Source organism: Streptomyces sp. F001 (assembly GCF_004187715.1).
Taxonomy (GTDB): Bacteria; Actinomycetota; Actinomycetes; order Streptomycetales; family Streptomycetaceae; genus Streptomyces; species Streptomyces flavusporus.
On record NZ_QZWF01000004.1, the window covers coordinates 1 to 57,232 of the forward strand.

At 71.5% G+C, this 57,232-nt stretch carries 46 protein-coding genes and 8 pseudogenes (1 of these 54 cut by a window edge); 21 read left to right on the top strand and 33 right to left on the bottom strand.

The features are described 5' to 3' along the window. Both StrepF001_RS17135 and StrepF001_RS17140 read right to left on the bottom strand, forming a co-directional pair. Nucleotides 1–392, bottom strand: a pseudogene (locus StrepF001_RS17135) (metallophosphoesterase); the annotation flags it as partial. 34 nt (nt 393–426) lie between these two features. Beyond that, entirely contained in the window at nt 427–666 is a 240-nt protein-coding gene (locus StrepF001_RS17140) for a hypothetical protein (RefSeq protein ID WP_129799148.1), read from the bottom strand. 91 nt (nt 667–757) lie between these two features. On the opposite strand from StrepF001_RS17140, the gene StrepF001_RS17145 reads away from it, so the two are divergent. Continuing rightward, nucleotides 758–2,056, top strand: a complete 1,299-nt coding sequence (locus StrepF001_RS17145; RefSeq protein ID WP_346656947.1) for a D-alanyl-D-alanine carboxypeptidase — start codon at nt 758–760, stop codon at nt 2,054–2,056. Here the strand turns inward: StrepF001_RS17145 and StrepF001_RS17150 are convergent. Continuing rightward, a complete protein-coding gene (locus StrepF001_RS17150; protein WP_129799150.1) occupies nt 2,010–2,921 on the bottom strand; it encodes a YihY/virulence factor BrkB family protein in 912 nt (303 codons plus the stop codon). The two genes, StrepF001_RS17145 and StrepF001_RS17150, sit on opposite strands and share 47 nt — an antisense overlap. A gap of 135 nt (nt 2,922–3,056) precedes the next feature. Between StrepF001_RS17150 and StrepF001_RS17155 the strand changes: the two genes are divergently transcribed. Next, nucleotides 3,057–3,809: a decaprenylphospho-beta-D-erythro-pentofuranosid-2-ulose 2-reductase gene (locus tag StrepF001_RS17155; RefSeq protein WP_129799151.1), complete on the top strand. Its 753-nt coding sequence runs from the start codon at nt 3,057–3,059 to the stop codon at nt 3,807–3,809. Between the two features lie 26 nt (nt 3,810–3,835). Here the strand turns inward: StrepF001_RS17155 and StrepF001_RS17160 are convergent, their stop codons facing one another. Together StrepF001_RS17160 and trpS are read right to left on the bottom strand one after the other, a co-directional pair. Further along, nucleotides 3,836–4,414: a 2'-5' RNA ligase family protein gene (locus tag StrepF001_RS17160; RefSeq protein WP_129799152.1), complete on the bottom strand. Its 579-nt coding sequence runs from the start codon at nt 4,412–4,414 to the stop codon at nt 3,836–3,838. A 238-nt stretch (nt 4,415–4,652) separates the two neighbouring features. Next, nucleotides 4,653–5,666, bottom strand: coding sequence for a tryptophan--tRNA ligase (trpS, locus tag StrepF001_RS17165; protein WP_129799153.1), 1,014 nt, complete (start codon nt 5,664–5,666; stop codon nt 4,653–4,655). A 131-nt stretch (nt 5,667–5,797) separates the two neighbouring features. On the opposite strand from trpS, the gene StrepF001_RS17170 reads away from it, so the two are divergent. The 4 genes from StrepF001_RS17170 (at nt 5,798) to StrepF001_RS17185 (ending at nt 8,883) form a co-directional block, all read left to right on the top strand. Continuing rightward, nucleotides 5,798–6,358 carry an RNA polymerase sigma factor gene (locus tag StrepF001_RS17170; protein ID WP_240797548.1) on the top strand — a complete coding sequence of 187 codons (561 nt, stop codon included), beginning with the start codon at nt 5,798–5,800 and terminating at the stop codon, nt 6,356–6,358. Next, nucleotides 6,351–7,220 carry a hypothetical protein gene (locus StrepF001_RS17175; protein WP_129799155.1) on the top strand — a complete coding sequence of 290 codons (870 nt, stop codon included), beginning with the start codon at nt 6,351–6,353 and terminating at the stop codon, nt 7,218–7,220. Before StrepF001_RS17170 ends, StrepF001_RS17175 begins: the two co-directional genes overlap by 8 nt. A gap of 120 nt (nt 7,221–7,340) precedes the next feature. Beyond that, on the top strand, nt 7,341–8,072 hold the full coding sequence (locus tag StrepF001_RS17180; RefSeq protein WP_240797549.1) for a hypothetical protein: 732 nt from the start codon (nt 7,341–7,343) through the stop codon (nt 8,070–8,072). Nucleotides 8,073–8,268: 196 nt separating this feature from the next. Continuing rightward, entirely contained in the window at nt 8,269–8,883 is a 615-nt protein-coding gene (locus tag StrepF001_RS17185) for a hypothetical protein (RefSeq protein ID WP_240797550.1), read from the top strand. Nucleotides 8,884–8,945: 62 nt separating this feature from the next. On the opposite strand, the gene StrepF001_RS17190 is transcribed toward StrepF001_RS17185, so the two are convergent. Then, entirely contained in the window at nt 8,946–10,397 is a 1,452-nt protein-coding gene (locus StrepF001_RS17190; RefSeq protein WP_129799157.1) for a glycine hydroxymethyltransferase, read from the bottom strand. Between the two features lie 240 nt (nt 10,398–10,637). Between StrepF001_RS17190 and rocD the strand changes: the two genes are divergently transcribed. After that, nucleotides 10,638–11,843, top strand: coding sequence for an ornithine--oxo-acid transaminase (gene rocD / locus StrepF001_RS17195; RefSeq protein ID WP_129799158.1), 1,206 nt, complete (start codon nt 10,638–10,640; stop codon nt 11,841–11,843). An 8-nt stretch (nt 11,844–11,851) separates the two neighbouring features. Here rocD and StrepF001_RS17200 read toward each other — a convergent pair whose 3' ends face one another. Both StrepF001_RS17200 and StrepF001_RS17205 read right to left on the bottom strand, forming a co-directional pair. Next, entirely contained in the window at nt 11,852–13,036 is a 1,185-nt protein-coding gene (locus tag StrepF001_RS17200) for a glutathionylspermidine synthase family protein (RefSeq protein ID WP_129799159.1), read from the bottom strand. A 48-nt stretch (nt 13,037–13,084) separates the two neighbouring features. Further along, nucleotides 13,085–13,453 (bottom strand): hypothetical protein, encoded by a 369-nt coding sequence (locus tag StrepF001_RS17205; RefSeq protein ID WP_129799160.1) that lies wholly within the window; start codon nt 13,451–13,453, stop codon nt 13,085–13,087. A 421-nt stretch (nt 13,454–13,874) separates the two neighbouring features. Between StrepF001_RS17205 and StrepF001_RS17210 the strand changes: the two are divergent. The 4 genes and pseudogenes from StrepF001_RS17210 (at nt 13,875) to StrepF001_RS17230 (ending at nt 17,622) form a co-directional block, all read left to right on the top strand. Further along, nucleotides 13,875–14,452: pseudogene (locus StrepF001_RS17210) on the top strand (hypothetical protein). Between the two features lie 30 nt (nt 14,453–14,482). Continuing rightward, nucleotides 14,483–16,470: pseudogene (locus tag StrepF001_RS47965) on the top strand (chorismate-binding protein); the annotation flags it as partial. Then, a pseudogene (locus StrepF001_RS17225) lies at nt 16,467–16,814 on the top strand (FAD-dependent monooxygenase); the annotation flags it as partial. The pseudogenes StrepF001_RS47965 and StrepF001_RS17225, both read left to right, overlap by 4 nt. A gap of 13 nt (nt 16,815–16,827) precedes the next feature. Next, complete coding sequence (locus StrepF001_RS17230) at nt 16,828–17,622, top strand: aminotransferase class IV (protein ID WP_129799161.1); 795 nt, start codon at nt 16,828–16,830, stop codon at nt 17,620–17,622. A gap of 105 nt (nt 17,623–17,727) precedes the next feature. On the opposite strand, the gene StrepF001_RS17235 is transcribed toward StrepF001_RS17230, so the two are convergent. Continuing rightward, nucleotides 17,728–18,216: a carboxymuconolactone decarboxylase family protein gene (locus StrepF001_RS17235; RefSeq protein ID WP_129799162.1), complete on the bottom strand. Its 489-nt coding sequence runs from the start codon at nt 18,214–18,216 to the stop codon at nt 17,728–17,730. An 86-nt stretch (nt 18,217–18,302) separates the two neighbouring features. After that, complete coding sequence (locus tag StrepF001_RS17240; protein WP_129799163.1) at nt 18,303–19,706, bottom strand: PLP-dependent aminotransferase family protein; 1,404 nt, start codon at nt 19,704–19,706, stop codon at nt 18,303–18,305. Nucleotides 19,707–19,753: 47 nt separating this feature from the next. Between StrepF001_RS17240 and StrepF001_RS17245 the strand changes: the two genes are divergently transcribed. The 3 genes and pseudogenes from StrepF001_RS17245 to StrepF001_RS17255 all read left to right on the top strand — a co-directional run. Continuing rightward, complete coding sequence (locus tag StrepF001_RS17245; protein WP_129799164.1) at nt 19,754–20,260, top strand: carboxymuconolactone decarboxylase family protein; 507 nt, start codon at nt 19,754–19,756, stop codon at nt 20,258–20,260. Next, nucleotides 20,257–20,703 carry a carboxymuconolactone decarboxylase family protein gene (locus StrepF001_RS17250; RefSeq protein WP_129799165.1) on the top strand — a complete coding sequence of 149 codons (447 nt, stop codon included), beginning with the start codon at nt 20,257–20,259 and terminating at the stop codon, nt 20,701–20,703. Before StrepF001_RS17245 ends, StrepF001_RS17250 begins: the two co-directional genes overlap by 4 nt. A 43-nt stretch (nt 20,704–20,746) precedes the next feature. Then, nucleotides 20,747–21,080 (top strand): annotated as a pseudogene (locus StrepF001_RS17255) (isocitrate lyase/phosphoenolpyruvate mutase family protein); the annotation flags it as partial. Between the two features lie 3 nt (nt 21,081–21,083). Here StrepF001_RS17255 and StrepF001_RS17260 read toward each other — a convergent pair. The 8 genes from StrepF001_RS17260 to StrepF001_RS17295 form a co-directional block, all read right to left on the bottom strand. Continuing rightward, complete coding sequence (locus StrepF001_RS17260; protein ID WP_129799166.1) at nt 21,084–22,040, bottom strand: ABC transporter substrate-binding protein; 957 nt, start codon at nt 22,038–22,040, stop codon at nt 21,084–21,086. A gap of 1 nt (nt 22,041) precedes the next feature. Further along, on the bottom strand, nt 22,042–23,976 hold the full coding sequence (locus tag StrepF001_RS17265; RefSeq protein ID WP_129799167.1) for an ABC transporter permease subunit: 1,935 nt from the start codon (nt 23,974–23,976) through the stop codon (nt 22,042–22,044). Beyond that, complete coding sequence (locus tag StrepF001_RS17270; protein WP_129799168.1) at nt 23,976–25,184, bottom strand: glycine betaine/L-proline ABC transporter ATP-binding protein; 1,209 nt, start codon at nt 25,182–25,184, stop codon at nt 23,976–23,978. Before StrepF001_RS17270 ends, StrepF001_RS17265 begins: the two co-directional genes overlap by 1 nt. Next, on the bottom strand, nt 25,184–26,713 hold the full coding sequence (locus StrepF001_RS17275; protein WP_129799169.1) for a GMC oxidoreductase: 1,530 nt from the start codon (nt 26,711–26,713) through the stop codon (nt 25,184–25,186). Before StrepF001_RS17275 ends, StrepF001_RS17270 begins: the two co-directional genes overlap by 1 nt. 47 nt (nt 26,714–26,760) lie before the next feature. After that, on the bottom strand, nt 26,761–28,281 hold the full coding sequence (locus StrepF001_RS17280; RefSeq protein ID WP_129799170.1) for an aldehyde dehydrogenase family protein: 1,521 nt from the start codon (nt 28,279–28,281) through the stop codon (nt 26,761–26,763). A 207-nt stretch (nt 28,282–28,488) separates the two neighbouring features. Then, on the bottom strand, nt 28,489–29,193 hold the full coding sequence (locus StrepF001_RS17285) for a hypothetical protein (protein WP_129799171.1): 705 nt from the start codon (nt 29,191–29,193) through the stop codon (nt 28,489–28,491). A 449-nt stretch (nt 29,194–29,642) separates the two neighbouring features. Beyond that, the gene (locus StrepF001_RS17290) at nt 29,643–30,005 is read right to left on the bottom strand and encodes a hypothetical protein (protein WP_129799172.1); all 363 of its coding nucleotides are present in this window, start codon (nt 30,003–30,005) and stop codon (nt 29,643–29,645) included. Next, entirely contained in the window at nt 29,992–31,764 is a 1,773-nt protein-coding gene (locus tag StrepF001_RS17295) for a hypothetical protein (protein ID WP_129799173.1), read from the bottom strand. The genes StrepF001_RS17290 and StrepF001_RS17295 overlap by 14 nt, the downstream gene beginning before the upstream one ends. A gap of 185 nt (nt 31,765–31,949) precedes the next feature. Here StrepF001_RS17295 and StrepF001_RS17300 point away from each other — a divergent pair, with 185 nt between their 5' ends. Beyond that, nucleotides 31,950–32,855, top strand: a complete 906-nt coding sequence (locus StrepF001_RS17300; RefSeq protein ID WP_129799174.1) for a bifunctional helix-turn-helix transcriptional regulator/GNAT family N-acetyltransferase — start codon at nt 31,950–31,952, stop codon at nt 32,853–32,855. A gap of 197 nt (nt 32,856–33,052) precedes the next feature. On the opposite strand, the gene StrepF001_RS17305 is transcribed toward StrepF001_RS17300, so the two are convergent. From StrepF001_RS17305 to StrepF001_RS17320, 4 genes are all read right to left on the bottom strand, one after another. Beyond that, the gene (locus StrepF001_RS17305) at nt 33,053–34,042 is read right to left on the bottom strand and encodes a malate dehydrogenase (RefSeq protein ID WP_129799175.1); all 990 of its coding nucleotides are present in this window, start codon (nt 34,040–34,042) and stop codon (nt 33,053–33,055) included. A 317-nt stretch (nt 34,043–34,359) separates the two neighbouring features. Next, nucleotides 34,360–35,613, bottom strand: coding sequence for an XRE family transcriptional regulator (locus tag StrepF001_RS17310; protein ID WP_240797551.1), 1,254 nt, complete (start codon nt 35,611–35,613; stop codon nt 34,360–34,362). A 532-nt stretch (nt 35,614–36,145) separates the two neighbouring features. Next, nucleotides 36,146–36,640: a DUF3017 domain-containing protein gene (locus tag StrepF001_RS17315; protein ID WP_129799177.1), complete on the bottom strand. Its 495-nt coding sequence runs from the start codon at nt 36,638–36,640 to the stop codon at nt 36,146–36,148. Next, entirely contained in the window at nt 36,630–37,484 is an 855-nt protein-coding gene (locus tag StrepF001_RS17320; protein WP_129799178.1) for a bifunctional methylenetetrahydrofolate dehydrogenase/methenyltetrahydrofolate cyclohydrolase, read from the bottom strand. The genes StrepF001_RS17315 and StrepF001_RS17320 overlap by 11 nt, the downstream gene beginning before the upstream one ends. A 321-nt stretch (nt 37,485–37,805) precedes the next feature. On the opposite strand from StrepF001_RS17320, the pseudogene StrepF001_RS17325 reads away from it, so the two are divergent. The 3 genes and pseudogenes from StrepF001_RS17325 to StrepF001_RS17335 all read left to right on the top strand — a co-directional run bounded on the left by StrepF001_RS17325 (nt 37,806) and on the right by StrepF001_RS17335 (nt 40,807). After that, a pseudogene (locus StrepF001_RS17325) lies at nt 37,806–38,419 on the top strand (hypothetical protein). A gap of 202 nt (nt 38,420–38,621) precedes the next feature. Then, the gene (locus StrepF001_RS17330) at nt 38,622–39,362 is read left to right on the top strand and encodes an FHA domain-containing protein (RefSeq protein WP_129799179.1); all 741 of its coding nucleotides are present in this window, start codon (nt 38,622–38,624) and stop codon (nt 39,360–39,362) included. Further along, the gene (locus StrepF001_RS17335) at nt 39,359–40,807 is read left to right on the top strand and encodes a protein kinase (protein WP_129799180.1); all 1,449 of its coding nucleotides are present in this window, start codon (nt 39,359–39,361) and stop codon (nt 40,805–40,807) included. The genes StrepF001_RS17330 and StrepF001_RS17335 overlap by 4 nt, the downstream gene beginning before the upstream one ends. Here StrepF001_RS17335 and StrepF001_RS17340 read toward each other — a convergent pair. Continuing rightward, on the bottom strand, nt 40,765–41,775 hold the full coding sequence (locus StrepF001_RS17340; protein WP_129799181.1) for a helix-turn-helix domain-containing protein: 1,011 nt from the start codon (nt 41,773–41,775) through the stop codon (nt 40,765–40,767). The genes StrepF001_RS17335 and StrepF001_RS17340 overlap by 43 nt on opposite strands. A gap of 85 nt (nt 41,776–41,860) precedes the next feature. On the opposite strand from StrepF001_RS17340, the gene StrepF001_RS17345 reads away from it, so the two are divergent. Continuing rightward, nucleotides 41,861–42,358, top strand: a complete 498-nt coding sequence (locus StrepF001_RS17345; protein WP_129799182.1) for a hypothetical protein — start codon at nt 41,861–41,863, stop codon at nt 42,356–42,358. A 103-nt stretch (nt 42,359–42,461) separates the two neighbouring features. On the opposite strand, the gene StrepF001_RS17350 is transcribed toward StrepF001_RS17345, so the two are convergent. From StrepF001_RS17350 to purN, 3 genes are all read right to left on the bottom strand, one after another. Next, nucleotides 42,462–42,908, bottom strand: a complete 447-nt coding sequence (locus tag StrepF001_RS17350; protein ID WP_240797552.1) for a hypothetical protein — start codon at nt 42,906–42,908, stop codon at nt 42,462–42,464. A gap of 142 nt (nt 42,909–43,050) precedes the next feature. Further along, complete coding sequence (gene purH, locus StrepF001_RS17355; RefSeq protein WP_129799183.1) at nt 43,051–44,616, bottom strand: bifunctional phosphoribosylaminoimidazolecarboxamide formyltransferase/IMP cyclohydrolase; 1,566 nt, start codon at nt 44,614–44,616, stop codon at nt 43,051–43,053. Next, a complete protein-coding gene (gene purN / locus StrepF001_RS17360) occupies nt 44,613–45,242 on the bottom strand; it encodes a phosphoribosylglycinamide formyltransferase (protein WP_129799184.1) in 630 nt (209 codons plus the stop codon). Before purN ends, purH begins: the two co-directional genes overlap by 4 nt. 314 nt (nt 45,243–45,556) lie before the next feature. On the opposite strand from purN, the pseudogene StrepF001_RS47970 reads away from it, so the two are divergent. After that, nucleotides 45,557–46,371 (top strand): annotated as a pseudogene (locus StrepF001_RS47970) (hypothetical protein). A 995-nt stretch (nt 46,372–47,366) separates the two neighbouring features. On the opposite strand, the gene StrepF001_RS17375 reads toward StrepF001_RS47970, so the two are convergent. Both StrepF001_RS17375 and StrepF001_RS50090 read right to left on the bottom strand, forming a co-directional pair. Continuing rightward, nucleotides 47,367–48,578: a DUF6350 family protein gene (locus StrepF001_RS17375; RefSeq protein WP_346656949.1), complete on the bottom strand. Its 1,212-nt coding sequence runs from the start codon at nt 48,576–48,578 to the stop codon at nt 47,367–47,369. Then, nucleotides 48,539–48,901: pseudogene (locus tag StrepF001_RS50090) on the bottom strand (DUF6350 family protein); the annotation flags it as partial. The gene StrepF001_RS17375 and the pseudogene StrepF001_RS50090, both read right to left, overlap by 40 nt. 96 nt (nt 48,902–48,997) lie before the next feature. Between StrepF001_RS50090 and StrepF001_RS17380 the strand changes: the two are divergent. Further along, on the top strand, nt 48,998–50,134 hold the full coding sequence (locus StrepF001_RS17380; RefSeq protein ID WP_240797553.1) for a helix-turn-helix domain-containing protein: 1,137 nt from the start codon (nt 48,998–49,000) through the stop codon (nt 50,132–50,134). Nucleotides 50,135–50,209: 75 nt separating this feature from the next. Here the strand turns inward: StrepF001_RS17380 and sucD are convergent, their stop codons facing one another. The 5 genes from sucD to StrepF001_RS17405 all read right to left on the bottom strand — a co-directional run. Next, the gene (gene sucD / locus StrepF001_RS17385) at nt 50,210–51,094 is read right to left on the bottom strand and encodes a succinate--CoA ligase subunit alpha (RefSeq protein WP_129799186.1); all 885 of its coding nucleotides are present in this window, start codon (nt 51,092–51,094) and stop codon (nt 50,210–50,212) included. A 28-nt stretch (nt 51,095–51,122) separates the two neighbouring features. Continuing rightward, nucleotides 51,123–52,304, bottom strand: a complete 1,182-nt coding sequence (sucC, locus tag StrepF001_RS17390; RefSeq protein WP_129799187.1) for an ADP-forming succinate--CoA ligase subunit beta — start codon at nt 52,302–52,304, stop codon at nt 51,123–51,125. Nucleotides 52,305–52,804: 500 nt separating this feature from the next. Further along, nucleotides 52,805–54,940 carry a hypothetical protein gene (locus StrepF001_RS47975; protein ID WP_240797554.1) on the bottom strand — a complete coding sequence of 712 codons (2,136 nt, stop codon included), beginning with the start codon at nt 54,938–54,940 and terminating at the stop codon, nt 52,805–52,807. Between the two features lie 266 nt (nt 54,941–55,206). Then, on the bottom strand, nt 55,207–56,331 hold the full coding sequence (locus tag StrepF001_RS49540; RefSeq protein WP_129799188.1) for a hypothetical protein: 1,125 nt from the start codon (nt 56,329–56,331) through the stop codon (nt 55,207–55,209). Between the two features lie 191 nt (nt 56,332–56,522). Beyond that, nucleotides 56,523–57,232 carry the 3' portion of a VWA domain-containing protein gene (locus StrepF001_RS17405; RefSeq protein WP_129799189.1) on the bottom strand. Its footprint extends 472 nt past the window's final position, so 710 of the gene's 1,182 nt are visible here — the last part of the coding sequence; its start codon lies off the right edge, out of view; its stop codon occupies nt 56,523–56,525.

Here is a 57,232-nt window from a genome sequence, read left to right on the forward strand (position 1 = left end):
GCCTGCGGCTGCACGGCGGCGCCCGCCGTGATGGGTTCCGGCTGCGGTATGCCGGCCACGGCCGACGCCCGCTCGCGGTCCCGGCGTTCGAGGAAGCGGCGGAGCAGCGGTCGTACGACCTCACCCACGAGCAGGGCAAGCAACAGGTAGATGGACAGTGCCAGCCACATGAATCCCGGCCAGGCAAGGGTGCGCTGGAACCAGAACGGGGCGCCCGTGCGTTCGGCGACGAGCGCACCGATGGCGAGCACCCAGCCACCGGCGACCAGCACTGCGCCCGCGCGGCGCACCGGGCCCGGGCTCTGCGTCGTGTCGCGGAACAGGCGGCGCCACAGATACCAGTTCGCCACCACGAGGACACTCACGACGACGAGCAGAAAGACGATCACCATGCTGTTGCTTCTCTCTTCGACCGGGTGCCGGTTGCTATGACGTACGGCGCAGTGCGCGCAGTCCGCGCAACCCGATGGCCCCGACGACCGTCCCCAATACGAAGGAGACGACGGCGAGCGTCAGATGCACCCAGAAGTACGCCGTCGGGTCTCCGTCGTCGAACGCGAGCCCGCTGCTGTCCTTGATCAGGTTCTTGACGAAAGTGACCCAGATGACCCAGCTCCACACCCCGAAGGCGAGCAGGAACCAGGAGATCGGGCGGCTGAGTTTCATACGTTCAGTATCGCCGCCGGATGTCCGGTTCCGTTCCCGGGGTGGGGAGGGGGGCGGGACTTCCCGAACCCGGGCATGTACGTTCTCGCTCGTGCCCGCACCCAAGAAGACCGCCAGGCGATCCCTACTGCTCGCATCCGCAACCCTGTTGACCGTTTCGCTGACCGCGCCCGCGGCTCTCGCGGCGCCGCGCCCGTCGCCCAGTTCCACGGCGAGCCCGTCGGCCACTCCCCCGGCGAACATGTCGACCGTGGGCGGCGAGCGGCTCGGCCGGCCGGGCACGCAGGTGAACCTCGCCGACGGGGTCCCGGTACTGCCCAAGGACGTCAGCGCCCGTTCCTGGATCGTCGCCGACGCCGAGTCCGGCGAGGTGCTCGCCGCGCACAACGCGCACTGGCGGCTGGCCCCGGCGAGCACCCTGAAGATGCTGTTCGCCGACACGGTGCTGCCCAGGTTCCCCAAGACGATGAAGCACAAGGTCGCCGTCTCCGACCTGGCGGGCATCGGCGCCGGCTCCAGCATGGTCGGGATAAAGGAGAACGAGACCTACACGGTCCACGACCTGTGGCTCGGCGTCTTCCTGCGCTCCGGCAACGACGCGGTGCACGTGCTGTCCGCGATGAACAAAGGCGTCGACAACACCGTCGAGGAGATGAACGAGCACGCCGAGGAGCTCCAGGCCCTCGACACGCACGTGGTCAGCCCCGACGGCTACGACGCCCCCGGCCAGGTCTCCTCCGCGTACGACCTGACACTGATCGCCCGTTCCGGGATGCAGAAGAAGGACTTCCGCGAGTACGCCGCGACGGCGACCGCGAAGTTCCCGGGTGAGACGGCGAAGAACAAGAAGGGCAAGCCCGTCCGCAAGTCCTTCGAGATACAGAACACCAACCGGCTGCTGACCGGCGACTACGGCCTCCCCCAGTACCGGGGCATCGCGGGCGTCAAGAACGGCAACACCACCAACGCGGGGGCCACCTTCACCGGCGTCGCCGAGCGAGACGGCAGGGTGCTGCTCGTCACCGTCATGAATCCGCAGAACGACGAGCACAACGAGGTCTACAAGGAGACCGCGCGGCTGTTCGACTGGGGTTTCAAGGCGGCCGGGAAGGTGGAGCCGGTCGGTGAGCTGGTGCCGCCGAAGGGCGCCGCACAGGCCGGCGCCGAGCCCGGTGCGACCGCTTCCGGCGAGGCGGGCGAGGCCGGTGGCGCGGGTACCTCCGGCGGCGGCTCGGCCAAGCCCGTGGCGAGCGCCAGGACCGAGGGCGGGTCCAGCGGCATCGGGGTCGCGCTCGCGATCACCGGCGGGCTGCTGGTGCTGCTCGCGGGCGGGGTGTTCCTGGTCAATCGCCGCTGGCCGCTGCCGGATCTGGTGCGTCGCCGCCGGTGACCTCGGCCTTCTCGGCCTCCTTGCTCTGCGTCGCCGTCCAGGCGGCGCAGAACAGCACCAGCTTCGACGTGAAGTTGATCCACAGCAGCAGGGCGACGGGGACGCCGAACGCGCCGTACATGCTCTTCGCGGCCACGCCCTGCATATAGCCGCTCAGCAGCAGCTTCAGCAGCTCGAAGCCGATCGCGCCGATCAGCGCGCCCACGATCAGCCGGCGCCGGGACGGTTCGACGCCCGGCAGCAGCGTGAGCACGTACAGCAGGACCAGGAAGGCGGCCAGTACGGCGACGGCGAACGCGGCGATACGCAGCAGAAGGCTGCCCCAGCCGTGCTCCTCCAGGCCCAACTGGCGCGCGATCCAGGTGACGGCGGCCGAGGCGACGGTGGACGCGGCGAGGGTGACCAGCAGCGCGCCGCCGAGACCGATCAGGACACCCGCGTCCTTGGCCTTGACCAGAACGGGGTTCTCCTCACTGTCCGGCAGCTCCCACACCGCCCGCAGACAGTCGCGCATCGAGCCGACCCAGCTGATGCCGATGACCAGCAGCAGGGCACCGGCGATGAGGCCGATGGTGCCGGCGTTGTCGACCAGGGCGCCGATGTTCAGCTGCTTGGAGATGCCGGGGACCTGCTCGGCGATCTTGTCCTGCAGCTCCTGCTGCTGCTCGGCGCTGAGCGTGGCGGCGCCGATCGCGGCACCCACGGTGAGCAGCGGAAACAGCGCGACAAAGCTGGTGAACGTCATCGCCGCGGCCAGCCGCGTCCACTTCACGCGGTCCAGCCGCTCGTACGACCGCCACGCGTGCGTGGCCATCAGACGGGTGGCCACGGGGCCGACGACGGGGAGCTTCTTCAGCCAGTCCATGAACCGACCCTGCCCTTCGTGACGCCCCCATTAATCAGCCATTCCGGGGAGGCAAGGGATGTTTCATAACTCTTGCCGCATACAGGACGCTACGGTCGCCGCAATGTCCGGCCCTCCATAAGGAGCGTGATCGTCGTGAAGGACACCGACGGCCTCCCCCAGTCCCTCCTCGTCCTCGGCGGTACGTCCGAGATCGCGCTGGCCACCGCCCGGCGCCTGATCGCCCGCCGCACCCGCACGGTGTGGCTGGCCGGACGCCCCTCACCCGCCCTCGAACAGGCCGCCGAGGATCTCCGCGCCCTGGGCGCCGACGTGCGCACGGCCGCCTTCGACGCGCTCGACCCCGAGTCCCACGAAACGGTGCTCGGCAAGGTCTTCGCCGAGGGCGGCATCGACATGGTGCTGCTCGCGTTCGGGATGCTCGGCGACCAGGCGCACGACGAGCGCGAGCCGGTGAGCGCCGTGCGCGTCGCGCAGACCAACTACACGGGAGCCGTGTCGGCGGGCCTGGTCTGCGCCCGTGCGTTGCAGGCCCAGGGCCACGGCTCGCTCGTCGTGCTGTCCTCGGTGGCCGGCGAGCGCGCCCGTCGCGCCGACTTCATCTACGGTTCCAGCAAGGCCGGCCTGGACGCCTTCGCCCAGGGCCTGGGCGACGCGCTGTACGGCACGGGCGTGCACGTGATGGTCGTACGCCCCGGGGCCGTACGGCCGAGGACCGCCGGACCGGCTCAGGCCCCGTTCACGACCACCCCGGAGGCGGTCGCGACGGCGATCGAGCTGGGTCTGCGCCGACGCTCGGAGACGGTGTGGGTACCGGGGGCGCTGCGCCTGCTCATGTCGGCGCTGAGGCACACCCCGCGCGCGGTGTTCCGGCGACTGCCGATCTAGAGCGGTCGGTATGTATCGGCCGGCTTTCACCGACTCGGAATGGTGCCCCGCTCCACAGGCCCCGCCTGCGGCGGCACGACCGCGCTCCCGAAGGTGAACTCGCGCAGCTTGCGCCACACCCCGTCGGGGCCCTGCTCGTAGAGGGCGAAGCCGACGCAGGCCCACTCCGCCCGGTAGTCGGCAAGCTCCTCGTAGGCGCGGTCCATGGCCTCGTCGTCGATGCCGTGGGCCACGGTGACATGCGGGTGATAGGGGAACTGCAGGTCTCGCGCCAACGGCCCCGATGTGTCACGCACCCGCTTCTGCAGCCGGGCGCAGGCCTCGGCACCGTCGACCACCTGCACGAACACGACCGGCGAGAGGGGCCGGAAGGTGCCGGTGCCGGACAGCCGCATCGCGAAGGGGCGCCCGGCGGCCGCGACCTCCGCGAGGTGCGCCTGGATCGCGGGCAGCTCCGAGGCCTCGACCTCCGTCGGTGGCAGCAGGGTGACGTGCGTGGGGATGCCGTGAGCCGCGGCGTCGCCGAAGCCCGCGCGCCGCTGCTGGAGCAGGCTGCCGTGCGGCTCCGGGACCGCGATCGACACACCGATCGTTACGGTCCCCACGTCTTCTCCTGTCGTCGTGTTGGTGCGTCCCGTGCGGGGCGGGTGGCCGCGAGTGCGGCTGCCCGGTTATCGACTGTACGGCCACGGCTGCGCCCTGGGCAGGCGTGGTCATAGTGATGTGCAGCGCTGTGCGGGGCCGCGCACCGAGAGCCGGACCGGGGTCGGATCCTGTCCGGATCCGTGCTCGGCTCGATGCTCGCTGCGGCGCGCGGCCGGTCGCTCGGCTCGGTTGCTCGGCTCAGTGTTTGGCCGGGAGGAAGCCCACCCTGTCGTAGGCCTGCGCCAGCGTCTCCGCGGCGACGGCGCGCGCCTTCTCCGCGCCCTTGGCCAGGACCGAGTCGAGCGTCTCCGGGTCGTCCAGGTACTGGTTGGTCCGCTCCCGGAACGGCGTCACGAACTCGACCATGACGTCGGCGAGGTCGGTCTTGAGCGCACCGTAGCCCTTGCCGGCGTACTTCTCCTCCAGTTCCCCGATTCCGGCTCCGGTGAGGGTGGAGTAGATGGAGAGGAGGTTGCTGACGCCCGGCTTGTTCTCCGGGTCGAAGCGGATCACGGTGTCCGTGTCGGTGACGGCGCTCTTGACCTTCTTGGCGGTGGTCCTGGGCTCGTCGAGAAGGTTGACGAGGCCCTTCGGCGTGGACGCCGACTTGCTCATCTTGATCGACGGGTCCTGAAGGTCGTAGATCTTCGCCGTCTCCTTGAGGATGTACGGCTTCGGGACCGTGAAGGTCTCGCCGAAGCGGCCGTTGAAGCGCTCGGCGAGGTCGCGGGTGAGCTCGATGTGCTGGCGCTGGTCCTCGCCGACCGGGACCTCGTTGGCCTGGTAGAGCAGGATGTCCGCGACCTGGAGGACCGGGTAGGTGAACAGGCCGACGGATGCCCGGTCCGCGCCCTGCCTGGCGGACTTGTCCTTGAACTGGGTCATGCGGGACGCCTCGCCGAAGCCGGTGAGGCAGTTCATGATCCAGGCGAGCTGGGCGTGCTCGGGGACATGGCTCTGGACGAAGAGCGTGCAGCGCTCCGGGTCCAGCCCGGCGGCGAGGAGCTGGGCGGCGGCGAGGCGGGTGTTGGCCCGCAGCTCCTTCGGGTCCTGCGGAACCGTGATCGCGTGCAGGTCGACGACCATGTAGAACGCGTCGTGGGTCTCCTGCAGGGCCACCCACTGGCGGACGGCGCCGAGGTAGTTGCCGAGGTGGAACGAGCCTGCGGTGGGCTGGATTCCGGAGAGCACGCGGGGTCGGTCAGAAGCCATGCTCCCCATTCTCTCAGGTCTCGCGGACCGGTCCGGAACTGATGCGAAACAGGTGGGAACCGATTCGGCTTCCGCGGTGTACCAAGAGTGTGAGGACGCGGGAGGGGGGCCGCATCGTCGATGAGGCCGCGGTGATCGCACGCGTACGAGCCGGAGAGCCGGAGGCGTACGCGGAGCTGGTGCGGGCCCATACGGGCATCGCACTGCGGGCGGCCGCGGCGCTCGGGGCGGGTGCGGACGCGGAGGACGTGGTGCAGCAGGCGTTCGTCAAGGCGTACTGCGCGCTGGGCCGGTTCAGGGACGGCGCGGCGTTCAAGCCGTGGCTGCTGTCGATCGTCGCCAATGAGACGAGGAACACAGTGCGGACGGCGGCGCGCCAGCGCACGCTCGCCGGCCGGGAGGCCGCCTTCGTGGAGGCGGAGCCGCTGATACCGGAATCGGCGGACCCTGCGATCGCGACGCTGGAGACGGAGCGCCGCGCGGCACTCCTGGCCGCCCTGGAGCAGCTGAGCGAGGAGCACCGCCTGGTCGTCACCTACCGCTACCTCCTGGAGATGGGCGAGCCAGAGACGGCCCAGGCGCTGGGCTGGCCGCGGGGCACGGTGAAGTCCCGGCTGAACCGCGCGCTGCGCAAGCTGGGCAGACTGCTGCCGGATTTTCAGCCTCGGGAAGGGGGTGATGAGCATGAGTGACGGACGGAAGTCGTACGACGACCGGGGCGGCGAACGGCGCCGGCGCGGGGAGGCTTCCCGGCTGCCTGAGGAGCTGCGGGCCCTGGGGCGTTCGCTGGACGGGGCCGACGGTTCCGAGACGATGGTCGAGCGGGTGCTGGGGCAGATACTGGCCGAGCACGTGCCGGTCCCAGTGGCCGAGCCTCCGGGAGCCGGTGAGCGGCTGCGTGCGGTTCGGCGGTGGACGCGCGTGCGGTGGCGTTCGCTGACCGCGGCCCTGTGCGGTCTGCTGACGGTACTCGTGCTCACGCCTCCGGTGCGGGCCGCGGTCTTCGACTGGTTCAGCTTCGGCGGGGTCGAGGTGCGGTACGACCCGTCGGCGGCGCCTTCTCCCGGCACCGAGGTGCCCGGCTGCGGCCGGTCGGTGTCGCTCGCGCAGGCCGAGCGCCGGGCCGGGTTCGCTCCAGTGGTGCCGGACGCGCTCGGCGCTCCCGAAGCGGTGGCGGTGACGAGCGAGCCACAGGGACGGTTCCTGGTGAGCCTGTGCTGGCGGAAGGACGGGCGCACGATCCGGCTGGACGAGTTCCCGGAGGCCCTGGACTTCACCTTCACCAAGACCGTGCGCGAGCAGCCCGAGTGGCTGTCGCCCGGCCTGGGCGGCACATCGGATCCCGCCCTGTGGTTCCCGCGACCGCATCTGCTGAGTTTCTGGCTGGTGGACGCGGACGGGGATCGCTACACGCGCACGGAGCGGACCGCCGGGCCGACGCTGCTGTGGATGCATGAAGCCGGCGGCGAGGAGGTGACGCTGCGGCTGGAGGGGGTGGCGTCGAAGGCGCGAGCGGTGGAGATCGCGAAGTCGCTGGAGAAGTCCTCCGATTAGCGCGGCCGAGGCGGGAACCCCGGCGGTTCTGGCGGTGTACCAGAAGTGACACGCGGCTCGCGGAAGGGCCGCACCGGACCGGTGGGGGACCACATGGTGAGGATGCATCAACTGATCGCAATGGCAGGGGCGTTGGCCGCGGCACTGGCCCTGACCCTTTTGGGGGCGCAGCCCGCGTCCGCCGGTGGACCGACGAGCGTGTACCTGGCGTCGCCCACCAGTGAGCGGGTCACGGGGCTGTACTACACGGACGCGAAGTACAGCCGACTGGAGAAGCTGCTCGGCCAGCCGGGCAGCGCGATGGACGACGCCGAGTCTCAGCCGCCGACGCTGGGCGACGGCTCGGGCGAGCACATCAACATCACCTGGATGGTCCACGATGTGTCGCCCTGGCGGCAGGACGCGGTGGTCGCGGGTGCCGCCACCGAGGACATATGGATCCTCACGGCGATCGGCTACCCGCCCGACGAGAACGGCAAGTGGCACAAGCCGCAGGAGCCTGCTCAGCTCCGCGCGCTGCTCACGGAGCTGGGCGTGCTCGGCAAGGCTCCGGACCAGGGATCCACCGGCGTCGCCCCGGCGCCGCCGGGGCAGTCGGACGAGGCCGCGGCGGGCACGGCGGACAAGACCGATGAGATCGACGAGGCAGCGCAGTCAGACAAGGCGGTGACCGCGACACGGACGACCGCTGCAGGCCCGGCCGACGCCACCGACTGGTGGTGGTCGCTCCCGGGCGCGGCGGCGGGAGCCGTGCTGGCCCTGGTGCTGCGGCCGTTCGCGACGCGGCTGCCACTGCCGCTGGAGCGCCTGCGGCGGGAGCCGGGGCCGCGGCAGGAACTGCACGACGTGTGAGATCGGGAGAGGGACGTGCGTGAAACCGGGAGGGGGACGTGCGTGAGATCCGGGGGGCACGGACGCGAGATCGGGAGGGGGAATGGACGTGAGATCAGAGGGGGACGGATGGCACACCGTGGGAGACGCGCGACGGTACGGCTCGCAGTGCTCGTATCAGTGTCGGTGGCTGGCCCTGTGGGGAGGGCCGGCCACCGTGGCGGCCGCGCCGGGGCCGGGCGGGGACATCCCCGATCTGGCGGTGGTCATTGCGGGCGGCAGCGGCCGGACGACGGCGTTGCGTTCCGGCGAGCCGGAGTTCGCCCGCCTCTGGCAGCTGCTGGAACCCGCCTTCGCCGGGACCGAGCGGGTGTCGGACGGCTGGGCCGAGGGCCGGTATCCGCCGGTGCGGATCACCGTGATCTGGGGGCTGACGGGGGTCGGAGGCTGGCCGCAGTCGAACCGGCCGCCGGGCGGTGACGTGGCCGTCCAACGGCAGGATCAGCTGTTCGTGACCGAGGACGGCACGCCGTGGGTGCGCTCGGATCCATCGCCGGATGTGGAGGACGACGACATCCGCTGGCACCGGGCACCGCGCTCGGTGTTCGAGCAGCTGGACGGGGCGAGACTGCTCGGCGGCCAGGACGGGACCGGGGCGGCGGGGCCCGGCGCGAGGGCGGGCAGGGCGTCCGGCGCCTGGTGGGCAATACCCGGGCTGGCCGTGGGGCTGGCCCTCGGAGCGGGCGGCACGCTGCTGATACGCCGCGCGGCGGCCCGGCCGATGGCCGGACCGCCGCGGGCGGAACCACGCCAGGAGCTGATCGATCTCTGAGCGCCCGCGGATCTGTGAGCGGTCTGTGAGCGCCGACCGATCCGTGAGCTCCGTCGGAAGCGTCAGCCGAGGTCGACCTCCGGGTAGAGCGGGAAACCGGCCACGAGGTCGGTGGCCCGGTGGGAGATCTCGTCCGCGATCTTCGGGTCGAGGATGTGCTGGGCCTTGGAGGGCGTGCCCTTGGCGGTGGTGCCGGGCTCGGTGGAGGTGAGGACACGGTCGATGAGGCCGGCGACCTCGTCCATCTCGGCGGTGCCCAGGCCACGGGTGGTCAGGGCGGGGGTGCCGATGCGGATGCCGGAGGTGTACCAGGCCCCGTTGGGGTCGGCCGGGATGGCGTTGCGGTTGGTGACGATGCCGGACTCGAGAAGCGCGGCCTCGGCCTGGCGGCCGGTCAGTCCGTAGGAGGAGGCGACGTCGATCAGGTTGAGGTGGTTGTCCGTGCCGCCGGTCACCAGGGTCGCGCCCCGGCGCATCAGACCCTCGGCGAGGGCGCGGGAGTTGTCGACGATGCGCTGGGCGTAGTCACGGAAGGAAGGCTGACGTGCCTCGGCGAGAGCGACGGCCTTGGCGGCCATGACGTGCGGGAGCGGGCCGCCGAGGACCATCGGGCAGCCGCGGTCGACCTGGTCCTTGAGGGAGTCGTCGCACAGGACCATGCCGCCGCGCGGGCCGCGCAGCGACTTGTGGGTGGTGGTGGTGACGATCTGGGCGTGCGGAACCGGGTCGAAGTCGCCGGTCAGCACCTTGCCGGCCACCAGACCCGCGAAGTGCGCCATGTCGACCATCAGGGTCGCCCCTACCTCGTCGGCGATCTCCCGCATGATCCGGAAGTTCACCAGACGAGGGTAGGCGGAGTAGCCGGCGACGATGATCAGCGGCTTGAACTCGCGGGCGGAGGCACGCAGGGCCTCGTAGTCGAGGAGGCCGGTGGCGGGGTCGGTGCCGTAGGAACGCTGCTCGAACATCTTGCCGGAGATGTTCGGGCGGAAGCCGTGGGTGAGGTGACCGCCGGCGTCCAGGGACATGCCGAGCATGCGCTGGTTGCCGAAGGCCTGGCGCAGCTCGGCCCAGTCGGCCTCGGAGAGGTCGTTGACCTGGCGGGCACCGGTCTTCTCCAGGAAGGGGGCCTCGACACGCTGGGCGAGGACGGCCCAGAAGGCGACGAGGTTGGCGTCGATGCCGGAGTGCGGCTGGACGTAGGCGTGGCGGGCGCCGAAGAGCTCCTTGGCGTGCTCGGCGGCCAGGGACTCGACGGTGTCGACGTTGCGGCAGCCGGCGTAGAAGCGGCGGCCGATGGTGCCCTCGGCGTACTTGTCGCTGAACCAGTTGCCCATCGCGAGGAGGGTGGCCGGGGAGGCGTAGTTCTCGGACGCGATCAGCTTGAGCATCTCGCGCTGGTCGTGGACTTCCTGGCCGATGGCGTCGGCGACGCGCGGCTCGACGGCGCGGATCACATCGAGGGCGGAGCGGAAGGCGGTGGATTCAGTGGAGAGGGGCTGCTTCTCTGGCATGTCGGCCTCCGGGCGGCGTGGCTTTCAGCGTTCGCGGTTCACGGTTCGGCCCAGGCGCACGGCACTCGCTCGTCAGGCCGTCTCAAGGCCCTCGGGGGCCGCTCCCCGATGGTCGGTCCCATCCCAGCGCGCCAGTCACGGCCCGCGAGTCAGCCTACCGGGCGCGCCGGACGATCAAGTTCCCGAGTCCACCATGCGAGCGAGGATAGGAAGGGGGCATCCTCATGTTCGGGAGTTGCCGTGACCGCTACGGAAAGCCTTATCGCCGCCGCCGAAGCCCACAGTGCGCACACCTACCACCCGCTGCCGGTGGTTGTCGCCAGCGCCGACGGGGCGTGGATGACGGACGTGGAGGGCCGACGCTATCTGGATCTGCTGGCCGGTTACTCGGCGCTCAACTTCGGGCACGGCAACCGGCGGCTGATCGAGGCGGCGAAGGCACAGTTGGAGCGGGTGACGCTGACGTCGCGCGCCTTCCATCACGACCGGTTCGCGGCGTTCTGCGCGGAGCTGGCGGAACTGTGCGGGATGGAGATGGTGCTGCCGGTGAACACGGGCGCGGAGGCGGTGGAGTCCGCGGTGAAGACGGCCCGGAAGTGGGGGTACCGGGTCAAGGGCGTGCCCGCGGAGATGGCGAAGATCGTGGTCGCCGGAGGCAACTTCCACGGCCGGACAACGACGATCATCAGCTTCTCCACCGACCCGGAGGCCCGGGCGGACTTCGGACCGTACACGCCGGGCTTCGCGATCGTGCCGTACGGGGATCTGACGGCGATGCGGGAGGTGATGACCGAGAACACGGTCGCGGTGCTGCTCGAGCCGATCCAGGGCGAGTCGGGGGTGATCGTGCCGCCGCCGGGTTATCTGCCGGCGGTGCGGGAGCTGACCCGGGAGCGGAACGTGCTGTTCATCGCCGACGAGATCCAGTCGGGCCTGGGGCGTACGGGGCGGACGTTCGCGTGCGAGCACGAGGGAGTCGTGCCGGACGCCTATGTGCTGGGGAAGGCGCTGGGCGGCGGGATCGTGCCGGTGTCGGCGGTGGTGTCGTCGGCGGAGGTGCTCGGGGTGTTCCGGCCCGGGGAGCACGGGTCGACGTTCGGCGGGAACCCGCTGGCCTGTGCGGTGGCGCTGGAGGTGATCGCGATGCTGCGGTCGGGCGAGTACCAGGCGCGAGCGGCGGAACTCGGCGAGCATCTGCACCGGGAGCTGGCGGCGCTGGCCGGGACCGGGCGGGTGTCGCAGGTGCGCGGGCGCGGGCTGTGGGCGGGTGTGGACATCCACCCGAGGTACGGCACCGGGCGGGAAGTGTCCGAGAAGCTGATGGACCGGGGCGTGCTGGTGAAGGACACCCACGGTTCCACCATCCGGATCGCGCCACCGCTGGTCATCGGGAAGGAGGACCTGGACTGGGGGCTGGCCCAACTCCGCGGTGTGCTGGGCCTGTAGGGCTCGTCCTAGAGGATGACGTGCGGCAGGAAGCGGGCGTACTCGTCCGTGATCAGGCCGGAGGACTCGCGGATGCCGAGGCCGGCCGACTCGTCCTCGACGACCCAGGCGCCGAGAACGACGCGATTGCCGTCGAAGTCGGGCAGGGGGGCCAACTCCTGGTAGCAGCACTGCTCTTCGCGCACGACCGGGTCCGCGCCCGGCTGGTGGACCGTCACTCCGGCGCCCTCGCGGCCGAGCAGGGGCTTGGCGACGTAGCCGCTGGTCGTGGCCAGTTCGCGGGGGCCGTCGAGGTAGGCGGGGAGGAGGTTGGGGTGGTCCGGGTAGAGCTCCCAGAGGATGGCCAGCAGGGCCTTGTTGCTCAGCAGCATCTTCCAGGCCGGCTCGATCCACAGGGTGGTGCCGGTGCCGCCGCCGTTGTCGAGGGTGTCGAGGACGTGGTCGGCGAAGCGGTCGGTGGTGAGCCATTCCCAGGGGTAGAGCTTGAAGCAGCTGCGGATGAAGCGGAGCTTGGTGTCCACGAAGCGGCCGGAGAGGCGGTCCCAGCCGATCTCCTCCATGGAGATCCAGTCGGTGTCGAGGCCCGCCTGTTCGGCGGTCTCCTTCAGATAGGCGACGGTCATGAGGTCCTCGCCGAGTTCGTCGGCCGAGGAGTACGCGAAGTACAGGGGGCTGCCCGGCGGGAGGAGGGCGGCCTGTTTCTTCCAGGCGTCCATCAGGCGTTCGTGCAGGGAGTTCCACTGATCGGCGCCCGGGAAGCGCTCCTCCATCCAGAACCACTGGGGCGACGCGGCCTCGACGAGGGAGGTGGGGGTGTCGGCGTTGTACTCCAGGAGTTTCACCGGGCCCGTGCCGTCGTGACGGAGGTCGAACCGGCCGTAGACGGAGGGGAGTTCGGCGCGGCGGTGCCAGGCCTCGGCGACGGCCCGGGCGATGCGCGGGTCGGTGATGCCGAGGTCGGTGAAGCGGTCGGCGGTGACGATGTGCTCGGCGGCGGCGAGGCACATGCGGTGCAGTTCCTCGACCACGTCCTCCAGCGCCTCCACCTCCGCGAGGGAGAAGACGTAGTACGCGCTCTCGTCCCAGTAGGGGCGCAGGGAGTTGTCGGGATAGCGGGTGAGCGGGTAGATGAGCCCCTGTTCCTCGACGGTCTGCTGCCAGCCGGGGCGGGGCTCGATGGTGCGGCGTTCCACGAAGCGGCTTCCTTGCGTGTCCGTCGGATCCTGTGCGGTTCCGCCGGCTCAGCCGCCGCCGCTGCCGGAGCCGCCCGAGCAGCCGAAGCCGCCGCGGTCGACGGCCTCGCTGCGGCTGAAGGTGCCGTAGTCGGCGTAGCCGCCGCTGACGTCGGCGTCGTAGTACCAGGCGGCGTTGACACCCTTGGCCGTGCCGGTGCCGGTCTTCTTGCGGCTCTTGCCGTAGGAGGAGCCGGACGAGCCTGACTTGCAGTTCTTGTCGGCGATGATCTTGTAGCCGTTGATGTAGTCGTAGCTGTCCTTGTCCACGCAGCGGCGGTCCGGCTCGGACCCGCACGACGTGAGGGCCGCCGCGAGGACACCCATGCCTCCGAGCACCACCGTGCTCGACCTCAGCCGTCGCCGTGACTCTGCCATCTCCGTGTCTCCCCGTTGTGCGCTGCTTCGGACGGTGCGCCTGTCGCTGATCACCGGCTTACGAGCGGACAGCCTAGAGATCCGGTGAGAGCGCACACGCAGGAGCCCCCACCCGCGGCCACTCCCCTCCTGTTGTTTTGCGTCCTTTGCGATGGCGTGCGCCCTTGACGCGATGGCCCGCCGATACCGCGACGGGGCCGCCCCTGCCGCCGGTCGGCCTCGACCGAGGGGCGCGAATCAACCCCTTTTCACCTCCACTTTCCCTGTCCAACCGAATAGCGATCGCAGATCTTTTCCAGTCCTTTACAAGTGATTCTCTGGCGTCAAGGCGGCCGAAAAGATCACAAAGGGTCGCATTCTGAACAGCAGAAAAAATCGTTGAAGCTTGAACGCAGAGAGACCGCTTTCCGTATTCGAAGGCGTGACCAGTAATTCCGTCACTGTCACCGTGGCCTATCACGTGACGCTGGGCCGCGAGGCCGACTTCCATACCTGGGGGTGGGACATGCTGAGCGCAAATGCCCGGCAGCCGGGGTTTCTGGGGGTGGGGTACTTGCCGACGGAGAGGCGCAGTGGCATGTCGTCTATCGCTTCGCCAGCGAGGGAGCGGCCCTGGCATGGGAGAACTCCTCCGCCCGGACGCAGTGGGACGCCTGGGCGGAGGGCCTCGCCCGGGAGACGGAACGCAGGAGGGTGCGGGGCTCCAAGGCATGGTTCGAGAGCCAGACCCTCACCCCTGCCCCGCCGGCTCCGCCGTCGAAATGGAAGCTGTGGTTCGTGAATATGAGCGCGGTGTTCCCGCCGGTGCTCCTGTTCAATCTGCTCGTGCTTCCCTATCTCGGCGACCTCAATCCGCTGATTCGCACGCTGCTGTTGTGCCTATGCGTGACGGCCCTGGTCACCTGGATTCTCATGCCGCGCCTCCAGCGTTTCTTCAGGAAATGGCTGTATCCACCGATCCAGGCGCTCCGCGGACGGCACAAACGACGGACCGCGTAGGCCCGAGAACGATCCGAGGGAGGTGAGCGGGTGAAGACCCTGCTCATCGACAATTACGACTCGTACACGTACAACCTGTTCCAGTTGATCGCCGAGGTCAATGGCGAGGAGCCGGTGGTGATCCGCAATGACGCCCCCGCCGGGGACATTCCGGAGCTGCGGAAGTTCGACAACGTGGTGGTGTCACCGGGCCCCGGTCACCCGGCGAAGACGCGTGACTTCGGCATCGGCACCAGGCTGTTCGCCGCCTCCCCGGTTCCCGTGCTCGGCGTCTGCCTGGACCACCAGGGCATCGCGCTCGGGGAGCAGGGCAGCGTCGTCTCCGCCCCGGAGCCCCGGCACGGGCATCTGTCCACGATCCGGCACGACGAACGCGACCTGTTCCAGGGGGTACCGCAGAACTTCACCGCCGTCCGCTACCACTCACTGGCCGTGCGCGAGCCGCTGCCCGAGACGCTCGAGGCCACCGCCTGGGCGGAGGACGGCGTCCTGATGGGGCTGCGGCACCGCAGCCGGCCCCTGTGGGGCGTGCAGTTCCACCCGGAGTCCGTGCTCACCGAGTACGGGCACCGCATGCTCGTCAACTTCCGGAACCTCACGGCCGAGCGGGCCCGCAAGCTCCGTACGAAGAACACGGCGGTCCCGGCGCCGGACGCGTCCCTGCCACGCCCTTCGCTCCACCCACCCGCCACGGCGGACTCCGGCCCCGAGGCCCACACGGACGCTCCCGGCTCCATGGCCCACTCGGGCACTCCCAGCCCCGGCCCCACGGCCCCGCGGCCCTCTCCCGCCCAGCAGTCACCCCGTCCGCCCTGCCCATCCCCCGCCCCCGTCGAGCCGCCCGTCCCGCCTACCGTCTGCACACCCGGCGCATCGACACCGCGGTCGACGCAGAGGCCGCCTTCACGCGGATGTTCGCCGCCTCGCGGCGGGCGTTCTGGCTGGACAGTTCCCTCGTCGAGTCCGGACGGTCGCGGTTCTCGTTCTTCGGTGACGACAGCGGGCCGCTCGCCGAGTTCGTGCACTACGACGTCACCACCGGCCGCTGCGAGATCGAGCGGGACGGGCGGCCGACGCGCAGGGGGGCGGCGAGCGTGTTCGACTACCTCAAGCGACAACTGGCCAACCGTCACGTGGACGCCACCGGCCTGCCCTTCGACTTCACCGGCGGCTATGTCGGCTACTTCGGCTACGAGATGAAGGCCGACTGCGGCTCACCCAACCGCCACGGCGCCGAAACCCCGGACGCCTGCTGGCTGTTCGCCGACCGGATCGTCGTGGTGGACCACCAGGAGGGCCACACCTACGCCGTCTGTCTGGCGGAGGACACCCCGCAGGCCGCGCGGGAGACCGCCGACTGGCTGGAGAGCGCGCTGGCCCGGCTCACCTGCGTGACGACGGAGCAGGCCGCCCCGCCCGGGCCGGCCGAGGCGGACCCGGCCGCCGCCGAGCCGTGGCTGGTGCGCGACCGGGCGACGTATCTCGCGGACATCGAGGCGTGTCAGCGGGAGTTGCGGGCGGGCACCAGTTACGAGATCTGCCTGACGAACGCCGCCCCGTTGCCCGCCCCGCCCGACGCGTACGCCTTCTACCGGGTGCTGCGCCGCGTCAACCCGGCGCCGTACTCGGCGTTCCTGAGGTCCGGGGACCTCGATGTGGCGGGCTCCTCCCCCGAACGGTTCCTGCGGATCGGGCGGGACGGTGTCGCCGAGGCCAGGCCCATCAAGGGCACCGCGCCCCGCGGCGCCGGGCCGGAGGAGGACGCCCGGCTCCGGGACGCGCTGGCGGCGGACGCCAAGACGCGCGCCGAGAACCTGATGATCGTCGACCTGCTCCGCAACGACCTGGGCCGGGTCTGCCGGACCGGGACGGTGCGCGTGCCCCGGCTCATGGCCACCGAGACGTACGCGACCGTGCACCAGCTCGTCTCCACCGTGGAGGGCCGACTGCGGGAGGGCACGGACGCGGTGGACTGCGTCCGTGCCTGCTTCCCCGGCGGGTCGATGACCGGCGCGCCGAACGGGTCCTGTGGGTGTCGACGTACCGGTTCCTGCGCAAGGTCGCGGCCTCGTTCACCGATCCGCACCACCGTGTGCTGCTGGCCGGCGAGGCGGCGCACCTGTTCCCGCCGTTCGGCGCGCGGGGCATGAACAGCGGGATCGCGGACGCGGCGGCCCTGTTCAACAGTGCCGCCGCCGGGGCCGCGCTGGACCACCTGCGGCCGCGGCGCCGGGCCGTACGGGTCAAGCAGCGCGCGGCGGCGGCCCTGGCGCCCGTGCTGCCGTGGTGCGAGTCCTGGCTGGAGCACGCGCCGTACGGGCCCCGGCACGGGGCGTCGGCTGTCGCGGGCGGCACGTACTGAGGAGGAGCTGTTGGTGACACGACCGGCGGTTGCGGAAGGCGTGCTGACGTGGACGCACGCCCGTGGCCTGGCCCCGGGGGCGGGGACCGGCGGGCGGCTGCTCGTCGCGGACTCCTGGCTGCTGCGCGAGGGCCGGGTGCGGGGGTACGGCCGGCACCGGGAGCGGTTTCTGCGGGCCTGCGCCGAGAGCGACGGGCCGGGGCCGCGCCGGCTCGTCGAGTTCTGGCAGGACGTGACCGCCGCGCTGCCGCGCACGGGGACGTGGTTCCCCCGGGTGGAACTCGCGGCGGGCTCGGGTGACCTGCGGCTGCTGCTGCGGCACGCCCCGCCTCTCGCCGCCGAGGTGCGTCTGTGGGCCACGGGGCAGCCCGACCCGCGCGCCTTCCCCCGCCGCAAGGGGCCGGACCTTCAGACGCTGGCCCGGGTGCGCCGCCGGGCCTCCGGCGAGGGCGCGGACGAGGCGGTCCTGACCACGCCCTCCGGGGTGGTGCTGGAGGCCGCCACCGCCAGCGTGCTGTGGTGGGAGGACGACACCCTGTGCCTGCCCCCGCCCCGGCTGCCCGTCCTGCCCGGAGTGACCGCCGGGCTCGTCCAGGAGCGGGCCCTGCGGTCCGGGATCCGTATCGCGCACCGCGAGCGGACGGTGGCCGAGCTGGACGGCCGCGAGGTGTGGCTGGTCAACGCGCTGCACGGGATCCGGCCCGTGACCGGCTGGGCGGGAGTGCCGATGCGGGCGGCACCGGCGAGGAGGGCCGGGGAATGGCGGACGTGGCTGGACGACCTCATGGATCCGCTGCCGGCGGTGTGAATTCTTCGGAACACATTCAGCGCCCCGACAGTGATTCCGCCGGGCCCTGTTTTTTCGAGTTTTTCGAGCGGGCCCGGCGGAATCACTGCTGCATAAAACAGCGCGCTATTCTCGCGGCGCGGGCTGATAAGCGCCCGGCACCATACGCGTCGCGACGGCGATCCGGTTGTACGCGTTGATGACGGTGGCCGCCCAGATCAGCGCCGCGATCTGGTCCTCGTCGAAGGCCTCGGCGGCCTCGGCGTAGACCTCGTCCGGGACGTGACCGTCGTGGACGAGCGTCACAGCCTCGGTCAACGCCAGTGCGGCGCGCTCGCGTTCGGTGAAGAAGGGGGTCTCCCGCCAGGCGTTCAGGGCGTAGATCCGCTGCTCGGTCTCGCCCTGGGCACGGGCGTCCTTGGTGTGCATGTCGAGGCAGAAGGCGCAGCCGTTGATCTGCGAGGCGCGGATCCTGACCAGTTCCAGGATTTCCGGTTCGACCTTCGCGTCCTGCGCCACGGAAACGGCGGCTGCATGCAGGGAGCCCATCGCCGCGGAGACGTCCGGGGTGTTTTTCTTCAGGGCCACGCGCGTTATGGAATCGCTTTTGCTCATGGGCCGACTCTATCCGCGGAACGGGATTCCGGAGCAGAAAACAGCCCGATCAACGGAAAACGGCCCGCCGACGGAAAACCGTCCGGCTATCCGGGCAGCGCCAGGCACAAGGCGTCCAGCGCGCCCGACCAGGCGTGATCCGGCGGCGTGGCGTACCCCACCACCAGGCCGTCCACCGGCTCGGTGGCCGCGTCCGGGTGCCGGTAGCGGGTGAGGCCGTGCACCGCGAGCCCCTGCCAGGCGGCCGCCCGGACAACCGACTGCTCGGTGCCGGGCGGCAGACGCAGCACGGCGTGCAGACCGGCCGCGATGCCGGTGGCGCGCACCTGGGGGGCACGGGCGGCGAGCGCCGCGACCAGGGCGTCCCGGCGGCGCCGGTACCGCAGGCGGGCCGACCGTACCTGACGGTCGTAGGCGCCGGAGTTGATGAACTCGGCCAGGGTCAGCTGGTCCGTCACCCCGCACGTGTCGACGCCGCCCTTCGCCGCCGTGGCCTCCCCCACCAGGCCGGACGGCAGCACCATCCAGGCCAGCCGCAGGCCGGGGGCGAGGGACTTGCTGGCGGTGCCGAGGTAGACGACACGGTCGGGGTCCAGACCCTGCAGGGCGCCCACGGGCTGGCGGTCGTAGCGGAACTCGCCGTCGTAGTCGTCCTCCAGCACCAGGCCACCGGTACGCCGCGCCCAGTCCACGACAGCCGCCCGCCGGTCACGGTGCAGGGGCACGCCCATGGGGAACTGGTGGGCGGGCGTGAGCAGCACGGCACCGGCATCCGCCGGCTCCCCGTCGGTCAGCCTCCCCGGATCCGTCCCCCGTTCGTCGAAAGGCAGGGGTGTCGTGTGCAGGCCCGCCCTGGTCAGCAGTGTCCAGTGCGTGTCGAGGCCGTACGACTCGACGGCGACGGTGCGGACGCCGCGTGCCCGCAAGGCCGTGGCGAGCAGCTTCAGGCCATGGGCGAAACCGGCGCACACCACGATCCGTTCGGGGTCGGCACGCACGCCCCGGGCCCGGGCGAGGTAACGGGCGAGCGCGACGCGCAGTTCGGGGCGGCCGCGCGGGTCGCCGTAGCCGAGGGCGTCGTACGGGGCCGCGGTCAGGGCGCGGCGGGCGGCCTTGAGCCACTCCGTGCGCGGGAAGGAGGCGAGGTCGGGGAGGCCGGGGAGCAGGTCGTAGGCGGGACGGACGGGTTCGCGGGGACGGCCTGCCGAACCGGCCGGCAGCACGACCGTGCGGTCGGCGACCCGCGTGCCCGAGCCCTGCCGGGCGGTGAGCCAGCCCTCGGCGACCAGGTCGGCGTAGGCGTCGGCGACCGTGTTGCGGGCGATGCCCAGGTCGGCGGCGAGCGTACGGGAGGACGGCAACCGGGTGCCGGGGGCCAGCCGGCCGGAGCGGACCGCCTCGCGCAGGGCCTCGGTCAGGCCGCGGCGCAGCCCCGGACCGGCCGGGTCCAGATGCAGGTCGACGCCCAAAGTGGCCCAAGGTTTCGCCATGGAAGTGGACCATACTCCTGGGCTGCTTCACTCCTAAGGTCGAGGGCATGACGACGAACGACACTGAGACGACCGTGGAGTACGCCCCCGAGCCGACCCCGCGCCTGGACTGGGCCCGGCACGCCCCCGACGTCTTCAAGGCCATGCTCCGGCTCGACACGGCGGCCCAGCAGGGCCTGGATGCGAAGCTGCGCGAACTGGTGAAGATCCGCGCCTCCCAGATCAACCACTGCGCCTTCTGCCTCGACATGCACACCAAGGACGCCCTCGCGGCGGGCGAGAGCGTCGAGCGGATCGTGCAGCTCAGCGCCTGGGACGAGTCGCCGCACTTCTACACCGAGAAGGAGCTCGCGGCACTGGAGCTGACGGAGGCCGTGACCGTGCTGACGGACGGCTTCGTACCGGACGAGGTGTACGAGCGGGCCGCCAGGCACTTCGAGGAGACCGAGCTGGTGCGGTTGATCGCCGCGATCACGGTGATCAACGCGTGGAACCGGTTCGGGGTGACCTGCCGCCGGACGCCGGGGCACTACCAGCCGGGGCAGCACTCGTGACGACCCGCAGCCAGGTCCTCGACAGGACGGTCGCCCAGGCCATGTCCGGCCTCAGCGCCACCGCGAAGAAGGGCCTCGGCGACCCCGCGCTCGCCGAACTCGTGATGATCCGGGCCTCGCAGCTCAACCACTGCGCCTTCTGCCTCGGCATGCACCTCTCACTCGCCCGGAAACACGGGGTGAGCGAGCTGCAGCTCGACCTGCTGAGCGCCTGGGAGGAGGCCGAGGACGTCTTCGACGAACGGGAACGGGCCGCGCTCGCGCTGACGGAGGCCGTGACCGTCCTGACGGACGGCTTCGTACCGGACGAGGTGTACGAGCGGGCCGCCAGGCACTTCGACGACGTCCGGCTGGCCCACCTCATCGGACTCGTCGTCGCCATCAACAACTGGAACCGGGTGATGGTCAGCCGCCGGATTCCGCCGGGGGGTTACACGCCGTGAGCAAGGCCGAGACGTTCCGCAGACTGCATCGGGGCCGCCCGCCCGGCTCTTCGTCAACGCGCGCGTCGACACGTTCAGCTGCGGGGTGGCCGATCCCGAACGGGCCGTCGAGCGGGCCGCGTTGTAGGTCGCCGCGGGCGCCGACCGCGTATCCGATCGGCGCCCCGCCGGACGTCCTGCCGCTGCTGCGGGCGGGCATCCAGGGGCCGGTCGATGCCGGCGCGAAGGCCGGCGCGAAGGCCGGCGCGAAGGCCGGCGAGGGCCCCTCCCCCGCCGCGCTCGGCGAACTCGGGGCCACTCGCGTCGCCTTCGGGCCCGGACTCCAGCGCAGGACCGCCCAGGCCCGGCGGGACATCGCGGCCGGCCTCACGAAGTGAGCGTCAGGACAGCCACGCCTTCCACGTCGTCCTGTGGCTGTCCACCCACTTCTTCGCCGCCTCCTCCGGCGACAACTTCTGCTCGGCGATCATCAGGGAGACCTCGTTCTGGTCCTCGGTCGTCCACTGGAACTTCCTCAGGAAGGCCGCCGCCTTGCCGCCCTGCTCGGCGAAGTCCGTGTTGAGGTACTTCTGCAGCGGCGTGTGCGGATAGGCGCAGGCGACCTTCGCCGGGTCCGCGTCGCAGCCCTCCTGGTACGCGGGGAGCTTCACCTCGGTCATGGGGACCTTCTTGAAGAGCCACTGCGGGGAGTACCAGTACGTCAGGAAGGGTTTCTTCTCCTTGGCGAACTGCTTGATCTGGGTGATCTGCGCGGCCTCCGAACCGGCGAAGACGACCTGGTAGTCCAGCTTCAGGTTCTTCACCAGCGCCTTGTCGTTGGTGACGTAGGAGGGGGAGCCGTCCATCAACTGGCCCTTGCCGCCGCTCTCCGGGGTGCGGAACCGGTCGGCGTACTTGTTGAGGTTCTTCCAGTTGGTGACGTCGGGGTGCTGCTCGGCGAAGTACGTGGGGACATACCAGCCGATGTGCCCGGTGACCCCGAGGTCGCCGCCCCGAGTGATCGTCTTCTTGTCGTCGACGTACCGCTGCTCCTGCTCGGGGTGGCCCCAGTCCTCCAGGATCGCGTCGACGCGGCCCTGACTGAGGGCGTCCCAGGCGGGGACCTCGTCGACCTGGACGGTGTCGACGCGGTAGCCGAGTTCGTGTTCGAGCAGGTACTGGGCGACGGCGACGTTCGCCTGCGCGCCGACCCACGACTGCACGGACAGGGTCACGGTCTTGGCGCCCTGCGCGTTCGCGAAGGGGGAGGCCTGCTGGGTCATGTCGGCGGCGCCGCAGCCGGTGGTCAGCACCAGCAGGGCAAGAGCGCCCGCCGTCATCATCCGCTTGCGACGCATCTCAGGCTCCCTTCTTCGCACGGCGACCGGTCGGCTGTGTCACCCGGTCGAGCATCAGGCCGAGGCAGACGATCGCGGCACCGGCCACCAGCCCGGTCGCCAGGTCGCCCTGCGCAAGGCCGAAGACGACGTCGTAGCCGAGCGCCCCGGCGCCGACCAGGCCGCCGATGATGACCACGGCCAGGACCAGCACCACGCCCTGGTTGAGCGCCAGCAGCAACGCCGGCCGGGCGAGCGGAAGCTGGACCTGGCGCAGCTGCTGTCCACTGGTCGCGCCGAGCGAGCGGGCCGACTCCATGGCCGCGGGGTCGACCTGGCGCAGGCCCTGCGCGGTGATACGGACGACGGCCGGGAGCGCGTAGACGACGGCCGCGGCGACGGCGGGGGCACGGCCCACACCGAACAGTGCGACGACCGGGATCAGGTACACGAACTGCGGCATCGTCTGGAACACGTCCAGGACAGGCCTCAGCAGCCGCTCGAAGCGGTCGCTGCGGGCCGCCGCGATGCCGGTCGCGAAGCCCAGGACGAGGGTGACGGCGACCGCCGCCAGCACCTGGGAGAGCGTGTCCAGCGCCGGCTCCCACACGCCGAGCACGCCGATCGCGGCCATGGCGAGGACGGCGGTGAGCGCGGTGCGCCAGGTGCCGATCAGCCAGGCGAGGGCGGCCACCACGAGCAGCACCGACCACCAGGGCAGCCACTGCAGACCGTCGCGCACCGGGTCCAGGACCCAGGTGGTGAAGTGGCCCGCCCAGTCGGCGGTGCCGCCGACGACCGGCACGCCCGAGTACAGGTGGGCGGTCATCCAGTCGACGGCCCGGTTCACCGGCTCGGCGATGTTCAGGGTCCAGGAGCCGGGCCAGTCGGTACGGCCCAGCAGGCGGCCGGCGACCGCCACAGCCAGGGCCGCAGCCAGGGCGTACGGCCATCCCGCGCGGGGGTGTTCCGTGCCGCCGTTCCCGGCCGCCGCCGTCACGCGGTCCAGCACGACCGCGAGGAGCACGATCGGGATGCCCGCGGCCAGCGCCGCGCCCACGTCCACCGAGGCCAGTGCCTGGTAGACGCGGTCACCGAGGCCGCCCGCGCCGATCACCGAGGCGATGACGGCCATGGACAGCGCCATCATGATCGTCTGATTGAGGCCGAGCAGGAGTTCCTTGCGGGCCAGCGGGACACGGGCGGTCAACAGGCGTTGGCGGGCGGTGGCGCCCAGTGACTCGACCGCCTCCAGGACACCCTTGTCGGCGCCGCGCAGGCCGAGGGCGGTGAGACGGGCCATGGGCGGGGCGGCGTAGACGACGGTGGCGAGGACGGCGGCCGGGACGCCGATGCCGAAGACGAGCACGACGGGCAGCAGGTACGCGAACGCCGGGAGCACCTGCATGGTGTCCAGGACCGGGCGCAGCGCTCGGTCCATACGGTCGGACAGCCCCGCCGCGAGGCCGAGCAGGGCGCCGACCACGACCGACGCGAGCACCGCGACCACCATCAGGGCCAGCGTCTGCATCGTCGGCACCCACATGCCGAGCAGGCCGCAGGCGAGGAAGGCCGCCGCCGTGCCGAGCGCGAGTTTCACGCCGGCGACCCGCCAGGCGACGAGGGCTCCCAGGGCCGTCACGCCTGTCCAGCCGATGGTCAGGAGGGTGAGGTAGACGGCGCGTACGGAGAGGACGACCGCGTTGCTGATGTGGCCGAAGAAGTAGAGGAACAGGGGGTGGCTGTCGCGGTTGTCGATGATCCAGTCACTGACGTTTGTGAGCGGCTGGGTGAGGTCGATGGTGAGGGCGGTTGGCCATGTGCCGCTTGTCCAACGCGCGTTGGCCAACGGCACAAGGATCGCCGCGGCGAGGGCCAGGAGGAGGAGCTTGCGTGCCGCAGGGTGTTTGAGGGCGCCGGGGAGTGTGCGCGGGGGCGTTGCGGTGATCGTGGCCATCAGACCGTCTCCGCGTTGGTGCCGGCGGGTTGGACGGCTCCCCCGCGCTGGCGGGGTGCCTCCCCCACGCTCGAACGAGCTCGCGCGGGGGCACCCCCATCGCCCACCCGTGCCGCCCCAGCGGCACGACTGCCCGCAGCTGCGGCATCGGAGCCCGCAGCTACGGCGGCCATGTCAGCTTCGGCGGCTACGCCGGCCACCACGTCCAGCAGGCCCGTGTGGTCCACGATGCCGACGCAGCGGCTCCCGTCCATCACCCGGACCGGGCCGCCGGTGCGGGCGACCGCCTCGATCGCCTCCGACACCGTCGCCCCCGGCACCACCGCCGGGCCGCTGTCCGCTTCGTCCGCCGATGCGGGCCGCATGGCGGTGCGGACCGTCATGACCTGCTCACGGGGCACGTCCCGGACGAACTCGCGGACGTAGTCGTCGGCCGGGGAGCCGACGATCTCCTCCGGGGTGCCGAGCTGGACGATGCGGCCGTCGCGCATCAGGGCGATGCGGTCACCGAGTTTGAGGGCCTCGCTCAGATCGTGGGTGATGAAGACCATCGTGCGGCCCTCTTCGCGGTGCAGCCGGACGACCTCCTCCTGCATCTCCCGCCGGATGAGGGGGTCCAGTGCGCTGAACGGCTCGTCGAACAGGAGCACCTCGGGGTCGACGGCCAGCGCTCGCGCCAGACCGACCCGCTGCTGCTGGCCGCCCGACAGCTGGCCGGGCCTGCGCTGCTCCATGCCTTCCAGGCCGACCTTGGCGACGACCTCGGCGGCCTTGGCGCGCCGCTCCGCCCTGCCCACACCCTGGATCTCCAGGCCGTAGGCCACGTTGTCGAGGACCGTGCGGTGCGGGAGCAGGCCGAAGTGCTGGAAGACCATCGCGGCGCGGTGCCGGCGCAGTTCGCGCAGCCGGGCCTTGTCCATGGCGCGGACGTCCTCGCCGTCGATGGCGATGGTGCCGGCGGTCGGTTCGATGAGCCGGGTCAGGCAGCGCACGAGCGTCGACTTGCCCGAGCCGGACAGGCCCATCACGACGAAGACCTCGCCCTTGCGCACGTCGAAGGAGACGTCCCGGACGGCGGCGGTGCAGCCGGTGCGGGTGCGCAGGTCGGCGGCCGGGAGGGCGGCGAGCTCGGGGTCGGCCGGAACACGGTCGGCCTTCGGGCCGAAGACCTTCCACAGGCCGTCCACCGAGAACACGGACGTACTCATCACGCACCACCCCCGATCAGGTCCACGGCCCGCTCACCGACCATCAGCACCCCGATCATCGGGTTCACGGCGGTCATGGTCGGGAAGACGGAGGCGTCGGCGATCCGGATGCCGTCCAGGCCGCGGATCCTCAACTTCTGGTCGACCACGGCGAGTTCGTCGTCCGCGGCGCCCATGCGGCAGGTGCCCGCCGGGTGGTACACGGTGTGCGCGACCTTGCGGGCGTACTCGCTGAGCTCCTCGTCGCTGGTGATCTCCGGGCCGGGGCAGACCTCCCGCTTGAGCCAGTGCGCGAGCGGCTCGGACTTCGCGATCTCACGGGCGATACGGATGCCGTCGACGAGGGTGCGGCCGTCGTGGTCGTCCTCGTCGGTGAAGTAGCGGAAGTCGAGGGCGGGCTTCTCGGCAGGGTCCGCACTCTTCAGGTACAGCCGCCCCCGGCTCTTCGGCTTCGGGATGTTCGGGGTCATCGAGACGCCGTGCGCGGGGCGTTCGTAGCCCAGCCGCTCCGGGTTGTCCGTGAACGGGATCTGGTAGAAGTGGAACATCAGGTCCGGGCCCGGGTGTTCGGGGTCGCGGCGTACGAACAGGCCGGCGTCGGAGTCCATTGCGGAGTTCTCCGGGATGGGGCCGTGGGTCTCCCAGACGATCACCGACTCGGGGTGGTCGAGCAGGTTCTCGCCGACGCCGGGCAGATCGTGCGCCACGGGTATGCCGAGCGCCTCCAGGTCGGCCTTCGGGCCGATGCCCGAGTGCAGCAGCAGCCGCGGGGAGTCGACCGCGCCGGCGCACAGGACGACCTCGTTGCGGGCCCGTACGAGGATCTCCTCGCCGTCCTTGGTGCGGACGTGGACGCCTTCGGCGCGGGTGCCGTTCAGCTCCAGCCGGTACGCCCAGGTCTCCAGAAGGATCGTCAGGTTGGGCCGCTCGTCCATGACCGGGTGCAGATACGCCACCGAGGCCGACGACCGCTTGTTGTTCTCGGGGTGGTAGGCGAGGTCGAAGAAGCCGACGCCCTCGGTGAACGGCTTCTTGTTGAAGCCCTCGACGCGCGGCACGCCGAGTGCGGACTGGGCGGCGTCGACGAAGTCGCGGGCGATGGCGTTCCGGTCCTTCTCGTCGACCGGGACGATGTTGTTCAGCAGACGGGCGAAGTACGCCTCCATCTGGACGGCGCCCCAGCCCTTGGCGCCGGCGTTCTCCCACTCGTCCCAGTCGGACGGCAGCGGCTTGAAGGCGATCAGGGTGTTGTGGGAGGAGCAGCCGCCGAGGACGCGGGCGCGGCTGTGCCGGATGTGGGAGTTGCCGCGCGGCTGCTCGGTGGTCGGGTAGTCGTAGTCCAGCTCGCCGCCGAGCAGGCCCATCCAGCGGCGCAGGGTGAGGACGTCGTCGCGGCCGACGTCACTGGGGCCGCCCTCGATGACGGCGACGGTGACGTCGGGGTTCTCGGTCAGCCGGGAGGCGATGACGGAGCCTGCCGTGCCGCCGCCGATGACGACGTAGTCGTAGACGTGGGTGTTCTCGGGCATGGGGTGGTACTCCGGTGGGGGGTCGGAAGAAGGGGATGGGTGCGGGTTCAGCCCGCGAACCAGCGCACCGGCTTGGGCGCGAGGTTCTGGTAGATGTGCTTGGCCTCGCGGTACTCGGTGAGTCCGGCCGGGCCGAGTTCGCGGCCGACGCCGCTCTTGCCGAAGCCGCCCCACTCCGCCTGCGGCAGGTAGGGGTGGAAGTCGTTGATCCAGACGGTGCCGTGCCGCAGCCGGCCCGCGACCCGGCGGGCCCGCCCGGCGTCGGCGGTCCAGACGGCGCCGGCCAGCCCGTACTCGGTGTCGTTGGCGAGCGCGACGGCCTCGTCCTCCGTGCGGAAGGTCTCCACCGTCAGGACCGGCCCGAAGACCTCTTCCCGTACGACCCTCATCTCGCGGTGGCACTGGTCGAGCACCGTCGGCTCGTAGAACCAGCCGGTCGCGGGCCGCTCCGGGGCCGGCTCGGGGCGCTTGCCGCCACAGCGCAGCACCGCGCCCTCGGCCAGCGCGGAGGCGACGTAGTCCTCGGTCCTCGCGCGCTGCTGCTCGGAGACGAGCGGGCCGCACTCGACGCCCGGCTCGGTGCCGCGGCCCAGGCGGATCTTCGCGGCGCGGCGGGCGAGTTCGGCGACGAACCGCTCCCTGACACTCTCCTCGATGATGAGCCGCGCACCCGCCGAGCAGACCTGACCGCTGTGGATGAAAGCCGCGTTGAGCGCCTGGTCGACGGCGGTGTCGAAGCCCTCCTCGGTGGCGCAGGCGTCGGCGAAGACGACATTGGGGTTCTTGCCGCCGAGTTCGAGGGCGACCTTCTTCACGCTCGGCGCCGCGGCCTGGGCGACCTTGACGCCGCTGACGAGTCCGCCGGTGAAGGAGACCAGGTCGACGTCGGGATGCTCGGCGAGGCGGGCGCCGACGCTGTGTCCGGGCCCGGTGACGATGTTGGCGACCCCGGCCGGGAGGCCGGCCTCGGCCAGCAGGTCGATGAGCGCGACCGTCGTCAGCGGAGTGATCTCACTCGGCTTGATCACGAAGGTGTTGCCCGCGGCGAGAGCGGGCGCGATCTTCCAACTGGCCTGGAGCAGGGGATAGTTCCAGGGTGTGATCATGGCGCACACGCCGACCGGTTCGTGGACGACCACGCTGTGGATGTCGCTGGACCCGGCGTCGACGACCCGGCCCGGCGCCTCGGCGGCGACCAGGTCGGCAAAATACCGAAACGCGTCGGCGACACAGTCGATGTCGACGCGCCCCTCCTCGACGGTCTTGCCCGCGTCCCGGCTCTCCAGCAGACCCAGCTTCTCCCGGTCCCGTACGAGGAGTTCGGCGACGCGGCGCAGCAGCGCGGCACGCTCGGCGACGGGCGTGTGCGGCCACGGGCCCTCGTCGAAGGCCCGCCGCGCGGCGGCCACCGCAAGGTCGGTGTCCTTCGCGTCGCCCTCCGCGACCACGGCGAACGGCAGGGCGTCCGCGGGGTCGAGGATCTCGCGTGTGGCGCCCGAGACGGCCGCTCGCCACTCGCCCCCCGCGTGGATGGTGTCGCGCGCCTGAAGTTCTGTACTGTCCGCCATGATCGGTTACTGCCTTCCGTTCCTGTTCAGCGCCCGTGAGTCACACAGGAGCCACCCACGGGACCGGGTCCTTCTGCCCTACGGCCCCGAATGCATGCGCCCTTCACGGCCGAACGTGCGCCGCGTCACGGAAAATGCGGACATTACAGAAGAAACCACTCACGGCGTGAGCAGGCGGGGACGGAGACGAGCCGCGGCCGGTGCGGGTCAGCCGGCGTCCGTACCGCAGGTCGTGTACGGCGGGCAGAAGGCGCCGAGCGCTGTCCGCAGCAGCTCGCGCTCGTCGTCACGGCCGTCGGCGTCCGCTCCGTAGGCGGCGATCGCGTACAGCTTGCCGTCGGCGGCCATGAAGCGCTCGTCGACGACATACCAGGTGCCGATGTCGGGCTCGCCCTTGAGGGAGTCGACGAGGTACTCCAGCCGGGAGCCGGTGAAGTCGCCGTCGTCCAGGTTCTCCAGCGAGAGCTCGGTGAATCCCGGGCCCTTCGGGACGGCGTCGGAGAGGAACAGTTCGTGGGACTCCTCGGGGGACGCCTCCGACACCTCGAACACCTGGAGCCTGCGCCCGCCGTCGGGGCTGCGGTAGTGGACGACGTCGATGCCGTACTGCGAGGACACGGTCGTGCGGGTCCACCCCGTGGGGCGGGCGACGGTGAAGCCCTGGGGGTCGTCGTACGCCTCGAATCCGGCGGGAAGGTCACTGTTCAGGGCGGACGGTGAGCCGGTGGCTGTCTCCTGCGGACCGGGATCGGAAGGCAGCCCGGAGTCGGACGCCCCGGGGCTCTGCGACGCGCTCGCGGAGACCGCCGCCCTGCCGGCGCCAGCCCGGCCGTCGGACGCCTCCCCGTCTCTGACGACGAGGGTCACCACCAGCCCGACCACCACTCCCACCGCAGCGGCCCCACCCAGCACGGCCCAGACCTTCCCCCGCCCGCCCCTGCGGGGCCCGACCGGAACGGGCTCGGGACCCCAGGCGGGTAGGCGGTCCCGTACGGCGGCCAGGGCGCGGGTTCCGGACCGCTTCCGGGCCGCTGGATCCCGGTGAGGGTCGGCACGGAGGGGGAAACGTGGGGAGGGGGCGGCGGCGAGACGCGGCCGGGGCGACACCACCGCCAGGCGCGGCACCCCCGGCAGGAGGTGGCACGTCCGCGGCGGCTCCGCCGGCACCCGCCCCGGCATCAGGGCCGGCCGGTCCGGCGACGGCGGCGCCCACCCCGCCATCGGTGTGCGCCGCACCGTCCCCGGCCGACGTCTTCCCGGCCTCCTCCCACCGCTGGGTCTCCTCGTTCCAGTACAGCGGTCCGGTGCCCGTACCCATCACATCCCCCTCGCCTCAGTCACCCGTGATGTACCCGCACACGTCACATCCCGAGCAGCCCCGCCACGGTTCCCGCCGAGGCGAGCAGCGCCGTCAGGGCCTGGGCGTCCGTGAGGAGCTCCCGGAGCCGCTGCAGGCGCCCCGCACCGGCCGCGCCGGTCCGGTTGATCTCCTCCTCGGTGTCGGCGAGCGCCGCGTCGAGCTCTGCCGTCTGTTCGCTCTGCCGCACCCGGCCGCCCGACAGATCCACCCGCAGTTCACGCACCGCCTTCAGCAGTTCCTCGGCGGCCTCGTCCCGCTGCGCGGGGGCGCCATGGTGGTGGCTCTCCGCGCGCGCGTGGCTGCCGATGGCGAAGGTGCTGCCCGAGACGTCTCCGATCCGGACGTTCGGCTCATCGCTTGCCATGGCTCGCGGTTCCCTTCTGCGGCCCGGGGCCGCCGCTGGTGGCGCTGGCGTGCTCACCGATGGCGAAGGTGGAGCCCTCGACCCGGTCGATGTGCACGGCGCCGTTGCTGACGTTGACGATCTTCTGGACGAACTCGCCGGTCTCATACCCGGCGTCGGACAGGGCGAGTCGCACTCCCCGCCCGATACGGTCCTGGATGCTGCGCAGGTACCGGGCCACGTCCATCTCCTGGAAGGTGGACCCCGTTTCCACCGAGGCCAGTTCCCGCACCGACACGGCGGGCCCCTCGGGCAGCGCGTTGCCGTGCCCGCCGATCAGCAGCCGCCACCCGTAGGCCGCGCCCCGCGCGAGGGTGACCAGCGCGCGCCCGGCCGACCCGGGCACCAGCACCACGGCGGCGACGGCCTTGCCGAGCACGTTGCTGGTGCGGAACCGGTGGGCGGTGCGGTCGGCGTCCTTGAACTCGGCGAGCACCGGCGTCAGTACGTGCGGCACGACCTCGAGCATGAGCATGCGGCCCTGCGTGTGGATGCGGACGTAGACAGTGACGACCACCTCCTCCTCCCAGCCGCCGACGCGGATGCGCAGGAAGTGCCGCCGCTTCTCGCCACCCTCCTCGACGGAACGCAGCCGGTGCTGTTCGAACTGCTCGGGAGCGTAGGGCGCCTGATCACGCGCCGTCAGCCCTTCCACGGGCAGGAAGACACACTCGTCGATCTCCAGCCGCCGCAACCGGTCCCGTACGGCCGTGCCCGCGTATTCGGCGGGCACGCGGAGCTGTTCGAGCATGGGCCGGACCCGGTCGAGAATCGCCCGGTTGCTGATCGGCTGCTGCTTCTTGTCCTCGTCGGGACGGAGTTCGACGGCGAGCACCCAGGTGTCGTACGGCGCTCCCGCCCCGCAGAACGGTCCCGCCTCGTTGTACATGATCAGGGGGGCGTGCTGTTCCCGCCGGATGAGCCCCATCAGCCGCCGGAAGCGCAGCCCCTCGGCCTGCTCAGCGGGGTCGCCCACCGCGTCGGGGAACTGCCGCGGGGACAGTTCCGCGGCGAGCACCCGCGCGAACTGGCCGCGCCGCGCCGCCTCGCACAGCGCGATGAGTGCGAACACGGCGATCCCGAACCAGGCCTGCCACGGCTCGACCACCTCGGAGAACAGGTCGGCGAACGGGGCGAAGGCCTCGGCGGCGTCGGACGTCTCGAAGCCGTCACCGGAGCCGTAGGAGTCGTAGGAGCCGTACGGGTCGTACGCCGAACCGGAGTCGTCGTCCGACCCGGCCCCGAAGGCGATGCCGCCGACGGCGAACAGCCAGAACGCGGCCGTGAACCGGCCCCACCAGCGCACCAGGAAGGCGGCGAACAGCCGGTACAGGGGCGGCCGGGCGGCGCGGCCCCTGATCCACGGAGCGAGGGCGAGGAGCAGGCTCGGCCACACCAGGCCGGCGAGCAGCCAGCCGCTGAGCGGCATGCCGACGACCCACAGGCCGAGGACGGCGGCGGACCACAGCAGTTCCTGCCGCCGGGCGCGCAGCGCATGCGCGAGGACGCGGGCCACGTCGAACCCCAGCGAGGGCGCCACGAGGCGCTGCTCGTTGAGAAACAGCTCCTCGATGACACGGTCGCGGTACTCGGGGTTCAGATAGGCACCCGCACACAACAGCCGCGTCGCCTCACTGGCGTGGGGCGGGGTGGGTGGCGGCTCGGGCGGTGTCGGGGTGTCCGTGTGGTGCGGTTGCTGCGGCACGTATCCAGTGCTCACGCCGATCCCCCGATGCGCATGTTTCGTTGGTGACAGACGAGTTGATGAACCATCAGCATAGGCGAGGCCCGAGACCGAAGGAAATCGGATTGTCAAGCGTGTACTGCTGTGATGCGCGTCAAGCTTTGGCCCCGGCTTCCCGGAGCCCACTGGCACCCACCCGGTCCTTTGACTAGAGTCAAAGAATGACGGAGTCAGTGTCGACGGAGCATGTAGCGGCCTTCCGCCGCTTCAACCGCTGCTTCACACGCCGTATCGGGGTCCTGAACGATCACTATCTCGGTCAGGACCGGCCACTCGGAGAGGCCCGCCTGCTCTTCGAGATCGCGACGGCCGGCGGCCCGGACGGGATCTCCCTGCGCGAGCTCAGAACCCGCCTCGGGCTGGACGCCGGCTATCTGAGCCGGATGACGAAGAGGCTCCAGGGCCGGGGCATGGTCGTACTGAGCGCGCACCCCGAGGACAACCGGCTGCGCATGGCACGGCTGACCCCGGCCGGGCACGCGGAGGTCAAGGAACAGAACCGCCGGGCCGACGCGCTCGCCACGGGCGTACTGGAAGGCCTGGCCCCGGACCTGCGGGCACAGCTCACCGACGCCATGACCACCGCCGCACGCCTGCTGCGACTGGCGGCGATCACGGTGAAACCCGTGGACGCCCACGCCCCGGACGCCCGGACCTGCCTCGACGCGTACGCCGACGATCTCGACGCCCGCTTCCCGGAAGGCTTCGACCGCTCGGACCTGGTGGCCCCGGAGAAGGTGTCGGGGGAAGCCGGAGCGTTCTTCGTCGCGTACGAGGAGGACCGGCCGGTCGGCTGCGGGGCGCTACGACGCCTGACGCCCGGCGCGGGCGAGATCAAGCACGTGTGGGTTCACCCCGACGCCCGCCGCCTCGGCCTGGCCCGCCGCATCCTTCAGACACTGGAAGCGGAAGCCCTACGCCGCTCCTGGACCGTCGTACGCCTCGACACCCACGCAACCCTCAGCGAGGCCCAGACGATGTACCGGGCCTGCGGCTACACCGAGATCCCGGCGTACGGCGAACACGTCTACGCGAGCCACTGGTTCGAGAAACGGCTCGCCCCCTGAGGCTCACACCGGGGGCCGCCGCACTGCCGCCGGAGGCGCCCCTGGCCATGACCGGGACAGCGGCAGAGGAGTTCCGGAACGAAGCCCAGCAGCAGGGTCGACCTGAGCTCCCCGCCCTCGCCGTACTCAAGGCGTAGAGCAAACGGACCCCGCACCGGCCGGAACCAGTGCAGGGCCCCATACCCGAAGCAGGCGGATCAGATGAGGCCGAGGCCGCGGACCGCCTCGCGCTCCTCCTCCAGCTCCTTCACGGACGCGTCGATGCGGGCGCGGGAGAACTCGTTGATCTCCAGGCCCTGGACGATCTCGTACTTGCCGTCCTTCGTGGTGACCGGGAAGGAGGAGATCAGGCCCTCCGGGACGCCGTAGGAGCCGTCGGACGGGATGCCCATGGAGACCCAGTCGCCCTCCGGGGTGCCGTTGACCCAGGAGTAGACGTGGTCGATGGCGGCGTTGGCGGCGGAGGCCGCGGAGGACGCGCCGCGGGCCTCGATGATCGCGGCGCCGCGCTTAGCGACGGTCGGGATGAAGTCCTCGGCCAGCCACTTCTCGTCGTTCACGACCTCGGCGGCGTTCTTGCCGGCGACCGTGGCGTGGAAGATGTCGGGGTACTGCGTGGCGGAGTGGTTGCCCCAGATCGTCAGCTTCCTGATCTCGGAGACCGGGGTGCCCGTCTTCTTCGACAGCTGGGTCAGCGCGCGGTTGTGGTCCAGGCGGGTCATCGCGGTGAAGCGCTCCGCCGGTACGTCCGGGGCGGCGGCCTGCGCGATCAGCGCGTTGGTGTTGGCCGGGTTGCCGACGACCAGGACCTTGATGTCGTCCGCGGCGTGCGCGTTGATGGCCTGGCCCTGCGGCTTGAAGATGCCGCCGTTGGCCTCCAGCAGGTCACCGCGCTCCATGCCCTTGGTGCGCGGGCGGGCGCCCACCAGGAGGGCGACGTTGGCGCCGTCGAAGGCGACGTTCGGGTCGTCGCTGATGTCGATGCCCTGGAGCAGCGGGAACGCGCAGTCGTCCAGCTCCATCGCGGTGCCCTCGGCGGCCTTCAGCGCCGGGGTGATCTCGAGGAGGCGAAGCCTGACCGGCACGTCCGCGCCGAGCAGCTGGCCGGAGGCGATGCGGAAGAGCAGGGCGTAACCGATCTGGCCGGCCGCGCCGGTGACGGTGACGTTCACGGGAGTGCGGGTCATGGCGTTCTCCGTATGACAGCTGGCGGTGGGGCGTCCCTGCCCCGGCTATTTTGATCGATCTCTTGGCGTCAAGAGAGATCCAGCGTCAGGCTATCGCGCATCCGGGATCCCGGACGTCCGGGTCGGTGTGGCCCAGCCCACAGCACCACGAAAGGCGGCGGCCGCCCGTCCGGGAGAGGAGAGACGGGACGGCCGCCGTGTGGGGGTACCGTTGCCGGACTCCCGTGGGGGTACGGTTCGCGTGCCCAGGAATACGGCGGCCATTCCTCTGTCCCCCGGCCAATTTCCACCGGACGGGCTCGACTCGCTGACCTGCGTCAGTCCGTGCATCCCTCCTGTCCCGACGCCAGCGTCGTGCACGCCGTCGCCTCGCCCGCGTCCCGCACCGCCACCATCGGCGTGTACGCGATGGCGTCGCCGGCGACCGTGATGGAGCCCTTCTGCTGGGCGTCGCCCGCGGTCACCTGGACCTCGTCACCCTGCGTCGCCTGGGTGATGCGCCCCCAGGCCGCCCCGCAGATCTTGCTGTAGCGGACCTCGACGACGGTCGTGCCCACGGTCGCCGTCTTGGCGGTGGTCACCAGGTCTCCGCTGCACCCCATGCTCTCCGCGTCCTTGCCGGTGCAGCTGTCGCCGCTGCACTTCACGCCCGGCGGCAGGTTGGCGTCGGTGGTGACGGACGGCGACGGGGAGGGCGACGCGTCGTTGTCCTTGTCGCCGTCGCCGCCGTTCATGAGGTAGAACGCGCCGGCGGCCACGACGACCACGCCGACGGCTCCCGCGAGGAACATCGTCAGCCGGCGTCGGCCCGACGATCTGCCGGAGGCCGGGCGACCGCCCGACGGGGAGCGGCCGGAGCGGCCGGAGTGGCCGGCGGGGGTCGCCGACGGTGCGGCGCCGGTCCCGAATCCGGCACCGGCGCCGGTTCCTGCTCCGGCCCCGTTCTCGTTTCCGGTACCTGCTCCGGCGCTACGACCGGCACCGGAGCCCGCTCCGGTGCGCGAACCCGCTCCGCGGCCGCCGGTCTGCGAGGGTCCCGCGTATCCCGCGAGCCCCCACGAGTTGCCGCCCGGGGAAGCCCCCGGGCCGGCCGCCCGTGCGGTGCCCTCGCGTGCGTCCGCGTCGGACGCCGTGGGCTGCGGCGGCACCGTCGGGGACACGCCCGCCGGTCCCGCGATGCCGGGGGTCGCCGTCGCGCTGCCGCCCCGGCGGGCCGGTTTGCCGCCCTTGGCGTTCGCCGGGGGCGCCCCGAACTCGCCCAGTGCCGCACGGGCCTGGGAGATCCGTATCGCCTCCATGGTCATGTCGTGGCGCATCTCCGAACGGCTCCAGGCGCGCTCGGCGAGCTCCCACATCGTCGTCAGATGGATGGGATTGGTGCCGGTGACCTCGGCCAGGGCGACGATCGCACCCTTGGGCGCGAGCAGCCGGCCGTTGAGATAACGCTCCCAGGACGTCTTGCTGTAGCCCGTGCGGTCGGCCACCGCCGCGACGCTCAGGCCGCTGCGGTCCACGAGCCGCCGCAACTGGCTCGTGAACTCCCTGACCTGCGGATCGAGTTCGTCCGGCAAGGCCCTCCAACGAGGCATTGCTTCCCCCTCTTCCCCCCGGTTCGTGCTGGTTCTTCCCCCGCGCGTGCTGCCCTCTGCCGAGTCCCCGTTCTGGCTACCCACAGGGATGCGCCCGGTCAGGATCTCAGTTCCCGGGGTGGGGGCGCACGGGGGCGTTGGCGCCGCGGGCATGCACCGTTGCACGCCCGCTGGCCCGCGGTCCAGCTCGGGACGTCCCGGACCGTCCCGATTGGGCAGATTAGCCCCGCTGTGCAGCGCCTTGGTCCCGGATCCCGGAACTGTCAATACATCGACACAACGGACACACACCGGTGACCTCGGGCGCCCCAGCGGTGCCGCTCCCACCCAGACGCAACCGCGCCGAGGACGCCGAGGACTGTGGCAGGGCGCGGACACGGTAGCGGAACGGTCACCTCCGAGCCACAGCGTACGGACAGCTGTTGAACAGCCCGTTCGCCGTGCGGGAGTTTGAGTGCGGCGGCGGCCCGTCCTTGCTCGGGGGAGGGGACGGGTCGTCGTCGCGCCGAGCGTCTCAGCTGTCCACCGTGAAGTGCAGTGCGTCCTTCAGGAAGGGGACCTTCAGCAGCGGGTCCGGCTGCGCCATCAACGCCAGCAGCACGATCGCGAGGCCAAGCACGCTGTAGGTCACGATGTCCGTAAAACGGGACCGTACGGCGAGCATGCCGACGCTGGGCAGGAGCCACCGCAGCACCGCCCCGGCCAGCAGGGCGCCGCCGATCACCAGCGTGCCGGCGCGGAAGACGTCGAGCGCGGTGATCAGCAGGCCGGTGCCGACCAGGCCGAGGACGAGGAGGACGGGCCACTGCCGGGCGGGCGCGGGCGCGTCACCGCGTGCGGCGCGGCCACCGCCCTCGGGGCGCGCCGTGTCCCGCGTGAACAGTGGGAAGCGGCGGGTGGTCCGCCGGGGCAGGCCCTCGGCGTCCGGCGCGCTCACCGGGTCCCGGACCTCGATCTCCTCCGCCCCGGCAGTGTCCTCCGCCCTGCGGGCGGCATCCTCAGCCGACACTGCGCTCCGCCGCCTCGACCACGTTGACGAGCAGCTGGGCCCGGGTCATCGGGCCGACGCCGCCGGGGTTGGGGGAGACCCAGCCGGCGACCTCGGCGACGCCGGGGTGGACATCGCCGACGATCTTGCCCTCGGCGCTGCGGGAGACGCCGACGTCGAGGACGGCCGCGCCCGGCTTGACGTCCTCGGGCCGGATCAGGTGGGCCGAACCGGCTGCGGCGACGATGATGTCCGCGCGGCGCAGGTGGGCCGACAGGTCACGGGTGCCGGTGTGGCACTGGGTCACCGTCGCGTTCTCGCTGCGCCGGGTGAGCAGCAGCGGCATCGGGCGCCCGATGGTCACCCCGCGGCCGACGACCACGACCTCGGCACCCTTGATCTCCACGCCGTAGCGGCGCAGCAGGGTCAGCACACCGTTCGGCGTGCAGGGCAGCGGCGCCGGCTCGTTCAGGACCAGCCGCCCGAGGTTCATCGGGTGCAGCCCGTCCGCGTCCTTGTCGGGGTCCATGAGTTCGAGGATGCGGTTCTCGTCGATGCCCTTGGGGAGCGGCAGTTGGACGATGTAGCCGGTACAGGCCGGGTCCTCGTTCAGTTCCCGTACGACCGCCTCGATCTCGTCCTGCGTCGCCGTGCCGGGCAGTTCGCGCTGGATGGAGGCGATACCGACCTCGGCGCAGTCGCGGTGCTTTCCGGCGACGTACTTCTGACTGCCGGGGTCGTCCCCGACGAGGATCGTGCCGAGGCCGGGCGTGACGCCCTTCTCCTTCAGCGCCGCCACGCGGGCGGTCAGATCGGACTTGATCGCGGCTGCAGTGGCCTTGCCATCGAGAATCTGGGCGGTCATGAACCCCATCCTCCCGGATGACCGGGTCCCGGTTCCAATCCGGGTACTCCGGAGCCCGTCCCGCCGTAGGCCCTCATGGTCCCCTGACGAATCAACTCATGAATCCCGTCATGAATCCCCTCATGGTCCCCCATGATCGATGATGTTGCACTTGCACAACACATCCGGAATGCGGCTGGACAAGCCGACGGTGGCTGAAGAACGATTGTCGGAACAGTGCCGCGGGCAGTACCGGGGGGACGAACCGCATCTGTAGAACCTTCCTCCGAATCCGGCCGCGCCTCGTCCCCGCACTCCAGGTAAAACGGAGGAAAGACCGCCATGAGTTTCGGCGACCCGAACAACCCCTATGGGCACGGGCAGCCGCCCCAGCAGCCCCAGGCCCCCGCTCCCGGTTACGGCTACCCCAGCAGACGCCGCCCGGCGCCCCGCCGCAGGGCTACGGATACCCGGCGGCCCCGCCCGTCCAGCAGCCGTACGGCGGCGGTTACATGCCCGGCGCTCCCGCGCAGATGCCGGGCATCACCCGCGCCTCGCAGATCATGCTCGGTGTGATCGCGCTGGCCCATGCGGTCATCGCCGTGCTGTACGGGGTCGCGCTCGGCCAGTGGGACGAGACCATGGCCGAGGCGGGTGTCACCGGTGACTCCGAGGCGGAGGCGATCGCCGATCTGGGCAAGGGCGTCGTCGTCTTCTTCCTCGGTCTCGCCACCGTGTTCGCGATCCTCGGTCTGGTGCTGCTGCTCCAGTACGCCAAGGGTGGCAACGGTGTCCGCGTCTGCTCGATCGTCTACGGTTCGTTCGCGATCGTCACGGGCATCTTCATGATCGCGGCCTATGGCATCGGCCTGATCATCATCGCGATCTCCATCCTGGTGATCGTCTTCTCCGCGAAGCGCGCCAGCGCCGAGTGGTTCCGCCGCCCGCGCTACTGAGCCGCCGGCCGACGGAACGGTTCGCGCCATTCACACCGAGGGCCGTGTCCCACCCGTGCAAGGGTGGGGACACGGCCCTGGTGCGTTCCCCGACACACCGAGTCCCGGACACCCTTCCTCCCTTCTCGGGGCAATCGCTTACCCTCCCCCAGGTTGGACTGGGGGAGGGTGGCCCTCATGGATTGGGCGAGGGGACAAGTCCATGTACAGCGTCATCGTCGTGCCTCCGGCATGCGCACGTCCGGACGGACAGATCAGGATCGGCACAGGTGAGCGGCTCGCGTTCGGCAGGGAGGAGACGGGCGGCGGGCTCACCATCGCGCACGGGGGAGTCCCCCGGATCGCCGGGGAGATCACCGCTCAGGGCACCTTCTGGCTGCTGAGCAACCGCAGCGAGGACCAGACCTACGTCGTGGAGAACCCGGAGGGCGCCGGCGAACACATCAAGGTCACCCCCGGCAGGGTCGACGCCCCCGTGCCCTTCGAGTTCTCGCGCGTCGTCCTGCCCGCCGCGGGCGACCTGCTCACCTTCGACGTCTGGGCGCCGCGCCACACCTTCCGCAGCGTTGCCCGGCACGGGCTCGCCGGAGCCGTCACCGCACCGGCGTTCACCCTCGACCGCACCAAGCGGTACTTCGCGGTCCTGGCCGCCCTGTGCGAGCCCCGGCTGCGCGGCGAACCGCACGCCCCGCTCCCCGCGGTCGAGCAACTGGTGGAGCGGCTGCGCCCGGCATGGCCTGCGGTCAGCCGGTCCGCGGTCTACTGGAACATCGACTACCTCGCTCTCAAGCTGCGGCTACGGCCGGGCCCGGACACGGCGGAACCCGGCCGGCGCGTCAACGGCAAGAAGGAGTCCCTGGTCTCCCTCGCCCTCCGCTTCGACCTGGTCCGCGAGGACGACCTCATCGTGCTGACCGCGCCCGCGAGCGAGGTGTGCCGATGAGCGACGAGCAGTCGTACGCCGTCCTCGTCCCCAAGGGTTACCGGGTCGGGGAGTGGGAGGTCCGTGAACCGCTCGCCTCGGGTGCGTTCGCCACCGTCTACGCGGGACGCCGTACCACCGGCGAACCCCGTACCGCCGCCCTGAAGTTCCTCCCCACCGGCACCCGCACCCCCCGCCAACTCCGCCACCTGCGCGAACTGGCCGAGCGGGAGATCGAGTTCCTCGGACGCCTGCAGTCGCCGCGGCTGATCCGGATGTACGACACCCTCACCGTCGACGACCCCGAACACCCGGATCTCGACGGCGCCACCGTCCTCGTACTGGAACAGGCCGAGGGATCCCTGGACGCCGTACCGACCAAGGATCCCGGCTCCCTGCTCGCGCAGACCTGCGAGGGTCTGGCCCAACTGCACCACGCCGGCTGGGTGCACGGCGATCTCAAGCCCGCCAACGTCCTGTTGATGAAGGACGGTTCGGTACGGCTGGCCGACTTCGGCATGGCGGCCGAGCTGGAAGGCACGCACGCCTACGCCCCCGCCTTCGCGACCCCCGACTACACGCCGCCGGAGCTGCTCTGGCCGGAGGTGGACGAGCGGGGGACGCGGATCCGGCCCTCCGCCGACGTGTGGGCCTTCGGGGTCCTCGCCCATGTCGTCCTGACCGGCACTTTCCCGCTGCCGGGCGGGACGACGGAGGCCCGCAGCGACGCGGCGATGCGGTATGCGCGGGGTGCGGAGGAGCTGCGCCTGTCCGCCGAACTCCCGGACACCTGGCGGGAGATCATCCGGGACTGTCTGGCCCGTACGCACGCCGAGCGCGTCGGCACCGAGGCGTTGTTACGCCGGGTGGAGGCGGCGGCCGGGGTCGCCCGCTCACCTCGCCCGCCGAAGCGGCGCCGCCCCTTCTGGCGCCACCACCCCGTCCTGGCCGGGGTCCTCACCACCCTCCTCGTGGTCACGACCGGGCTCGGGATCACGGCCGGCATCGCCCACCACCAGGCGACCCGGTACGACGGCACTCCGGTGTACGAGGCGGTGGCCGTACCCGACGCGTCATCGTCCGGCTACGGCTACGACCGCTGCCCGGCCGACAGCGTCTGCTTCTTCAGCGAGCACTACGGCAACGGGAAGATGTGCCACTGGCAGGACAGCGACCCGGACTGGCAGTCGGGCGACAAGACGTGCGCGTGGGCCGCGCACAGCCCCGTACGGTCGGTCTTCAACAACATCGCGGACAGCCGTGACCTCGACGGTGTCGTGTACTTCCGCGGCACCGACTACAACGCCGCCGGCTTCGACCGCCGCCGCAGCGCACAGCGCACCGGCTGCACCGGCGTGAACAGCCAGGGGAACCTGGCGGGCACGTACGCCCCGCTGTCGCACAAGGTGGTCGGCAGTTGCACCTACAGTCCGTCGCTGTGGGGTGTGCTGCGCTCGCTCTTCTGAGCCCGCAACAGCGCCGCCCCCATGGGGGTGAGTGTGTGCAGTACGGACGCGCCGTGCCGTCCGCTGGTGATGAGTCCGGCGTCTCTCAAGACCGTCGCATGGCGGCTGGCGGAGGACGCGGAGACGCCGATGGCGCGCGCGATCTCCCCGGTCGTGGCGCCGTGGGCGACGGCGTACAGGGCCGCGGCGCGCGCCCGGCCGAGGAGGGCGGTCAAGGGGGCCCGCGACAGGGGTGGCGCCTGCGGCTCGTGGTCGAGCGGATAGACCAGTACGGGGGGCAGGCCCGGGTCGGCGAAGGAGATCGGCCGCTGGAGGAGGAAGTACGCCGGGACGAACAGCACTCCGCGGCCGTCCAGATACAGATCCCGGTCGACGGTGGGGTTGTACTGGGCGTACAGAACGGGCCGCTCCCAGCGCACCCAGGGCGCAAGCCCGGCGAGCATCCCCTCCACCCCGCCGTCCATCAACTCCCGGGCCCGCGCCGCCCGTTCCGCCTCGATACGGGCCCGGACCTGGTGCTCGTACGGCGCGATGGCAACGTCGTGATAGGCGCGCAGCAGCCGCACCAGCTCCTCACGGGCCGCCCGCTCGGCCAGCCGCGCAGTCCACGCGGGCGCCCCGACGATCCGGTGGAGGCGGGCGACCTCGGCCCGGACCCGGCGGGCGGGGGTGGCGAGGATGGCTTCGAGACCGGCGTCCAGCCCTTCCGTGGTGGCCTGGTACGGCGTCAGGAAGTCGGGAAAGTAGGCGGCTCTCCGGTACACCGGTATGAGCATGCTGCGCACCGCCCGCTCCAGCCCCTTCTCCTGGAGCCGTCGCCGGGTGGTGCGGTACCACTCGGCGTGGGCCCAGCGGCCCTGCCGGGTCTGGAGCCGGTGCAGGCTGGTGGCGATGTCCCACAGCGGGTCGGACGCGGTGCTGAACCTGGTCCTGGCCAGGTCGGCATCGCTGAAGTGGACGCGGAGCATGTCGTTCTCCCCCGATGAACTCAGCTGTTGCGTTCAGCTGCAACAGCATGGCCGCACGCGGCGGCGCGGGGCAACATCGGGGTGAATGGCTTCAGGCGCCCCGCCGTTCTCCGCCTCCGCCACCATGGCCGGGGCACCACCCGGAGAACGGCGGGGCGAACTGGACGGAGGGGCCGTGCTGCTGGGGTTGGGCATCTTCTTCGCGGTGACCGGCGCACTGGCGGCCCTGCTCGCGAGCCCGCGGTCCCGGCGTGAACGCCGTCTGCGCAAGCACGGCCGGCTGGCCACCGCGATCTGCCGCGAGCACCTCAACCCCGCCGAGCCCGAGGGCCCGATGCGGATCCGCTGCGGCTTCCGGGTGGAGCCACACCGAGGGGAGTACCGCGCCGTCGTCCGGACACGCGAGAGCATTCCCCAGGTCGGCGCGGAGCTCAGGATCGTCTACGACCCCCAGGACCCGGCCTACGCCGAGAACCTCGACTACATGACCACGGCGTCCTTCGGCCGCGGGGACCTCATCGTCGCGGCGCTGTGGATCGTCATGTACCTCATGGCCGCGTCCTGCGTCGCGACAGCCGACTGAGGACGGAACTGCGGCACCCCGGGCGGGCAGCGGTTGCAGCTGACGCCGGCCCGCGGCACCGCTCGGCCCGCCGGTCACCGACCGGCGGGCCTTCGCGCTCGCATCACTGGTTGTTGACCCAGACGGTCAGGCCGCTGCATGTGTCGTCACCGAGGTCGTTGACACAGGCCTTGACGCGCACCCTGCTGCCCTTGCCGCCCCAGGCGTTCGAGCTGCTGTGCTCGTAGAAGTCCTTGTTGCAGGAGCCCCAGCCGTATGCGCCACCGGTGTAGGTGCAGGTGCCGCTGCGGTAGGTGCCCCACGTGCCGGTGCTGTCACGGAGCTGGTTCTGCCAGTAGGCGTAGACCTCGTTGGCGTCCGGCGAGAGGTCCTGCACGTATATGACGTCGCCGTACGGCTTGAAGCACGCCGTGGCCGTCAGGTTGCCGACCGTGATGCACGTCCTGTCGCCGGTCGGAGCGTCGCTCCAGGCCGCGTTGTCACTCTCGGCCGCTGCCGCCGGATTGCTCATCGCCAGGACGAAGAGCCCCGTGGCAACGGCCCCCACCATGGTTCGCATCGCACCGCGCATAACAGTGTCTCCACTACCTCGTGACCAGAAGTTCGGATCAGTGTCAGACACTCGTCACTCACGGCGTACCTATAACTTTTCAGGGAAGGGTGCCCCCGAACCGGGGCACCCGTGTCCCCCATCAGTGGAAGAAGTGCCGCGTCCCCGTGAAGTACATCGTCACGCCCGCCTTCTTCGCGGCCTCGACGACCTGCTCGTCACGGACCGAACCGCCCGGCTGGACAACCGCCTTGACGCCGGCCTCGGTGAGGATCTCCAGGCCGTCCGGGAAGGGGAAGAACGCGTCCGAGGCAGCGTAGGAACCCTGCGCGCGCTCGGCGCCCGCCCGCTCCACGGCCAGCTTCGCCGAGTCGACGCGGTTGACCTGCCCCATGCCGACGCCGACCGAGGCACCGTCCTTGGCGAGCAGGATGGCGTTGGACTTCACCGCGCGGCAGGCCTTCCACGCAAAGGCCAGCTCTGCGAGCTCCGACTCGGACAGCGCCTCGCCGGCCGCCAGGGTCCAGTTGGCCGGGTCGTCGCCCTCGGCCTGGAAGACGTCCGTCACCTGGGCCAGGCCGCCGCCGTCGATCGGGCGGAACTCGGCGACCAGCTCTGGCGCCTCGGGGCAGCGCAGCACGCGGATGTTCTTCTTCTTGGTGAGGGCTTCGAGCGCGCCCTCCTCGTAGTCGGGGGCGACGATGACCTCGGTGAAGATCTCGGCGACCTGCTCGGCCATCTCCTTGCTGACCGGCCGGTTGACGGCGATGACACCGCCGAACGCGGACAGCGGGTCGCAGGCGTGCGCCTTGCGGTGGGCCTCGGCGACGTCCGCGCCGATCGCGATGCCGCACGGGTTGGCGTGCTTGATGATCGCGACGCACGGCTCGGTGTGGTCGTACGCGGCACGGCGGGCGGCGTCCGTGTCCGTGTAGTTGTTGTACGACATCTCCTTGCCGTGCAGCTGCTCGGCAACCGCCAGGCCGCCGCAGCCACCGGTGTAGAGGGCGGCCGGCTGGTGCGGGTTCTCGCCGTAGCGCAGCACCTGCTTGCGCTCGTACATCACCCCGATGAACTCCGGGAACTCCTCGCCGTCACCGGCGTACTCGCCCGCGAACCAGCCCGCGACCGCCACGTCGTACTCGGCGGTGTGGCGGAAGGCCTCGGCGGCCAGCCGCTTGCGGGTGGCGAGGTCGAAGCCGCCGTCGCGCACGGCGGCGAGGACGTCGGCGTACCGCTCGGGGCTGGTGACCACGGCGACCGAGGGGTGGTTCTTGGCGGCGGCGCGGACCATCGACGGCCCGCCGATGTCGATCTGCTCCACGCACTCGTCGGGCGAGGCGCCGGAGGCGACGGTCTCCTGGAACGGGTAGAGGTTGACGACCACGAGGTCGAACGGCGCGACGCCCAGCTCGTCGAGCTGCTGCCGGTGGCTGTCCAGGCGCAGGTCGGCGAGGATGCCCGCGTGGACCCTGGGGTGCAGGGTCTTGACGCGGCCGTCCAGGCACTCGGGGAAGCCGGTGAGCTCCTCGACCTTGGTGACGGGGACGCCGGCGGCGGCGATGCGGGCGGCGGTGGAGCCGGTGGAGACGAGCTCGACGCCGGCCTCGTGCAGACCGCGCGCGAGGTCTTCCAGACCCGTCTTGTCATAGACGCTGACGAGCGCCCGTCGAATGGCCCGCTTGTTGCTCTCGGCGGTGGCGGTCACTGGATAACTACCTTTCGTCCCTCAATGCGATAGCCGTTGCGGGCGAGCCGCCCCACGACATCGACGAGCAGCCTTCGCTCGACTTCCTTGATGCGCTCGTGCAGCGCACTCTCGTCGTCCTCGTCCCGGACCTCCACCACGCCCTGCGCGATGATCGGCCCGGTGTCGACGCCGTCGTCGACGAAGTGGACGGTGCAGCCGGTGACCCTGGCGCCGTACGCGAGCGCGTCGCGGACACCGTGGGCGCCGGGAAAACTGGGGAGGAGCGCGGGGTGGGTGTTGATGAACCGCCCGCCGTAACGGGCGAGGAACTCCTTGCCCACGATCTTCATGAACCCGGCGGAGACCACGAGATCGGGCTCGTACGCGGCGACGGCTCCGGCGAGGGCCGCGTCCCACTCCTCGCGGGTGGCGTAGTCCTTGACCCGGCACACGAACGTGGGCAGCCCGGCGCGCTCGGCCCGCGCCAGCCCCTCGATGCCGGCGCGGTCGGCTCCGACGGCCACGATCTCGGCTCCGTACGCCTCGGCGCCGGTGGTCGCGATGGCGTCGAGGAGCGCCTGCAGATTGGTGCCGGATCCGGAGACCAGCACGACGAGGCGCTTGACCACGGGCTTGGCGGCCACGGTGGGGCCCTTTCTCGGGGAAGCATGTGCACGGTCGGCCGGGTACGGCGCCGGTATGTGCGTTCGTACGAATGCTTCACGCCCCCGGATACGGGGAAGCCTACGAAGCGGCCGACCGTCAGCAACGATACCGGCACACCGGGCATCCCCCATGGGACGGGGGCGTGGCCGGAAGGTAGCGTCTGGGAGGAGCGAGCTCGGGAACGCGGCCGGGGTGCGGTGCGTTCACGAGAGGACAGCTCACGCCAGACCGGTCGTTCGAGACCAGCCGTTCCAGACCAGCCGTATTTCACCAAGGGGAAGACGCTCACTTGATGTCGGACCGCAGCCTGCGACTCCTCACGCTCCCCCCTCAGTCGGCACGGGGAGGGGAGCGTGTCGGCGTGCTGCTGCGGGAGCGCCCCTCGACGCCGCCCGGCGCGCCCTCGGGCGACGCCGACGACCGGCGGGGCGGTGCGGCCCAGGACGACAACCCGTTCGCGCCGCCGCCGGAGGGCACGCCGGACCGGCCGTGGCAGCCGCGGCGCCCGTCCGGCGACGGAGGGGACGCCGGGGGTTCACAGGGCTCCCCCGACTCTTCGGGCTCCTCCGGCTCACAGGGTGAGGGCGGCCGACCCGTGTGGGGCAGCCAGTGGAGCGACCGGCAGCCCGGCCGCTCCTCCAACGGCGGCTTCGGCGACCGGCCCGGCCGCAGCCCCGAGGGGCCGGGCGGCGGTCCGGGCCAGAGCGGACCGCGCTGGGACCCCACGGACCCGGCACAGCGCCGCGCGCGCTACACGCTGCTGGCCGGCATGTGGGCCTTCTTCTTCGCCCTCTTCAACTGGCCGTACGTGGCACTGCTGCTCGGCGCGCCGGCCCTCTACTGGGGCATCAGCTCCCTGCGCACCAAGCCCCGCACCCCCAGCCCCGAACCCGGCCCCCACGACACCGGCCCGCCCACAGACCGCGGCCGCGGTGAGCGGCCTGGTCACGGCGTCCCTGGCCATCATGCTCGTCGCCGCGACCTTCACCGCACAGTTCGTACCGCGACTACTACACCTGCACCAACGACGCCCTCACCAACGAGGCCAGACAGGCGTGCACCAAGCTGCTGCGGACGAGTTGCGGGGGTTTTGGGGCCAACGCTTAGGGGTGCGCTTCGGGGGCTCGGGCGTTTGGAAGGCGCTGGACACGTCGGGCTCCGGGATGCGGCGGCCTCCGCGCAACGCCGGGCTCCGGGGGGCGAAGGACTCCGAGCAATGCGGGCTCCGGAAGGCGCCTGGCATCAGGAGTCGTCCGCTCCGGTGGCTCCGCCCTCCTGGACGCCTCCTTCAACGCCGCCCAGCGGACCTCGCGGGTGTCGTCGCGCCAGGGCATCGGGGGTCGACGGGCAGGAAGTCGTAGGGCTCGAGGGTGGGGTCGTACGGGGCGTCCGGGCGGCCTGCGGAGGGTGCGGCCTGCGATGCGGTCGGCCGAGGATCCGGGCCGACACCGTCGCGCTTGCGGGATGACGAGCCGCTGGAGAAGGGCCACCGCCGGCGACGTCGCCGCACACCGGTGTCCGACGCATCCGCGCGGGCCTCCGGCCTCTGCGTCCCGGAGTTCGAGGTCCCCGCACCGGGATGCGCCATCTCCGTCCGGCTGTTCGCCGCATCCGCGCCGGATTCCGATACCCGCCCCTGCCGCTTCGCCAGCCCCTCCCCGGAGCCCGACGCCCGCGTCCGCCCGCCGCGACCCCTCCCCGAAGTCCAACGCCCGCACCTGCCGCTTCGCCAGCCCCTCCCCGGAGCCCGACGCCCGCGTCCGCCCCGCCGCCGACCCCTCCCCGGAATCCGACGCCCCCCCAACCCTCGCCGTCGCCTCCCTGGCATCGGCCACGCCCGTCCGAACGTTCGCCTCGGTCGCCGCAGACTCCGGATTCTTCACACGCCCCTTCGCCCGACCGCCCCCGCATCCGCCGCTCCGCCCCGCCGTTCGACTCCCCCACCGCGGAATCAATCACCCCGGCCCAGACGTCCAACTCGGTCGCCGCAGCCTCCGGACTCTCCACGCACCCCTTCATCCCGACCGCCGCCGTCCGCCGCACCCGCCCCGACGCTCGGCTCCCCCACCACGGGATCGATCACCCCGGCCCACACGTCCAACTCACTCGCCGCAGAGCCGGCCGCTCCAGCCGGGGCACCCGACCTCCGGCCGCAGAATCAACCGCCCCGGCCCACGCCTCCAACCCGCCTGGCCCGGAATCCGACATCCCGGCCCGAGCCTCCGCCGTCCCTCCCCGAAGCCGACGCCCCACCCCAGCGCCTCCGTTCCGCCGGCACCAGCCCTTTCCCGTTGCCCGGCGATGGTCGCCGTAGCTCCCTGCTCATGCTTCCGGCACCGCCAAGCCCGTACCCCTACCGCGGTCGGAACCGCCACGACCGCCGTCCACGCCAGCGTCGCCGCCCCCACCTGCCACCACACCGGCCCGAACCGAGCCAGCGCGTCCACCCCGAGCGGCCCGCCCGCCAGCCCTGCCAGCACGGCGAGTCCCGCCGCGCACCACACAGCCGCCAGCCCGGTGCAGCCCGCCGTACGCCCCCATGACCAAGGCATCCCCCTCGCCTCCTCGTCCTCCCCGCCCCGGACCGCCGCCCTCCCCGTGAACCACCCGACCGTCACGCCGGCCGCCACCGGCACCACTGCGGCAGCCCAGTTCAACGGCGTCCCCGGGCCCGCCTCCGGTAGCGCCGCCAGCAGGGGGAACGGCGGGAGCAGCGGGGCGGTGTCGGTGGACAGTGGGGTCGTCGTGTGCCCGACGCCGAGCGCGAACCCGGGGCCGAGGGCATAGGCCGCACCCCACACCGCCGAGTTCGGTACGAGCGCCGCGCACAGCAGCAGCACCGCGAACCGCCCCGACCACCCCTGCGTCAGCTGGGCAAAGGCCTCGCGGGCCGCGCCGCCGTGCCACAGCAGCGACACCGCCACCAGCAACGCCCCGCCCCCGACCAGCACCGCGGCCCCGGCCGCGGCCGCCCGCGCCGAGACATCCAGCCGCTCCCGGGCCTCAGCCCCGAGGAACAGCCGCCGCAGACCGCGCGGCAACAGGATCAGCACGCCGTCCACCGGTCCACAGGGCCGCCCGTACGCCGTCCACACCCCCGCTCCCGCCGCGCCCACGGCGATCACCGGCAGACACACTGCGGCCCACACCCAGTCGGCCCGCAGCGAGCCGCCTCCCGAGGCGTACACCGTGGCCATGCCCCCGACGGCGAGGTACCCCAGCACCACCCCGCCCACGCCGTACGGACACCCACCGGTGCCCGACCCTCCGGCTCCCCGTCCACCGCGTCCCGCGCCGCCCGGTGCACCAGCCACACCGGCAGCACGAGCAGCAGCAGCGGCGTGACGCCGACCGGCGCGGGAACGCCGGAGAGCGTGTCGGTGCGGACCAGCTCCGCGCCGTGCGCCAGCAGCCACAGCCCCGCGGCGACATGCAGCGCGCCCCCCGGCCCGCTGTCGGGATAGGGCGAGGTGATCCACAGCATCATCACGAGCACGGCGAACGAGCCGAGCCCCAGCCCGGCCGCGACCGCGCCACCCAGGAGGCTGGCGGCCAGTCCGGGCGATCGGCGACGCAAACGGGTGAGCAGGGATGACAGCGGCGATCGGCGGTCGGACATCTGAATCACGACCGTCATGCTCCCAACGACACGCGCTTTCCCGTCGTAACAGGCGAACCTCCGATGTGTCGCCCAATATGTGTTTATGTACTTTTTCGTACGAAGGGGTGTCCTGTGAGGCAGAGCAGCCCTGCGACCCCGCTCCCCCCGCCCAAGGAGCGCCGCCGCCTGCGCGAGGCAGGTTCGCTGACTGTGGCTCAGGTCGCGGAGCGCATGGGTGTCTCCCGTCGGACGGTGCGGGCATGGGAGGCCGACCGCACGACTCCACGCGGCCGGAAACGGCAGGCGTACGCAGAATTGCTGAACGCGCTGACGACCGAGGCCGGCACGGAGACCGGCATCGAGACCGTCACCGATCGCGAAATCCCTGCGAAGAAGACAGCTGTAACGGTACGTCACGATCAGCGGGAACCCGAGGCCCAGCCCGACCCCTTCGCGCCGTCGTCACCGTCCTCTCTGACCCCTGCTCAGGCCTTCGACGCCCTCTACGCGTTCTGCGTCCCCGCCCTCGTCCGGCAGACTTACCTGCTGACCGGGCGGCGCGAGCTGGCTCGTGAGTCGGTCGAGCGGGCGTTCCAACTCGCCTGGCAGCGCTGGCCCGAGGTGGCCGTCGACCGCGACCCGACGGGCTGGGTACGGGCGGCGGCGTACGAGTACGCCCTCTCTCCCTGGCACCGGTTCCGCCCGCGCCATCGCCACCCCGAGGCGCCGCCGGCCGACGCGTCCGACCGCACGCTGCTGAACGTACTTCTGAGACTCCCGCCGCCGCACCGCCGCACGCTCCTGCTGTACGACGTCGTGGGCCTGGACCTGCCGGAGACCGCGGCGGAGACGGAGGCGAGCACCCCGGCGGCGGCGAACCGGCTGCTGCATGCGCGCGAGGCCGTCGCCGCGCGGCTGCCGGAGCTGTCCGACCCGGCCGAACTGCACCGGCGGCTCGCCCGCCTGGCCGACACGGAACGACTACGGGCCTCCAAACCGTTCACGGTACGCAACGGCAGCGAACGCCGCGCCCGTTTCTGGACCCGGGCCGCCATCGCCTTCACGGTCACCCTCATCGGCGCGACAGCCCTGACCCTGCGCACGGCCCCGACACAGTACGAGCCGCCGGTGGCACCGGGCGAGACGGTGCGCGGGGTACCGCCGCGGGCGGCGCCGGGACCCTTGTCGGAGCAGCAGCTGGCGCTGCTGGAGAAGCTGCGCATGGAAACGGCCGGCGGACCGGAACGGCTGGTGCCGGAGCCGCGGTGAGGCGGGGACGAACGAAAACGCCGGTGGGCCCGCCCCCATTCGGGGAACGGGCCCACCGGCGGTCAGTCGGAGGACTCAGCCGGCGAGGATCTCGCGCGCCAGCTTCGCCGTCTCGGTCGGGGTCTTGCCGACCTTGACGCCCGCGGCCTCCAGGGCCTCCTTCTTCGCCTGGGCGGTGCCGGACGAGCCGGAGACGATGGCGCCCGCGTGGCCCATGGTCTTGCCCTCGGGCGCGGTGAAGCCCGCGACGTAGCCGACGACCGGCTTGGTCACGTTCTCCTTGATGAAGGCCGCGGCCCGCTCCTCGGCGTCGCCGCCGATCTCACCGATCATGACGATCAGGTCGGTGTCGGGGTCAGCCTGGAAGGCGGCCAGGGCGTCGATGTGCGTGCTGCCGATGATCGGGTCGCCACCGATGCCGACGGCGGTCGAGAAGCCGATGTCACGAAGCTCGTACATCATCTGGTACGTCAGCGTGCCGGACTTCGAGACCAGGCCGATACGACCCGGCTTGGTGATGTCGCCCGGGATGATGCCGACGTTGGACTGGCCCGGGGTGATGATGCCGGGGCAGTTCGGGCCGATGATGCGGGTCTTGTTGCCCTTCTTGCCGGCGTACGCCCAGAAGGCGGCCGTGTCGTGCACGGCGATGCCCTCGGTGATGACGACGGCGAGCGGGATCTCGGCGTCGATCGCCTCGACGACGGCGTCCTTGGTGAACTTCTCCGGCACGAAGATGACGGAGACGTTGGCGCCGGTGGCCTCGATGGCCTCCTTGACGGTGCCGAAGACGGGTACCTCGGTGCCGTCGAAGTCCACGGTCTGACCCGCCTTGCGCGGGTTCACGCCGCCCACGACGTTCGTGCCGTCACCGAGCATGAGCTTGGTGTGCTTCATGCCGGTGGCGCCGGTCATGCCCTGGACGATGACCTTGCTGTCCTTGTTGAGCCAGATAGCCATGGTGTGTGGATGTCCTCGTCCTCGGTGCTTACTTGGCGGCTGCGGCGAGCTCGGCGGCCTTGTCGGCCGCGCCGTCCATGGTGTCGACGCGCTGGACCAGCGGGTGGTTGGCGTCCGTGAGGATCTGCCGGCCGAGCTCGGCGTTGTTGCCGTCGAGGCGGACGACCAGCGGCTTGGTGACCTGCTCGCCGCGGTCCTCGAGAAGCTTCAGGGCCTGCACGATGCCGTTGGCGACCTCGTCACAGGCGGTGATGCCGCCGAAGACGTTGACGAACACGGAGCGGACGTCCGGGTCGCCAAGGATGATCTCCAGGCCGTTCGCCATCACCTGGGCGGAGGCACCGCCGCCGATGTCCAGGAAGTTGGCGGGCTTGACGTTGCCGTGCTTCTCACCGGCGTACGCGACGACGTCCAGGGTGCTCATCACGAGACCCGCGCCGTTGCCGATGATGCCGACCTCGCCGTCGAGCTTGACGTAGTTGAGGTTCTTCTCCTTGGCGGCGGCCTCGAGGGGGTTGGCCGCGGCCTTGTCGTGGAGTTCCTCGAAGTCGGGGTGACGGAACTCGGCGTTGTCGTCGAGCGACACCTTGCCGTCGAGGGCGATGACCTCGCCGGAGGCGACCTTGGCCAGCGGGTTGACCTCGACCAGGAGGGCGTCCTCCTTGATGAAGGTGTCCCACAGCTTGACGAGGACGTTCACGACCTTGTCGGCGACCTCGGCCGGGAACTTGGCGGCCTCGACGATCTCGCGGGCCTTCGCCTCGTCCACACCGTCGATGGCGTCGATCGCGATCTTCGCGACGGCCTCCGGGCGGGTGGCCGCCACCTCCTCGATCTCCATGCCGCCCTCGACGGAGGCGATGGAGAGGAAGGTGCGGTTGGCACGGTCGAGGAGGAAGGAGACGTAGTACTCCTCGAGGATCTCCGGGGCCGTCTCGGCGAGCATGACCTTGTGGACCGTGTGGCCCTTGATGTCCATGCCGAGAATGTCCGTCGCGCGGGCAACGGCCTCGTCCGGGGTGGCGGCCAGCTTCACGCCACCGGCCTTGCCGCGGCCACCGACCTTCACCTGCGCCTTGACGACGGACTTGCCGCCCAGACGCTCGGTGATCTCGCGCGCCGCCTCAGGCGTGTCGATGACTTCACCGGCCAGCACCGGTACATCGTGCTTGGCGAAGAGGTCCCTCGCCTGGTACTCGAACAGGTCCACGCGCTTCCGTCCCTATCAGTGATCTCGCGGTTCGTTGGATGCGTGGGCGTGCCGCGAAGGGCAACGTGACGACCGCATGTGTCACAAGGGAAGCGCACACGGTGTCCGAGCGCGCGGCATGTCCGTCTCGCAGGTTATCCCCGCTTGCTGGGGGTCTCTAAATCGCGGGTCACACCTGAGCGGTGATACCTGTCACATGATGCCGCACTCACTGGCACGGCGTGCCGTCGGTGAGGGAACAGACGGTGACCGGCCAGCGAACAGGCCAGGGACGGCACAGGGCCTCACCGGGCTGGGGTTGACCCGGTGAGGCCCCTTGAGCATCCCCGAGGGGCCTGATGTACGGCCTCGGGGCACGGGTCCGGCGATCCCCACCCCAATGGGGACCGCGGGCCCCGACCGCAGGTTTCCGTCCGGACGGACCGACGGCTTTCGGCCGTCGTGGAGCGGAGCCCTGCGGGGTCTGGATGCGGGCCTCTGTCCTGCGAGACCGCGCTCGGTCAGATGCTGTACGTGCCGCCCTGGCGTACGTCCTGGACGTAACCGGGGGTGATCGACTCGGCGACGCCCTCCGCTCCGGAGACGGCGTGGCCGGTCAGCGAACCGCCGGTGGACTGCACGGTGCCGGTGAGGTCCTGCGCGAAGGGCGCGACCTGCCCGGCGACACCGTGCACGAACGGGGCGGCCTCGCCGGCCACGCCGCCCGCGAACGGAGCGACGTCGCCCACCACGCCGTAGGCCAGCGTCGTGGTGCTGCCGCCGACACCCTCGACGACCGGCCATACGGTCTCGGTGACGGTGTCGACGAGCGGCTGGACCGCACCGGTGACGCCCTGCGCGAACGGCGGCACCTCGCCCGCCACGCCCTCGGCGAAGCCCCCGGCCTGCTCCGTCACGCCGTACGCCAGCGGCGGTACGCCCCCGGCGACCCCGCCGGTGAAGTACTCCGTATCGCCCACGGCGCCGTACGCCAGCCCGCCCGCGTCGGCGACGGCCTGCCCGGCGACCGGCACGACACCCTGCACCGCGGTGTTCGCGACCGGCGGCAGTACGGTGCCCGTGGCGTCGCCGGTGACCTGCCCGACGAGGCCCGCGGCGTACGGCGGCACCTCGTCGACGACACCGGTCGCATACGGCGGTACGTCCGCCACCACACCCTCGGCCACCGGCCGCACGTCCCCGACCGCACCCCAGGCGAGGGACTGCACGTCCGTGACGGCCTCGGCGGCGACCGGCTGCACGCCCGCCACCGCACCGCCCGCCACCGCATGCACGTCCGTGACGGCACCGCCGGCGACCGGCTGCACGCCCTGCACGACGCCGCCCACGACAGGCTGAACGTCGGCGACCACTCCGTACGCCATCGCAGTCGCGGCGTCCACGGCATGACCGGCGACCGCGGCGACCCCGGCGACGGCACCGCCGGCGACCGGCGTCACTCCGTGCACCGCGTCGGTCACGGCGGGCGCGACTGCGTGCACGGCGTGACCGGCGACCGGGGTCACCCCGGCCACGGCTCCGGTCGCGGCCGGCCGGGCGCCGTGCACCACTCCGGTGGCGGCGGGCACGACGCCCGCCACTGCCTGGCCGGCGACCGGCACCACACCCGTCACCACCCGGTCGGCGACCGGCCGCACGCCGGCCACGGCGGAGGCGGCGACCGGCGGAACGGCGGCCGCGGCCGTCTGCTCCACCACCGGCGTGACCGCGCCCGGCACGGTGGTGACCGTGCCGACCACGCGCTGCTCGACCCCGCCGACCGTGCCCGTGACGTGGCCCGGCACGGAGGCGACGCTCGCCTCGGCGGCGCCTCCGACGGCGCCGACCTGGCCCTGAGCGGTGGTGACCGCACCGGCGGTCCGCGCGTCGGCCCCGGCGACCGCGGCCTGCGCGGCATGCGTCACGCCCGCCGCGGTGCGGCCCGCGCCCGCCACCGCGTACTGCGCCTTCGTCCGTACGACACCCTCGACGCCCTGCGTCTGCGACCGCGCCGCCGCCTGGGTGCCCTGGAGCCTCGTCTGCGCCGCGGCCAGCGCCTGCTCGAGCTCGGGCGCGAAGGCGGAGAGGGGGCCGAAGAGGTAGTCGACCGTGTCCTGGGGCGTGGTGGGGGCGGCCGCTGCGGTGTCGGCGACGGTGGCCCCGGCCGTGCCGGCGACCTCTCCGGCGGTGACCTCGGCCTTGGCCTGCGCGGCTCGGGCGGCCTGGGCACCCTGGACGGCCTGCGCGCCCCGGACCTTGGCCGCCTTCGGCACGCTCACGTCGGCGTCGACGTACCGGCGGGCCTGCTCCACGGCACCGCCGTCGCCGGACGACGCGGCGGTGGCGCGCGCCCCGTCCGTGGTCGTCCGGGCGGTGCCGAGCCCGTCCGTGACGGTGGAGGTCGCCTTGCCGACGCCGGCACCAGTGAGGGCGTCCGTCACGCCGGTGTCCTGCGCATCGGCGTGGGCGAGGTCGGAGACGACGCCGTCGACGGCGTCGGTGACCTCACCGAGCGTGCTCTCGGCATCCGTGGTCGCGTCCGACACGGAGAGGGAGGAGGCGGGCAGTTCGTCGGCGCTCGCGACAGCGGAACCGAGCGCCCACGCGCCGGTGACTCCGGCGGCTATGACGATGGAACGGCGGATGTTCTTGTTCATTGCGTGCGTCTGATCCTTCGGGACTCGACGTCGGAAGCGCGAGACCGCGAGCAGGTCACCAGGAGGGGCAACCTTGTGCTCGGGCTCGTGCCAGGGGACTTGGGGAGCTTCCGGCGCCGTCTTCCGCTCGCGGTCCGGGGAGTGGGGACCGACGGCTATGGAGACGACTCCGGCGGCTTCCGTCCGGGAACCGGGGGAGGTCCGGACGGTCGGGCAGACCTGTTCCGCCCCCGCGCGGCAGGTCTACGGCGCGGGAAAGGCCTGCCCTAGCCGGGGAATACCGGGATGTCCCGGTGCCGGTCCCGTGTCCCCTCCGACTCGACGCGCACGATGGCGCCGGGCACGAGCCGCAGCCGCGCCCGGTGGTTCGAGGTCACGGCGTGCGCGTCGCCGTGCCGGGACGTGCCGCTGTCCGCCGCCGAACGGTTGCCCAGCATGCCGTCACCACGCCCGGCCGGCACCTGATGCACCGGGGCGTACCGGCCCCCGGCCCGATCGTGCTGCCCGCTGCCGTGGACAGCGGCCACGACCTCGCCGGACGAGCCGCCGAGACGCGGCCCATGGACGCCGTCGGCGCCCGCCTTGCCGCCACGCCTCTCGGAACCGGCCTCGGGGGACGGCGACGTCCCCGCAGCGCCCGGCTGGGGCGTCACCGCCCCGGGCAGCGGCGGGAACTGCCCCGGCAGCCCGGGGAGGACGGGGGGCGTGGGCAGGTACCCGGGAGGCTCCGGAAGGCCGGGCAGTTCGGGGAGGACGGGCAGCGTGGGTGAGTCGGACAGCCCCGGCAGCCCCGGCAGCGACGGCAACACGGGCAACGACGACAGCGGCGGCACCTCGGCTTGCGCGGTCACGGTCTCCACCACGCCACCGACCGGCCGTATCACTCGCTCACCCACGGACCCCACGAGGTCCTCGGTCACCGGCCGCACGATCGACTCGCTGTCCCGGCCGTGAGGAGCCTCGGCAGCGGGATGCCCTACCGGTCCCGGCGACACGTCCGTGACCGGGGCACCGCCGCGGTCGGCGGGGTCCTGAGAGCCGCCGAAGTCGTGGTCGGTCCCGCCCACAAGACCCTGCGCCAACGACGCAGCGCCCTCTGCCGAAGTCGACTTCACGACCTCGTCCGGCCTCGCCTTCGCCGAAGTCACCGAAGCCGACGGGTCGACCGAAGCCGGCGAGTCGACCGAAGCCGAAGCCGAGACAGTCACCGAGGCCGGAGAGGTCGCCGATGTCGTCGAGGCCGTGCCGTCCGTCGCCCGTGCCTGCCCTCCGTACAGCACCCCGAGCACGAACAACCCACCCACCAGCAACACCATCTGGAGCGCACGCCGCCCGGCCGCCGCGCGCAGCACACGCACAGCGGCACCGGACAGGGCTGCTGACCAGATCAAGAGAGGGAGGGTCCTCCGATGCGGCGGAACGAGCCGCGTAGTGGACGACGCGGTACGGGCGAGCGGAGCGCGGCGCACCGCTGACGAGGCATCGATCCTTGCACGGGACTCCCGAGGTTGCGCAAGCCCCCCGTTACCGATGGGTAGTCATATCCCCTTTCGAGAGGAACTCACCCGGTGCTCCCCGGTCGTCATGTGGTGTCCGGTATCGGAAGCGGACGCTTCTCGATGGCTGCCGCCATCACTTCCGGGAACAGGTCCGGCGTACAGGCGAACGCCGGCGCGCCGAGCCCCGCCAGCGCGGACGCGTGCTCCCGGTCGTAGGCGGGCGCCCCCTCGTCCGACAACGCGAGCAGGGTCACGAACTGCACCCCCGACGCCTTCATCGCCGCCACTCGCTTGAGCATCTCGTTCCGTATCCCCCCTTCGTAGAGGTCGCTGATCAGCACGACCACCGTCTCCGCGGGCCGGGTGATCTGCGACTGGCAGTACGCCAGCGCCCGGTTGATGTCGGTGCCGCCGCCGAGTTGGGTGCCGAAGAGGACGTCGACCGGGTCGTCGAGCTGGTCGGTGAGATCGACGACCGCCGTGTCGAAGACGACGAGCCGCGTACTGATCGACCGCATGGACGCCAGCACCGCCCCGAACACGGACGCGTACACGACGGACGCCGCCATCGACCCCGACTGGTCGATGCAGAGGATGACCTCCTTCTTCACCGACTGGGATGCTCGCCCGTAGCCGATGAGCCGCTCCGGCACGATCGTCCGGTACTCCGGGAGGTAGTGTTTGAGGTTGGCCGCGATCGTGCGGTTCCAGTCGATGTCGTGGTGGCGCGGCCGGTTGATGCGGGCGCTGCGGTCGAGGGCGCCGGTGAGGGTGGCCCGAGTGCGGGTGGCGA

What these genes read in the sequence shown, in the direction of transcription:
- StrepF001_RS17140 (WP_129799148.1), bottom strand. Translation starts at nt 666, where the DNA reads ATGAAACTCAGCCGCCCGATCTCCTGGTTCCTGCTCGCCTTCGGGGTG.
- StrepF001_RS17150 (WP_129799150.1), bottom strand. Translation starts at nt 2,921, where the DNA reads ATGGACTGGCTGAAGAAGCTCCCCGTCGTCGGCCCCGTGGCCACCCGT.
- trpS (WP_129799153.1), bottom strand. Translation starts at nt 5,666, where the DNA reads ATGGCTTCTGACCGACCCCGCGTGCTCTCCGGAATCCAGCCCACCGCA.
- StrepF001_RS17175 (WP_129799155.1), top strand. Translation starts at nt 6,351, where the DNA reads ATGAGTGACGGACGGAAGTCGTACGACGACCGGGGCGGCGAACGGCGC.
- StrepF001_RS17180 (WP_240797549.1), top strand. Translation starts at nt 7,341, where the DNA reads ATGGCAGGGGCGTTGGCCGCGGCACTGGCCCTGACCCTTTTGGGGGCG.
- StrepF001_RS17190 (WP_129799157.1), bottom strand. Translation starts at nt 10,397, where the DNA reads ATGCCAGAGAAGCAGCCCCTCTCCACTGAATCCACCGCCTTCCGCTCC.
- StrepF001_RS17205 (WP_129799160.1), bottom strand. Translation starts at nt 13,453, where the DNA reads ATGGCAGAGTCACGGCGACGGCTGAGGTCGAGCACGGTGGTGCTCGGA.
- StrepF001_RS17235 (WP_129799162.1), bottom strand. Translation starts at nt 18,216, where the DNA reads ATGAGCAAAAGCGATTCCATAACGCGCGTGGCCCTGAAGAAAAACACC.
- StrepF001_RS17240 (WP_129799163.1), bottom strand. Translation starts at nt 19,706, where the DNA reads ATGGCGAAACCTTGGGCCACTTTGGGCGTCGACCTGCATCTGGACCCG.
- StrepF001_RS17245 (WP_129799164.1), top strand. Translation starts at nt 19,754, where the DNA reads ATGACGACGAACGACACTGAGACGACCGTGGAGTACGCCCCCGAGCCG.
- StrepF001_RS17260 (WP_129799166.1), bottom strand. Translation starts at nt 22,040, where the DNA reads ATGCGTCGCAAGCGGATGATGACGGCGGGCGCTCTTGCCCTGCTGGTG.
- StrepF001_RS17265 (WP_129799167.1), bottom strand. Translation starts at nt 23,976, where the DNA reads ATGGCCACGATCACCGCAACGCCCCCGCGCACACTCCCCGGCGCCCTC.
- StrepF001_RS17270 (WP_129799168.1), bottom strand. Translation starts at nt 25,184, where the DNA reads ATGAGTACGTCCGTGTTCTCGGTGGACGGCCTGTGGAAGGTCTTCGGC.
- StrepF001_RS17275 (WP_129799169.1), bottom strand. Translation starts at nt 26,713, where the DNA reads ATGCCCGAGAACACCCACGTCTACGACTACGTCGTCATCGGCGGCGGC.
- StrepF001_RS17280 (WP_129799170.1), bottom strand. Translation starts at nt 28,281, where the DNA reads ATGGCGGACAGTACAGAACTTCAGGCGCGCGACACCATCCACGCGGGG.
- StrepF001_RS17290 (WP_129799172.1), bottom strand. Translation starts at nt 30,005, where the DNA reads ATGGCAAGCGATGAGCCGAACGTCCGGATCGGAGACGTCTCGGGCAGC.
- StrepF001_RS17300 (WP_129799174.1), top strand. Translation starts at nt 31,950, where the DNA reads ATGACGGAGTCAGTGTCGACGGAGCATGTAGCGGCCTTCCGCCGCTTC.
- StrepF001_RS17305 (WP_129799175.1), bottom strand. Translation starts at nt 34,042, where the DNA reads ATGACCCGCACTCCCGTGAACGTCACCGTCACCGGCGCGGCCGGCCAG.
- StrepF001_RS17320 (WP_129799178.1), bottom strand. Translation starts at nt 37,484, where the DNA reads ATGACCGCCCAGATTCTCGATGGCAAGGCCACTGCAGCCGCGATCAAG.
- StrepF001_RS17330 (WP_129799179.1), top strand. Translation starts at nt 38,622, where the DNA reads ATGTACAGCGTCATCGTCGTGCCTCCGGCATGCGCACGTCCGGACGGA.
- StrepF001_RS17335 (WP_129799180.1), top strand. Translation starts at nt 39,359, where the DNA reads ATGAGCGACGAGCAGTCGTACGCCGTCCTCGTCCCCAAGGGTTACCGG.
- StrepF001_RS17340 (WP_129799181.1), bottom strand. Translation starts at nt 41,775, where the DNA reads ATGCTCCGCGTCCACTTCAGCGATGCCGACCTGGCCAGGACCAGGTTC.
- StrepF001_RS17345 (WP_129799182.1), top strand. Translation starts at nt 41,861, where the DNA reads ATGGCTTCAGGCGCCCCGCCGTTCTCCGCCTCCGCCACCATGGCCGGG.
- StrepF001_RS17350 (WP_240797552.1), bottom strand. Translation starts at nt 42,908, where the DNA reads ATGGTGGGGGCCGTTGCCACGGGGCTCTTCGTCCTGGCGATGAGCAAT.
- sucD (WP_129799186.1), bottom strand. Translation starts at nt 51,094, where the DNA reads ATGGCTATCTGGCTCAACAAGGACAGCAAGGTCATCGTCCAGGGCATG.
- StrepF001_RS47975 (WP_240797554.1), bottom strand. Translation starts at nt 54,940, where the DNA reads ATGAACAAGAACATCCGCCGTTCCATCGTCATAGCCGCCGGAGTCACC.